This window comes from Hymenobacter sp. IS2118 (assembly GCF_000715495.1).
Classification (GTDB): Bacteria; Bacteroidota; Bacteroidia; order Cytophagales; family Hymenobacteraceae; genus Hymenobacter.
Map to the genome: position 1 here is coordinate 1 of NZ_JNLX01000085.1, position 57,671 is coordinate 57,671.

Consider the following 57,671-nt stretch of genomic DNA (forward strand, 5'->3'; position numbering starts at 1 on the left):
CCCCCTTTTTTACGATGAACGTTCCAATCTTCGATTTCTCCGCCATGACTACCCGCGCCGCCTGCGACAAGGCCCTCGCACCCACCCGCCGCATCCAGAGCCGCCTCCAGAAAGACGAGGTGGTGCTCGGCTACAACGAGGACGAGGGCGAAATTCGCGCCGGCATTGCTCAGCAGCAGTTTGCCCGCGCCGACCGCAGCCTGCAAAGCGTGAACGCCGAGCTGGCTGGCCTGTCCGTAGGCACCTCCTCCGAGCGCGACAAGCTCGAAGCCGAACAGGCCACCCTCGTGGCCCGCAAAAAAAACCTGGCCCTGCAAGGCGCCTCTGGCGACCAAAGCTCCCTCCAGGACCTGGCCGAATCCCGCAACGCCGCCGACCTGGAAATGGTGACCGGCTACATCACCCAGCTCGAAGCCTACCGCCTCACCCGGCCCGCGTAGCCGGTGCTTGTCTACCACGCCACCGGCAAGCGCGTGCGCAACATGCCGATTACGATTGACAGAATGCTGTAATAACTCCGGCGGCCAGTGCCGCTGACATGACATGGAAACGCCCCGCAACGGATTGGTTGCGGGGCGTTTTTGGGTTTATGCTGAATTACAAATCCGGTGTTTGATTTGATAAATCTCGCAGGTGTTGAATATCCAGTAAGTCTTTGGGCCTGGCGCTTAAAGTAATTGGAGTAGCTGGGATTACACCAGATACCCACATCTGGCCGGTCGGCCGGTACGCCCGCCATCGTAATGGAATAGACTTGCTCCTAAATACAGAAAAGTGTAAAATCGACAGTCATGCTGAGCTTGCCGAAGCATCTCTACCGCTTCGTTGAGTCGATTGGTTTAGTTGCGCGGTAGAGATGCTTCGGCAAGCGGACGTCAGATGAAGCATGACTCGCTTTTTTGATTTCTGCTTATTCGGGAACAAGTCTAATGCCTAAAATAGCCATAATAAGCCACCGCTGTACCGCCGACTACGATGTAGTCAACTTGGCGATTGTTTAACGCCCGACTAACATGGATTATGCTTTCAATAAGCTTATTGCTTGCGAGCATTTCCCTGCTGGTGTTGAGTCCGAAGCTTATTTAGGATAACAGCCAGCTGTTGGGATTCTGCATTTAGCTTTTCCTTGTCAGCAACGGGATTCACCGAACTATTCGCTGCCTTTTTCAGCATGTTGAAACTAGCGTATTTTGTGAGCTTAGCCATAGTAGTGTAGGCGAATGCTATTGTTGAGCGAAAGAGTGTGCTAAGCTAGCCTCAACCAAATTTAGAGTTTTCTACTCAAACAGGACTTACGCACTCAGTAGCTGGCGCGCGTCTCTGACGCGTGGCTTGCTGGCTTGGCGTTTCCAAACGCCGCCGTTTGCCCCGTCTGGTCTCGTTGGCCGCGCGCGTCAGAGACGCGAAACCAGTGGGCAACGCGTCGGAGACGCGCGCCAGCAACTGAGTGCGTAAGTCCTATCAAATAGATAACGAAGCTGTTTAGAAAGTCAGTCTGCCGATGTAGAGACGCATATTTGCATCTCGTCGTTGAACAATAAACGCGGTTTTCGTTCAATAACGAGACGCAAATATGCGTCTCGTCGCCGTTCCGGGGACTTTCTAAACAGCTCCACCGCTTGATACGCGGCGGTCAGTAGCGCAAAGTTTGGACGAAGGCACTGCATGGCCGCATCCTTTATATTTCCCCCCTACCGCCACCGCACCTTCTCCCCAGCCTTGCCCGCCCGCAACCGGTCAGGCACGCTGGCCAGAATCAGTTCGCGCAACGCGGTGAGCAACGTCGTTCGCACGAAGCTGTGGTGCACCACCAGGCTCACCTCGCGCACCGGGGCCGGGGCCACGAAGCGCTTGAGGAACGGGTTGCGGTCGACTTCGTCCAACACGGCCAGCTCGGGTACCAGCGTGTAGCCGTGGTGGTGGCGCACCAGCTCCTTCAGCGTTTCGATGGAACCGCTTTCGTAGGCAATGGGGCCGGTGGAGGTAGTGCGGCCGCACAGGTTCAGGACTTGGTTGCGGAAGCAGTGGCCCTCCTGCATCAGCCACAGGCCGGGGCTGGCAAGGTCGGCCGGGGATACAGTGGCCTGGGTGGCCAGCGGGTGGCTTTCGGAGGCCAGCAGCAGGAAAGGCTCATCCAGCAGCGGCAGCTCTTGTAGTTGCCGGTCATCGAGTGGGGTCACCAGCAGGCCCACGTCGAGGCGGTAGTCTTTGAGCTGCGTCATGATTTCTTCCGAGCGCAGCTCCTCGATATGCACGCGCAGGTTGGGGTAGGCCGTGGTGAGACGCACCAGGAAGCGCGGCACCAGGTACGGGGCCAGCGTGGAGATGACGCCCAGGCGCAGCTCGCCCACCACTTCGCCCTGGGCCACCTGCACCAGCTCGCGCAGCTGCTGGGCCTCGCGCAGCACGCGCCGGGCTTGGGCAATAACCTGGACCCCGATGGCCGTGGGCTCCACCTTCCGCTGGGTGCGGTCGAAAAGTAATACCCCCAGTTCCTCCTCCAGTTTTTGCACCTGCACGCTGAGGGCGGGCTGGCTGACGAAGCTTTTTTCGGCGGCCAGCCCGAACTGGCGGTGCGTATCCAGGGCCACGAGGTAGCTGAGCTGTTGGAGATTCATGGTAGATGGGCGAGGCCCTGCTATAGGCTTTGGTTATAAAGTTATAAATAAAATCGATTTTGGTTATGCTTTTGTGCGAATTAGCTTTGTACAAAGCGGCTGTTCGGACGTTCACCTCACCCCCTAGCCCCCTCTCCAAAAAAGAGGGGGAACTAGTTTCTAGCACTAGAAAGCAAGAACTGGTTTTGTAAACAAAGACTAGTCCCCCCTCTTTTTTGGAGAGGGGGCTAGGGGGTGAGGTTGACGGCCGGGCAGCAACCATGGTAATATAAACAAGACCCAAAACCACTTCCCACATGAGCGCCAACCTGCACGACCTCCCCGCCGATAACTCCATCCTCCACGACCTGAACGCGGACGCGGCCCAGTGCCCGTTTCTCAATGGCTCGATGACGCAGACGGCCGGTGGCGGCCGCACCAACCGCGAGTGGTGGCCCAATATGCTCAAGTTGAGCATTCTGCGCCAGCATTCCACCCTTGTCAACCCCATGGACAAGGGCTTTAACTACGCCGAAGAATTCCTAAAGCTGGACCTGAAGGCGGTGAAGCAGGACCTGTTCGAGCTGATGACCAACTCGCAGGACTGGTGGCCGGCCGACTACGGCCACTACGGCCCCTTCTTCATCCGGATGGCCTGGCACAGCGCCGGCACCTACCGCATTGCCGACGGCCGGGGCGGTGCCGGCTCGGGCGTGCAGCGCTTCGCACCCCTCAACAGCTGGCCCGACAACGCCAACCTCGACAAGGCCCGCCTGCTGCTGTGGCCCATCAAGCAGAAATACGGCAAGCAGCTGTCCTGGGCCGACCTGCTGGTACTGGCCGGCAACTGCGCCCTGGAATCAATGAATTTCAAAACCTTCGGCTTTGCCGGCGGCCGTGAGGACGTGTGGGAGCCGCAGGAAGACGTGTACTGGGGCCCCGAAACCGAGTGGCTCGGCGACGAGCGCTACGTGGGCGACCGGGAGCTGGAAAACCCCCTTGGAGCCGTGCAGATGGGCCTCATCTACGTAAACCCCGAAGGCCCTAACGGCGAGCCCGACGCCGTGCGCTCGGCCCGCGACATCCGCGAAACCTTTGGCCGCATGGCCATGAACGACGAGGAAACCGTGGCCCTGATTGCCGGCGGCCACACCTTCGGCAAAACCCACGGCGCTGCCGCCCCCTCCGAATACGTGGGCCGCGAGCCCGCCGGGGCCAACCTCGAAGAAATGAGCCAGGGCTGGCGCAACAGCTACGGCAAAGGCCACTCCGAGCACACCATTACCAGCGGCCTCGAAGGTGCCTGGACCAGCACGCCCGCCGAGTGGGGCAACGGCTACTTCGACAACCTGTTCGGCTACGAGTGGGAGCTGACCAAGAGCCCCGCCGGCGCGCACCAATGGCGCCCCGTGAACGGCGGCGGCGCGGGCACCATCCCCGATGCCCACGACCCGGCCGTGACCCACGCGCCCTTCATGCTCACCACGGACATCGCCCTGCGCGTCGACCCGCTGTATGAGGTGATTTCGCGCCGCTTCCACGAGAATCCCGACCAGTTTGCCGATGCCTTCGCCCGCGCCTGGTTCAAGCTCACGCACCGCGACATGGGCCCCAAGGAGCGCTACCTCGGCCCCGAGGTGCCCACCGAGGAGCTGCTCTGGCAAGACCCGATTTCGGCCATCACCTACCAGGTAATTGACGACCAGGACGTGGCCGCGCTGAAGGGCCAGATTGCCGCCGCCGGCCTCACGGTGGCGCAGCTGGTATCCACCGGCTGGGCTTCGGCCGTGACCTACCGCGGCTCCGACAAGCGTGGCGGTACCGACGGTGGCCGCCTGCGCCTAGCCCCGCAGCGCTACTGGGAAGTGAACAACCCCGCCCAGCTTTCCACCGTGCTGAACAAGCTCGGCGGTATTCAGCAGGATTTCAACAGCGCCCAGACCGGTGGCAAACAGGTTTCGATGGCTGACCTCATCGTGCTGGCCGGCGTGGTCGGCATCGAGCAGGCCGCCAAAAACGGTGGCCACGACGTGACGGTGCCCTTCACCCCCGGCCGCGCCGATGCCACCCAGGAGCAGACCGACGTGCAGTCGTTCACGGCCCTGGAGCCGGCCGCCGATGGCTTCCGCAACTACCTGAAGACGCACCACCGCGCCGCCGCCGAGGAGCTGCTGATTGACCGTGCCCACCTGCTCAACCTGACCGCCCCCGAGCTGACGGTGCTGTTCGGTGGCCTCCGCGCCATCAACATCAACTTCGACGGCTCAGACCACGGCGTATTCACCACCAAGCCGGGTGCGCTCACCAACGACTACTTCCTGAACCTGCTCGACATGGGCACCACCTGGGCCGACACCTCGGAAGCGCAAAGCACCTTCCAGGGCCGCGACCGCAAAACCGGCCAGGTAAAGTGGACCGGCACCCGCGTCGACCTAATTTTCGGCTCGAACTCCGAGCTGCGCGCCCTGGCCGAAGTCTACGCCTGCTCCGATTCGCAGGACAAGTTCGTGACGGACTTCGTAGCCGTGTGGGCCAAGGTGATGAACCTAGGCCGCTTCGACCTGGCTACGGCGTAATACTGCCTACCCGCGCTGCCGCCCCGTGAGGGGTGCCAGTAGCTAGCGCCCCAAAAGCAACGCCCCGTAACGAATTCGTTGCGGGGCGTTTTTGGTTTTGTGACGGTTTTTACTTGTGGAGCAATTCTATTAAAAAGGCTGACCAATATTCTTCCTAAATAGCAAACAGAATGCTTCTCCGGCTTGACCGTATAATTTTTCATAGCCATTTAGGCTGTTCAGAAAATCATTGAGTCGGCTATTTTTGAGTGTTGTTGTCGCTTGTAAATCAGAAACTTTAAAAGGAAATTGATTATTATCCTGATTTGGAGTGTGTAGGAACAATGCATCACTTGAACTGTCGAAATCAAGCAGAACGGCATATAGCTGAAAGCTTTGGTCTAGGTTTTTAGTCCTATCAATAAATAATTCGAAATGCCGAAATAATTTATCCAAGTGCGGCTTTCTTTTTTTGAAACTATTATCGCCATAGCCATACCAATCAAAGTGGTGATGCCAGTTTTTTCGCCAGGTTTCGACATTATCTAAATCAAGCCAAGTCACTTTTTCGAAGTCATTTGCAGTTAGAAGACTTTTATAATACCGCTTAAGCCCTCTGCGTTTTTTAAATCTACTCATCTCATTATTTTGTTTGTTCTCAAATAACTGACCTTACGCAGCCCAGGCGCCAACCTCACCCCCTAACCCCCTCTCCTCAGGAGAAGGGGAACTAGTTTTTAATCTTATTTTCTAGAAACCAGAATTCTAGAGCTAATTCTAATTACCCCCTCTCCCAGGGCTTCGCGCACAAAGCGAACCGGGGGTTAGGGGGTGGTGAGGTTGGCGCCTGGGCTGCGTAAGGTAAAACTAATAAGTACGCCAGCAGATTCCATATAACCCAGCCCCGCTCCCAGGCGTATTTCCTTCCGCCCCCCCCCTTTCATGACCGAACTCCAACGCCTGCTCCTCGCCTACGACCAGCACCGCGCCAACGCCCGGCCCTGCGCCCTGGCCACAGTGGTGGAAGTGCTGGGCTCGGCCTACCGCCGGCCCGGCGCCCGCATGCTCGTCACGGACGACGGCCAGCTCACCGGGGCCATCAGCGGCGGTTGCCTGGAGGGCGATGCCCGGCAGCGCGCCCGCCAGGCCATTTTCCGGGGCGAGCCGGCGCTGGTTACCTACGACACCCGCGACGAGGACGACCCGCGCCACGGCCTGGGCCCCGGCTGCCAGGGCGTGGTGCGCATCCTGCTGGAGCCGCTGGATTTCGCCGCCCCCGACAACCCCATGGAGTTGCTGCGCGGTTTTGCCACGCACCCCGAGGCGGCCGTGCTGGCCACGGTGTTTGAAACCGATGCGTCTGGCCTGAAGGCCGCAGTGGGGCAGCGCGTACTGCTGGCGGCCGACGGCGCGCTGCGGGGCACGCCCCTGCTGGCTGCCCCACTCGCCGAAGCGGCCCGCGCCACCTTGGAGCAAGGCAAATCGCAGATTCTGGACGTGGAAACTGACGCTGGCCCGGTGCGGGCGCTGCTCGAAATTCTTACGCCCCCGCTGCGGTTGGTGGTGTACGGCGCGGGCAACGACGCGCAGCCGTTGGTGCACCTGGCGGCCTCGCTCGGCTGGCACGTTTCGGTGATGGATGGCCGGCCCAACCTGGCCACGCCCGCTCGCTTTCCAGAGGCGGCCAAAGTTCGCATCGTGCCCGTGCGTGAGCTGGAAACTGCCGCCCCGGATGCGGGCGCGTACCACGTGCTGCTCAGCCACAACTACGCCTACGACCTTGCCGCGCTGCAAACGCTGCTGCCTTCTTCCGCGCCCTACATTGGCCTGTTGGGCCCGCGGGTGAAGGCCGCCCGGCTGCTGGCCGAGCCGGAATTGCAGCTCACCGCCGCCGAAATAAACGAGGTTGCCCTAACCCGCCTGCACAGTCCCATCGGCCTGGGCCTGGGTGGCGAAACGCCCGAGGAAATAGCGCTGGCCATCGTGGCCGAGATTCAGGCGGTGAAGAACGGCCGGCAGCCCCGCCACCTGCGCGACACGACGGCGGCAATTCACGCTGATTCACCGCCGACTGCTCACGTCACGCTCTAAGCCTACTTTTACGGCTTATCCAATGCTTCGCGGCGTCTTTTTGATATGGCCCATTTAGTTCTGATTAATTGCCCCGACCAACCGGGCCTGGTTTATAAGGTTACGGGTGTGATGTTCCGGCACGGGCTCGACATCGTGCGCAACGGCGAATTTGTGGACCATCTGGCCAACCGGTTTTTCATGCGCAGCGAGGTAATCGGCGAGTTCGACGCGGCAGCCATGCTGGAAGAGCTTCGGCAGGCGTTGCCGCCCACGGCCAGCATTCGCATCACCGATAACCAGCCGAAAAACATCGTGCTCATGGCCACCAAGGAGCACCACTGCCTGAGCGAGCTGCTGGTACGCCACGAATTCGGGGAGTTGAATGCCCGCGTGCTGGGCGTAATCAGCAACCACGAGGTATTGGGCGACCTCACCTCCAAGTTCAACCTGCCCTTCCACTACCTGCCCCATGCTGGCCGCCCCCGCGAACAGCACGAGGCCGAAGTGCTGGCGGTGCTGGCGCAATACAAGCCCGATTTTGTGGTCCTGGCCAAGTACATGCGCATTTTATCACCGGAATTTGTGGGGCACTACACCAACCGGCTCGTGAATATCCACCACTCTTTTTTGCCGGCTTTCGTGGGGGCCAGCCCCTACGCCCAGGCTTTTGAGCGGGGCGTTAAGTTTATCGGGGCCAGCGCCCATTTCGTGAACGAACAGCTCGACCAGGGCCCCATCATTTTCCAAAGCGTGATGCCCATCGACCACACCCAAAGTGCCGCCGAAATGGCCCAGGCCGGCCGCGACGTGGAGAAAATAACCCTCGCCCGCTCCCTCAAGCTGGTTTTTGACGAGCAGGTATTTGTGAACGGCAACAAGACCGTGGTTTTCGACTAAAGCACTCAGTCGCTGGCGCGCGTCTCCGACGCGTTGCCCACTGGTTGCGCGTCTCTGACGCGCAGGGGCCAACGAGACCAGACGGGGCGAACGGCGGCGTTTGGAAACGCCAAGCCAGGGAGTCACGCGTCAGAGACGTGCGCCAGCGCCTAATCCTGTCTTACCTACCGAACATAGCGAGGCGTAACGCTCCTTTTGGCGGCTATACCTCGGCCGGCGCTTCCGTTTCGCCGGAATAAATCCGGGCTTTGCCGGGTAAGGTTTTGTGGCGCTCTTTGCCCAGGGCGGCGCTGGGTTCGGGCACCCAGTGGTACCGGCCACCGGCGCGCTCGTCGTTGAACTCGGTGGGCGCGGTGCCGGCGGCCACCCGTTCCTTCCAGGTGAGGTGTTCGGTGCCGGAGTCGGTGCGGTCCATGGTGATGCACTCCTCCACGGGGCAGACCAGCGAGCAGAGGTTGCAGCCCACGCAGTTTTCCTCGATGATTTCCGGAACGCGGGTGTTGGCGTTCAGCTTGATGGCCTGGTGGGCACCGTCTTCGCAGGCGGTGTAGCAGAGCTGGCAGCCAATGCACTTTTCGGCGTGGATGTTGGCCGTCACCTTATATTTCATATTGAGCTGCTCCCAGGGCAGCACGTTGGGCAGAGCCTTGCCCACGAAGTCATAAATGGTGTTGAAGCCTTTATCTACCATGTACTGCTCCAGGCCCGACGTCATTTCGCGGATGATGCCGAAGCCGTAGTGCATGGCCGCCGTGCACACCTGCACGCTGCTGGCACCCAGCAGGATATGCTCCACGGCATCGCGCCAGTTCTCAATGCCGCCGATGCCCGAAATAGGGAGGTTGACGTCGGGGTGCTGGGCGCAGTTCTTCACCATGTTCAGGGCAATGGGCTTCACGGCCGGGCCGCAGTAGCCGCCGTTGGTACCCTTGCCGTCCACGATAGGGTACGGGGCAAATTGGTCAATGTCAACGCCCACAATGCTCTGGATGGTATTGATGAGCGAGATGGCGTCGGCCCCGCCGCGTCGCGCCGCCAGCGCGGGCTCGGTAATGTCGGAGATATTGGGCGTGAGCTTCACGATGACCGGCTTGGTGGCCACTTCCATCACCCACTCCACTATCATCTGCAAAATCTTGGGCTCCTGCCCCACCGCCGAGCCCATGCCGCGCTCGCACATGCCATGCGGGCAGCCAAAATTTAGCTCGAAGCCGTCGGCGCCCGCGTCCTGGCTCTGCCGCACGATATCGTGCCACTCCTGCCGGCTCTGCACCATGAGCGAAGCGATGACGGCGTGGTTGGGGAAGCGCTTTTTCACTTCCTCAATTTCGCGGAGGTTGTCGGCCAGCGGGCGGTCTGAAATGAGCTCAATGTTGTTGAACCCGACCAAGCGCTTGTCGCGGTAGTTCACGCCGCCGTAGCGGCTCGACACGTTGACCACCGGCACGCCCAGCGTTTTCCATACCGCGCCGCCCCAGCCGGCATCAAACGCCTTCATGATTTGGTAGCCGGAATTGGTGGGCGGGGCCGAAGCCAGCCAGAACGGGTTCGGCGATTTAATACCGGCGAAATTGATGGAGAGGTCGGGCATGTACTTAGGGTTCTACTAGAACGTCATGCTGAGCGCAGCTGAAGCATCTCTACCGCAATAGCAGTATCAACCGAATGGGTTTACTATTGCGGTAGAGATGCTTCGACAAGCTCAGCATGACGTCCTTCTTTGTTGGTATTTGATAAAAACTACTTGCTCAGGTAGGCGTGAATGCCGCGGGCCGAGAGCTTGGCCTCGGCCGCCGCGTTCACTACTTCGGCGCCGCCGTTCCAGGCATCACCGGAAGCGAAGTATTTGGGGTTAGCAGTTTGGCCGGTGTGGGCATTGGCTATGATGCGGCCCTTGCCGTCCACTTGCAGGCCGTGAATCAGGCTCAGGAATTCGGTTTGTTTGGCCTGGCCGGTGGCTTTTATCACCATGTCGCAGGGCTCTATAAATTCAGAATTGGCTATTTCAGAAACTTTGCCATCAATGGTTTCGGTGCGAATAAACCGTACGCCCGCCACGTAGTCATCGCCCACAATTTCCAGCGGCGCTACGTTGAACAAGCCACTCACGCCCACGCCTTTGGCTAGGTCGTACTCAAACTCGTAGGCGCCCATTTCGTCCTTGCCGCGCCGATATGCCAACATTACCCGTTCCGCGCCCAGCCGCGCTGATTCTGAAGCCGCATCCATGGCCGTATTGCCGCCGCCCAGCACAATTACCTTGCGGCCCACGGCTATTCTGTGGTGCTGCTGGCGCAGTTCGGCAATGAACTCAACCGCACCGGTGCAATTGATTTTGTCCTCGCCCGGCAAGCCCAGTGCATTCGTTTTGCCCAGACCAATACCCAAAAAAATAGCGTCGTATTTACTTTCCAATTCCACTAATTCTTCCCGGGAATTAATGGGCGAATTGAAATGGGTATTGTAGCCGAACTGGGCTTGCAAATAGTCCATTTCGGCCAGCGTTTCTTCGTTCGTAATTTTGTAGGGTGCCACCCCATAAACCGTGAGGCCCGAGGGTTGTGCCTTGGCCTCAAACACGTCCACTACGTACCCCAAAGCGCGTAGCTCGCAGGCAGCCGAAATACCGGCGGGGCCGGCCCCAATCACGGCCACACTTTTCCCGTTGGGCGCGCCGGGACCGAACAGCTTTTTCCCGCTCGCAATCACCTTGGTAGTAGCGTAGCTCTGCAACCGGCCAATCTCAATCGGTTTCACATCCTGCAGGTTATACACGCAGGCGCCTTCGCACAACACCTCCGTGGGACACACTTTGCCGCAGGCATTACCGAAGTAATTGGCCTCGTAAATAGTACGTGCCGCACCGGTCTCGTTGCCCGAATTTATCTGCCGGATAAACTGCGGAATATCAATTCCGGACGGACACGCCTTAATGCAAGGCGCATCGAAGCAAAACAGGCAGCGCGAGCTTTCGTACAGCGCCTCCGTTCGGTTCATGAGCGGCTTGAGCTGCGCGAAATTCTGCGCGAATTCCTGTTCGGTGGTTGGTGTAGAAAATTCGGCCATGAACGGGCGAGATTATGCAAAGAGAATAAAAAACAAGAATGTCATGCTGAGCGCAGACGAAGCATCTCGCGTGCCACCACTAATCTTTAACGATTGGATTACTACCACAAGCGAGATGCTTCGGCTACGCTCAGCATGACGTTCTAATAAACTGCTACAATTCCACCAGTTTTTCGTAGGTCTCCGGGCGACGGTCGCGGAAGAACTGCCAGGTATTGCGCACTTCCTCAATCATATCGAGGTCGAAATCAGCAATCAGCAATTCGTCTTTGTATTCATCGGCCTGCGCGATGATTTGGCCGCGCGGGTCCACGAAGTACGAGGTGCCGTAGAAGCGGCCCAGGTTCCAGGGTTTTTCCTCGCCTACGCGGTTAATGCAGCCCATGAAATAGCCATTAGCCGCCGCGTGGGCGGGCTGCTCCAGCTTCCAGAGATACTGCGAGAGGCCGGCCACGGTGGCGGAGGGGTTGTACACGATTTCGGCCCCGTTGAGGCCCAGCACGCGGGCGCCATCGGGAAAGTGGCGGTCGTAGCAGATGTACACGCCCACTTTAGCGTACTTGGTCTGGAATACGGGGTAGCCCAAGTTGCCGGGCTTGAAGAAGAACTTCTCCCAGAAGCCGGTGGTGTGGGGAATGTGGTTTTTGCGGTATTTGCCGAGGTAGGTGCCGTCGGCATCAATCACGGCGGCCGTGTTGTAGAGGAAGCCGGCAGCCTCGCGCTCGTACACCGGCACAATCATTACCATGTTGTATTTCTTGGCGTACTCGGCCATACGGTCGGTGGTAGGGCCCGGCACGGCTTCGGCCGAGGCGTACCAGTTTTTATCCTGGCCGGGGCAGAAATACGGGGTATTGAAGATTTCCTGCAGGCAGAGGATTTGCACGCCCTGGCGGCCGGCCTCCTCAATCAGCGGAATGTGCTTGGCTTCCATCGCAGCCTTTATTTCTTCAATGGTGCCTTCGCCTTCGGTCATCGGCAAGCTCATCTGGATGAGGCCGGATTTAATCATTCGTGGCATTGGGAGGAGGGTTAAATTTTGAGGATTGACTGTTGAATTAGCACGTACAAACCCGAACGTCATGCTGAGCGCAGCCGAAGCATCTCTACCGCTTCGTTGCAGTAGTAATTTCAACGAAGCGGTAGAGATGCTTCGACAAGCTCAGCATGACGTTCCTGCGAAAATGTGCTTTGTTCGTTCTAAATATTGGTTTTTCCGCGCTTGATAAATTGCCCGTAGCCTTTCGAAACCTTCGTTTCGCCAGCGGCTACGGCCACTTTGCCGCGTAGCAGCACGGTGTCAATCTTGCCGGTTACTTCCCAGCCTTCGTAGGCTGAATAGTCGCAATTCATGTGGTGCGTATCGGCTGAAATGGTGTGTTTCTTTTGGGGGTCAAATATCACCAAATCCGCATCGGCCCCAATACCGATGGTGCCTTTACGCGGAAACATGCCGAATATTTTGGCCGCGTTGGTGCTGGTCACTTCTACAAATTTATTCAGTGTGATTTTGCCTTTATTCACGCCTTCGGAAAAGAGTAATTCCATGCGGTGCTCAATGGCGGGGTGGCCGTTGGGAATCTTCGAAAAGTCGTCCTTGCCCATCAGCTTCTGCTCCCACATGAAGGGGCAGTGGTCGGTACCCACCACGTTCACCAGGCCTTGATTAATACCAGCCCACAATGTAGCCTGGTCCTTTTTCTCGCGCAGCGGCGGCGACATCACCACTTTGGCGCCGTTGGCTTCGTCCTCGTACAGCCGCGCATCAAGCACCAAATACTGAATGCAGGTTTCAACCAGCACGCGCTGATTGCGCTCAGTGGCGCGGCGCACCTGGTTGAGGGCGCCCTCGCAGGTGAGGTGCACGATATAGGCATTCACGCCGGTGTAGTTGGCAATGTCGGCAAATCGTCCCGAGGCCTCGGCTTCGGTCACTTCGGGCTGCGAGAGGTAGTGGTAGAGCGGCGTGAGCTTACCGGCCACGCGGTGCTGGGCAATGAGCGTGTCAATCATATCGCCGTTGGTGGCGTGAGCCGTGACGAGGCCGCCGTGCTTTTTTACCTCCTGCATGAGGCCCACCATTTGCGCGTCGTCAATCATGAGCGCCCCTTTGTAGGCCATGAACGTTTTGAAGGAGGTAATGCCTTCGGCAATCATGTCCTTTATTTCCTCCTTGGTGTCGGGGTTGAAATCCGTCACGGCCATGTGGAAGCTGTAGTCGCCCACGGCGTTACCGGTGGCGCGGCCACTCCACTCCTCAAAAGCCGAACGCAGCGAGTTGCCCTGCTTTTGCAGGATGAAGTCGATGACGGTGGTGGTGCCGCCGTGCAGCGCAGCGCGGGTGCCGGTTTCGTAAGTATCGGAGCTGAAGGTGCCCATAAAAGGCATCTCCAAATGCACGTGAGGGTCGATGCCGCCGGGCATCACCATCTTACCAGTGCAGTCGATAACCTCCGCGCCTTCAGCCGACAAATTGCGGCCGATGGACACGATGGTTTCGCCTTCAATCAGGATATCGCAGACGGCGTCCGAATCGGCGGTGACGACGCGGCCATTTTTGAGGAGAATGGACATTGGGAATTAATTAAAAATTATAAATTAAAAATTATAAATTACAGGAATGGAAATATGGAGCAAAGCGGCTGAGCACGGCAGCAAAGATTCCCGTTTTTAATTTTTAATTCTCAATTTTTAATTAACATATTCATCCGCAATGCTTATCGCCTCCGAAATAATGGCCAAACCCTCCTCTATTTCCTCTTTGGTAATAGTCAGCGGCGGGCAGATAAAAATGTAGCTCCAGCGCACGAAGGTGTACATGCCCAGCTCGCGGAGCTTGGCGGCTACCTGGTTCATCACGGTCATTTGGTCGGCGGTGGCGTTCCAGGGGGCCATGGGCTCTTTGGTGGCGCGGTTTTTTACCAGCTCCAGACAGCCGAACAGGCCGGTGTTGCGCCAGTCGCCGATGCTGGGGTGCTCGCCCATCAGGTCGCAGATGCGGGCATCCATGTACTTGCCCATTTCCACCGTGTTTTCGAGGAGGTTGTCTTCCTCGTAGATATCGAGCACGGCCACGGCGGCGGCGCAGGAAACCGGGTGCGCCGAGTAGGTCAGACCCAGCGGCAGGGGCTTGTCGTCGAAGGACTTGGCAATGGTTTCGTCCACCATCACCGCGCCCAGAGGCAGGTAGCCGGCCGTGATGCCTTTAGCCATGCACATGATGTCAACCTTGACATTGTGGTGGTCGGAGCCGAACCACTTGCCGGTACGGCCGAAGCCCGACATCACCTCATCAGCCACCAGCAGAATGCCGTGCTTGTCGCAGATTTCGCGGATGCGCGTCCAATAGCCGGGCGGATACTTGATGCAGCCCGACGTGCCCGACTCCCCTTCCAGGATAATAGCCGCCACGCTACCGGGGTTTTCGTATCCTATTATTCGCTCCATGGCATCGGCGGCGCGCTGGGCGCATTGCTCGGGCGAGTCGGAGTACCACGGGCAGCGGTAGGAATACGGGTTTTCGACGTGCACCACGCCCGGCATCGCCTGGCTGTCGACGGCAAATTTGCGGGGGTCGCCGCCGGCGCTCATGGCCCCGTAGCTGGCCCCGTGAAACGACTGGTACAGCGTCACAATCTTGTGGCGGCCGGTGTACACCCGCGCCAGCTTGATGGCATTTTCAATGGCCTCGGCCCCACCGAGCGTAAAGAATGCTTTGGTGAGGTTGGGCGCGGTGATTTCCGCCAGCTTTTTGCCGAGGTCGCCGCGGGCTTTGGTAATCATGCCGGGGTACACGTAGCTGAGCTCACGCATTTGGGTGGCTACGGCTTCGGTCACGCGCTGGTCGCCGTGGCCGATGTTCACGTTCATGAGCTGCGCCGAAAAATCAATATAGCGCTTACCGTCGCGGTCGTATACGTACACCCCCTCGGCGCGCTCGGCGTTGATAGGATTCAGGCCCGTTTGCTTCGACCACGAGAAGAGCGTGTGGTCAAGGTTGTCGTGCAGGATTTGGGTTGGGTCGGGGGCGAGGGTGGTTTCCATAGTGTGCTGGTGTTCGCCTCACCCCCTAGCCCCCTCTCCGATGGAGAGGGAGGACTAGTCTCTAGACTTAGTCTAGAACTGAGGCTGGCTGATTTATTAAAATAAAAAGTCTAATACTAGAATCTAGTTCCTCCTCTCCTTTTCGGAGAGGGGGCTAGGGGGTGAGGCGAACGCCAAAACGAGCCTAGCTCATCCAGTTCACCCGTGACTCCGGGTTCCACTTCGTGGTGGTCTTTTTCAGCTGCGTCCAGAATTCGATGGAGCTTTTGCCGGTGATGTCGCAGGCGCCAAATTTTGAGTCGCCCCAGCCGCCAAAAGAAAAAGGCTCTCTAGGCACGGGCACGCCGATATTCACGCCTATCATGCCGGCTTGGGCGTGGTCCATCACGTAGCGGGCGCTGCTGCCGCTGCTGGTGAACACGGCGGCGGCGTTGCCGTAGGGGTTGGCGTTTTCGATGGCTAACGCTTCGTCCAACGTGTTGGTGCGCATGATGGCCAGCACCGGGCCGAATACTTCTTCCTGGGCAATGCGCATGTCGGGCGTCACGAAGTCGATGACGGTGGCGCCCACGTAGTAGCCATCTTCGTGGCCGGGCACCACGGCGTGGCGGCCGTCGAGCAGCACTTTGGCACCCGCCGCTTCGGCTTCGGTGATGTGCTGCTCGATGCGTTCCTTGGCTTCCTTGCTGATGACGGAGCCGAGGTTCTGGCCGGCCACAATCTTGCGGGCTTCTTCTACGATTTTGGCCACGATGCCATCTACCGCTCCCACTCCTACCATGGTGGAGCCGGCCATGCAGCGCTGGCCCGCGCAACCCGACATGCTGGCGGCCACGTTCGAGGCCGTCATGTCGGGGTGAGCGTCGGGCAGCACCATCAGGTGGTTTTTGGCGCCGCCCAGGGCCACGCAGCGCTTCAGGTTGCTGGTGGCGCGGATGTACACCACCTTGGCAATTTTGGTGGAGCCCACAAAGCTCACGGCTTCAATATCGGGGTGGTCGCAGATGGCTTCGACTATTCGCTTGTCGCCGTTCACAATGTTGAGCACGCCGTCGGGCAGGCCGGCTTCTTTCAATAGCTCAGCGATGCGTACGGCGCTTAGGGGCACTTGCTCCGAGGGCTTCAGAATCATGGTGTTGCCCAGCACCAGGGCGTTGGGGATGGTCCAGTGGGGCACCATGTTGGGGAAGTTGAACGGGGCGATGCTGGCCACTACGCCCAGCGGCTTGCGCTCGGCGCGGGCTTCCACGCCCTTGCTCACTTCCAGGAATTCGCCCTGAATAAGCTGGGGCATGGAGCAGGCGAATTCGGTCAACTCAATGGCTTTCTCGACTTCAGCGCGGGCCTCGTCGAAGGTCTTGCCGTTTTCTTCGCGGACCAGGTCGGCCAGGGCCTTCATGTCGCGCTCCAGCAGGGTTTTGTAGCGGTAGAAAATCTGCACCCGCTCCTTGATGGGGGTGGCTGCCCACGCGGGGAAAGCGGCCTTGGCGGCCACTACGGCGGCGTCGAGAGTGGCGGCGCTGCTCAGCGGGACGGTGGAAATGACCGCGCCGGTGAGAGGGCTGAATACGTCCATGGTGGCTGCGCCGGCGGGTTCGGCAGCGCTACCGCCCACGTAGTTGCGAATTGCTGGGTATTTCAACGTCTGTACTTCCATATTCCGTAGGGTTAAGCGGGGTGCAAGCTAAGGGTTTTGCCGGACATGCTTACCCGACCTAATCGTTTCCGGAAAATAATTTCATCAGCATCCATTGGCCCGCTACAAGCGGAGAAGCACTCGGCACTGCGAACCAGCGCAAATGCAGCTTTCTTAAGCGGTACGCACGCCGCACAGTCGCTGTACTAGCTGCGTGTGCAGGACCAAGGCTGCCGGGAAGACCAGTACTTTCGCCGGACCTCCCATTGCATTTTTTATGGGGCTCCCCTATGCACGCTGAGCCTTTTAATTGGATAATTGATACCATATGCGCACGTTTCTCTTTCCCCGCATTGCTGCCGTCGCACTACTGATTGGGGGCATTCACCCGGTGTTTGCCCAAGTGGTGCCGGTGCCCGCCCCCGATACCACGCGCAAGTATGAGAACCCCGCCGGCGTGTCCTCGCCCGAGAAAGCACAGTGGTACAAAAGCAAGCTTTTCCGGGCCACCGTTATTCCGGCGGCGCTTATTACCTACGGGGCCGTCACGGCGCAAGGCAACGCGGGCATCAACCGCCAGAGCCGGGAGTTTGTCCGCAAGCAGTTCCGGCCGGTGAACAGCATGATTGACAACACCGTCATCTTCCTGCCCTACCTGGAGCTGGGCGCCGTGGCCCTGGCCGGCGTCGAATCGCGGGACGACCGCCTCAATACCCTGCTCGTCATTGCCAAAGGAGAGGCCATCATGCTGGCTTCGGTGTATGCAGTGAAGTACCTCAGCCGGGAGCAGCGCCCCGATGGTTCCAACAACCAATCGTTTCCGTCGGGCCACACGGCACAGGCATTTCTGGCCGCCAGCATTGTGCACACCGAGTTCCGCAACAAAAGCCAGTGGTACGGCGTGGGCGCCTACACCATCGCCAGCAGCGTGGCGGCTCTGCGCATGATAAACGACAAGCACTGGCAGAGCGACGTGGTAGCCGGCGCTGGGTTTGGCATCCTGTCGGCCCATTTGGCCTACCTCAGCCATCGCAACCGCTGGGGCCGCAAGTCCATTGGGCGGGGCATTGGCCTGGCGCCGGCCTACTTTGGCAGCGGCGCTTCGGGCATGACCATTACCTGGCGCGCCACCCGGTAACAGCGCCGGGGCCGGCGGCGGCAAGGGGAGTCGGGGCTGTCCGGCCAATCACTGGCTTTGGCATCGGGGAATGCCCTAGCCGGAACCGGTAGCACATAACCTTTTACGCGTGGGAACAGCCCAAAGCGGGAATTTTGGTCAAACTTGGCCTAAGTTTGAGTAGCGACGCAACGGCAGGCTATTTCAACTGTCTTATTGGTGAGGATTTAAGTCCTTTCTTTAGCGAACCTGCTTTTTCTTATAAACAGAACCTTTATTCTCTTTTGAAACGCCGCGACTTTGTGGGACTTTCCGGCCTGGCGGCTGGTGCCCTGTTTCTCCCCGCCTTCCCAAGTCTGGGGGGCACTTCCGTCGACCCGTCCCGTTTGCTGGAAGGCATCGACCCGGCCGTGAACAAGCGCATGGCCGATGCCGCGCTCAACGCCGCCAAGACCGCCGGGGCCACCTACGCCGACGTGCGCATAGGCCGCTACCTCAACCAAAGCATCTTCACCCGCGAAAAGCAAGTGCAGAACATCGCCAGCGGCGAGAGCTTTGGGGCCGGCGTGCGGGTGCTGGCCAACGGCACCTGGGGCTTTGCCGCTACCAACACCGTGACCGAAGCCGGCCTGGCCAAAGCCGCCCATCTGGCCGTGGCCATTGCCAAAGCCAACGCCAAAGTGCAGAAAGAGAAGGTGCAGCTGGCTCCGGTGAAAGGCTTCGGCGAAGTGAGTTGGAAAACGCCCATTCAGCAGAACGCTTTTGAGGTGCCGGTGGCCCAGAAAGTGGAGTTGCTGCTGGCCGCCAACGCCAAAGCCACCGACAACGGCGCGTCGTTCGTGAACTCCTCGCTGTTTCAAATCAACGAGCAGAAGTACTTCGCCAGCACCGACGGCTCCTACATCGACCAGGACGTGCACCGCATCTGGCCCACGTTCAGCGTCACGGGCATCGACCGGGCCAGCGGCAAGTTCCGCACCCGCGATGCCTTGAGCGCCCCCATGGGCCTGGGCTACGAGTACCTCACGCCCAAGGCCGTCGACAAAATTGCCGGGCCGGCCGGCACGGGCCTCATCGGCTACCGCAACAGCTACGACATGCTGGAGGACGCCGCCCTGGCCGGCAAGCAGGCCAAGCAGAAACTGACCGCCAAGTCGGTGACGCCCGGCAAGTACGACCTCGTGCTCGACCCCAACCACCTGGGCCTCACCATCCACGAGAGCGTGGGCCACCCCACTGAGCTCGACCGCGTACTGGGCTACGAAGCCAACTACGCCGGCACCAGCTTTGCTACGCTGGACTGGAAAGCCAAGAAAATTCCCTTTGGCTCGAAGCTCGTCAACATTGTGGCCGACAAGCTGCAGCCCGGTTCCCTGGGCGCGGTGGGCTATGATGACGAAGGCGTGAAGGCCAAGCGCTGGGACCTCATCAAGGAAGGCATGCTGGTGGACTACCAGAAAATCCGGGACCAGGCCCACATCGTGGGCCAGAACGAGTCGGATGGCTGCTGCTACGCCGATTCCTGGGACGCGGTGCAATTCCAGCGCATGCCCAACGTGAGCCTGCAGCCCGGCACCGCTAAAATGAGCGTCGATGACATGGTAAAAAACGTGGACAAGGGCGTCTACATTGCCGGCCGCGGCTCCTACTCTATTGACCAGCAGCGCTACAACTTCCAGTTTGGCGGGCAGGTGTTCTACGCCATCGAGAAGGGCAAAATCACGGAGATGATTGAGGACGTGGCTTACCAGGCCAACACCCAGGAATTCTGGAACTCCTGCTCGGCCATCTGCGACGAGTCGGACTACCGCCTTTTTGGCTCTTTCTTCGACGGCAAGGGCCAGCCCTCGCAGGTATCGGCCGTGAGCCACGGCTCGGCCACCACGCGCTTCAATGGCGTGAACGTCATCAACACCGCCCGCAAAATCGGGTAGCGAATATCCAGAAGAACGTCATGCTGAGCTTGCCGAAGCATCTCTACCGCTTCGTTGCAGTAGTAATTCAACGAAGCGGTAGAGATGCTTCGGCAAGCTCAGCATGACGTGCTGCTTCAATCCAAAATTCAGCTAACAACCCACCATGGCCATTCTCTCTCAGACCGAGGCACAGGACATCCTGAAAAAAGTCCTTTCGTTCAGCACCGCCGACGAGTGCGAGGCGACCCTTAACGGCAGCATCAGCGGCAACGTCCGCTCGGCGCGCAACACCATCAGCACGGCTGGCACCGCCGATAACGTGTCGCTGGGCGTGCAGTCGCGCTTTGGCAAGCGCAGCGGCGTGGCTACCTGCAACGAGTTCGACGAGGCCAGCCTGCGTCGCTGCGTACAGCGCGCCGAAGAAATTGCGAAGCTCGCGCCCGAAAGCCCGGAGTACGTGCCTTTCCTGGGCCCGCAGAAATACCTGGCGTCGCCGGTGGCCTTTGCCCAGCGCACGGCCGACATCACGCCCGACTACCGCGCCCAGCAAATTGGGGCGAGCATGGCGCTGTGCGAAGCCCGGAAGCTGTCGTCGGCAGCCTTCTTCAACGACTCGGCGGGCTTCGTGGCCAAGCGCAATTCCAAAGGACTGGAAGCGTACCAACGCCTCACCAACCTGGACTTCACCATCACGGTGCGCACCGCCGACGGCCTGGGCTCGGGCTACGCCATTGCCAACTACACCGACCTGGCCAAGTTCGACGCCGCCCGCCTCACCCGTGTAGCCGCCGACAAGGCTGCCTCGTCGGTGAAAGCCAAGGCCCTGGAGCCCGGCAAGTACACTGTGATTCTGGAGCCGGCCGCGGCCGTGGATTTGCTCAGCAACATGATGCGCTCGATGGACGCGCGCAACGCCGACGAAGGCCGCAGCTTCCTGAGCAAGAAAGGCGGCGGCAACCGCAAGGGCGACAAGCTCTTCGACGAGCGGGTAACCATCTACTCCGACCCCACCAACGCCGAAGTGCCCGACCTGACCTTCGCCGGCGACGGCCGTCCCCAGCAGAAAACCACCTGGATTGACAAAGGCGTGGTGAAAAACCTCTACACCTCGCAGTTCTGGGCGCAAAAAGCCGGCATTCCTGACCTGCCTCCTCCCGGCGGCTGGATTATGGAAGGCGGCTCGCAAAGCACCGCCGACCTGATTAAGGGCACGGCCAAAGGCATTCTGGTGACGCGCCTGTGGTACATCCGCGCCGTGGACCCGCAGACGCTGCTCTACACCGGCCTGACCCGCGATGGAACCTTCTACATTGAGAACGGCCAAATCAAGTTCCCGGTGAAGAACTTCCGCTTCAATGAAAGCCCGGTTATCATGCTTAACAACCTGGAGGCTGTGGGCAAGCCCGTGCGCCTGGGCGGCAACCTGGTGCCCCCGCTGAAAATCCGCGACTTCACCTTCACCAGCCTGTCCGACGCGGTTTAAAGGCATGTGCGGTAAGCTTTAGCTTGCCGTTACAGACGGTCAATCAACCTTTTTCACTCCATTACGGCAAGCTAAAGCTTACCGCACATATTATGAAAAGACGCGACTTTGTGGGACTTTCCGGCCTGGCGGCTGGCGCCCTCTTCATTCCTACCATCCCCGGTTTTGCCGGCAACCTCGTGGACCCGGCCCGCCTACTGGAGCCCGGCGTGGACGTGGCCATTAAAAAGCGCCTAGCCGATGCCGGCCTCAACGCCGCCAAAGCCGCCGGTGCCACTTATGCCGACGTGCGCATTGGCCGCTACCTCAACCAGGGCGTGTTTACCCGCGAGAAGCAGGTGCAGAATATTGCCAGCACCGAAAGCTACGGTGTGGGCATTCGCGTGATTGCCAACGGCACCTGGGGCTTTGCCGCTACCAATTCGGTAACCGAAGCCGGCATTGCCAAAGCCGCGCAGCTGGCCGTGCAGATTGCCAAAGCCAATTCCAAAGTGCAAAAGGAGCAGGTGAAGCTGGCGCCCCTCAAAGGCCACGGCGAAGTGGCGTGGAAAGCGCCCATTCAGCAAAATGCCTTCGAAGTGCCCATCAAGGACAAAGTTGATTTGCTATTGAGCGTGAACGCCAAAGCCCTGGACCTGGGCGCCTCGTTCGTGAACTCGGTGCTGTTTCAGGTGAACGAGCAGAAGTATTTTGCCAGCACCGACGGCTCGTATATCGACCAGGACATTCACCGCATTTACCCCACGTTTGGCGTCACAGCCATTGACCGGGCTTCGGGCAAATTCCGCACCCGGCAGTCGCTGAGCTCTCCCATGGGCCTGGGCTACGAATACCTTTCGCCCAAGGCCGCCGATAAAATTGCCGGCCCGGCCGGCTCCGACGTGGTGGGCTATAAAAACAGCTACGACATGCTGGAGGACGTGGCCTCGGCTACCAAGCAGGTGAAACAGAAGCTGACCGCCAAATCGGTGACGCCCGGCAAGTACGACCTCGTGCTCGACCCGCACCACCTGGGTCTGACCATTCACGAGAGCGTGGGCCACCCGCTGGAGCTGGACCGCGTGCTGGGCTACGAGGCCAACTACGCTGGCACCAGCTTCGCAACGCTGGAGTGGAAGGCTAAGAACATTCCTTACGGCTCGAAAATAGTGAACATTGTGGCTGATAAGCTGCAGCCCGGTTCGCTGGGCGCAGTGGGTTACGACGACGAGGGCGTGAAAACCAAGCAGTGGGACCTTATTAAAGAAGGCACGCTGGTGGACTACCAGAAAATCCGGGACCAGGCCCACATGGTGGGCCAGAACGAGTCGGACGGCTGCTGCTACTCGCAGTCGTGGCAGGACGTGCAGTTTCAGCGCATGCCCAACGTGAGCCTGCAGCCCGGCAAGGCCAAGCTGAGCGTGGACGAAATGGTGAAAAACGTGGACAAGGGCATTTACATCGCCGGCAACGGCTCGTTCTCCATCGACCAGCAGCGCTACAACTTCCAGTTTGGCGGGCAGGTATTCTACGCCATCGAGAAAGGCCAGATTACCGGCATGTTGGAAGACGTTGCCTACCAAGCCAACACCCAGGAATTCTGGAACTCCTGCGCCGCCGTCTGCGACGCCTCGGACTACCGCCTGTTCGGCGCTTTCAACGACGGCAAGGGCCAGCCCTCGCAAAGCTCGGCCGTGAGCCACGGCTCAGCCACCACCCGCTTCAACGGCGTGAACGTCATCAACACCGCCCGGAAAATTTAAATTTTCAGCTCTTAGCTGTCAGCCATTAGCTGTTAGCTTTCCTTTGGGAAGGCGCCGATACAGCAAAAAAAGCTAACGGCTAATAGCTCTCAGCTAACAGCTAAACACAATGTCCATTCTTTCTAAAGACGACGCTCAGACCATCCTCAAAAAGGTGCTGGGCTTTAGCACGGCCGACGAGTGCGAGGTTTCCCTTAATGGCCAAATCGGTGGTAACGTCCGGTCGGCGCGCAACACCATCAGTACGGCCGGTGCCGTGGACAACGTGTCGCTGGCCGTAGAATCGCGCTTTGGCAAGCGTAGCGGCGTGGCCACCTGCAACGAGTTCGACGAGGCCACGCTGCGCCGCTGCGTACAGCGGGCCGAAGAAATTGCCCGCCTCGCCCCCGAGAGCCCAGAATACATGCCCTTCCTGGGCGCCCAGCAGTATCAGGAAAGCGGCAAATCCTTCGCCCCCGCTACGGCCGCCATCGAGCCCGATTACCGGGCCCGCCAGATTGGAGCCAGCACCTCGCTCTGCGACCAGCGCAAACTGAGTTCGGCCGGCTTTCTGGAAGACTCGGCGGGCTTCGTGGCCAAGCGTAATTCCAAAGGACTGGAGGCTTACCAGCAGTTTACCAACGTGGAGTTTTCGGTGACGGTGCGCACGCCCGACGGCACGGGCTCCGGCTACGCTGCTGCCGACTACACCGACGCGAGCAAGTTCGACGCTGGCCGCCTCACCCGCGTAGCCGCCGATAAGGCGGCCTCGTCCATGAAAGCCCGCGCCATCGAGCCCGGTAAGTACACCGTAATTCTGGAGCCCAACGCTTTGGTTTCGAACGTGGACACCTCGCTGATGGCCGCCCTGATGGGCAGCTTCGACGCCCGAAATGCCGACGAGGGCCGCAGCTTCCTGAGCAAAAAAGGCGGCGGCAACCGCAAGGGCGAAAAGCTGTTCGACGAGCGGGTCACGATTTATTCCGACCCCACGAATGCCGAAATCCCCGACCTGATGTTTTCCGGCGACGGCCGCCCGCAAAAGCGCGTGACCTGGATTGAGAAGGGCGTGGTGAAGAACCTCTACTCCTCGCGATTCTGGGCGCAGAAGGCCGGCATTCCCGACCTGCCCCGTCCCGGCGGCTGGATTATGGAAGGCGGCACCCAAAGCACCGCCGACCTGATAAAGGGCACGGCCAAGGGCATACTGGTGACGCGCCTGTGGTACATCCGCCCGGTTGACCCGCAGACGCTGCTCTACACCGGCCTGACGCGCGACGGAACCTACTACATCGAGAACGGCCAAATCAAGTTCCCAGTGAAGAACTTCCGCTTCAACGAAAGCCCCATCATCATGCTCAACAACCTGGAAGCCATTGGCAAACCGGTACGTCTGGGTGGCAACCTGATACCGCCGCTCAAGATTCGTGACTTCACGTTCACGAGCTTGTCGGACGCGGTATAGCAGTTGCTTTTTCGCATTCCAAGTCCCTGAATCCGATGGATTCAGGGACTTTTTGCGTCCTGCCGGCGGCGGGCGGGCAACCGTGCGCCGGAAGGCCGCATCTGGCAAGCTGTTGGCGGGGCGCGGGGCGCCCTATTATGCCACCTAAGCTCCTTTCCGTTCTGTATGAAGTACCAATTACTCGCCGCGATAACGGCTTTGCTCATCGTTTGTGGGCCGGCGGCCACCGCCCAGCGCCTTGCCGGCAAAATCGTGGATGCCGCCACCGGGCAGCCGGTGCCCTACGCCAGCATTGCGGTGCTGAACACGACGCTGGGCACCACCAGCAACGCCGAGGGCGAATTTGAATTGCGAGCCGAGCTGCCCGCCCGCCTCGTGATGTCGGAGCTGGGCCACCAACGCGACACGGTGCAGGTGGCGGTGGCGGCGGCGACCACACCGCTACAAGTTCGACTACAGCCGGTTTCGGTGCTGTTGCCCGAAGTGCAGGTGGGCAGCTACCTCGGCGACCTCCTTGCCCAGGCTTACCGGCAGATGCTCCGCACCCACAGCCGCATGGTGTACGGGCAGGCGTTTTACCGCCAGGTCGTTCGCATTGGCGGCGACGCCACGGAGGTGCAGGAGATGGTATGGGAGGCGGCCAGCAGCAGCGGAGGCATGAGCGGTAGCTCCCTCGCCCACGGCCGCTTTGCCAAGAAAGAGGCGCCACTGGGCTTCAAAAACTTCTCCAACTTAACCAAAGCCGTTGGCTTCAACCTGAAAGCAGACAGTCTCACGCGGCGCTCACTTTTGGGGTTGTACGCGGCCCGATACTTCAAGCTGACGCTGATTGGCGTGACGCAAAGCGCGGGGCAGCAGTTGGTTGAGATAGGGTTTGAGAACAAGCCGGGACTGACGCAGACTACCGCGAAAGGAACCCTGGTTATCAACGAAACCACCAAGCAGGTGCTGCGCCTTCGGTATGAGTCGCCGGATTTGGTGAACATCAAGACCAATGGCGCGGTGGTTAACATCCAGACCAACGGCCTGCTGGTTAAGCTCAGGAACCAAACCACCGTGTTTGAGATGGACTTTCAGCCCACTCCAGACGCAGCGGTACTCACCTACATCAGGGTCGATTATCAGGCTACGCTAGCCGGCCCGGCGCAACGCGACGTCGCCGTTCACGCCTCGTCCTTCGCCTATTTCTACAACGGCCGGCCCGCGCCCAATCCCAGCGTCACGTACGCCCCTCCCCGAGGCGGCGAAGCTGACCTGACCACCATCAAAAAAACGGCTTACGACCCCGCCTTCTGGCAAAACAACGCCGTGGTGAAGCGCACCCCGCTCGAAGACCAGGTGATGAAATCCTTTGAGCAAAAAGGCGCGTTTGGCACTATGCTCACCCCTTGATTTAGTTGTCAGTTGTTGGTTGTCAGGTTCCTTCTTGATTTCACTGATTCTAACAACCAGCAACTAATAACCAGCAACTAACAACCGACACCTTATGAAAAGGTGCTACTTTATGTGCCCCTCCAGCCTGGCGGCCGGCGCCCTGATACTGCCCAACCGGCCCAGCTTCGGTTAACAGTTCCGTGGACCCCGCCCGCCCGCTGGAGCCGGGCGCTGATGTCATCGTTTCCGCCCCTATCTTGCGGGCTCTCCTTCTTTCTGCTATGAAGTATTTGTTGCTGGCCGGCCTCTTGCTTACTACCGCTCTACGGCCCGCCGCCGCGCAGCAGCGCATCACCGGTAAAATTGTGGATGCCGCCACCGGGCAGCCGGTGCCCTACGCCAGCATTTCGGTGCTGAACACTACCACCGGCACGAGCAGCAATGCCGAGGGCGAATTTGAGTTGCGAGCCGCACTGCCCGCCCGCCTGGTGGTATCGGAGCTGGGCCACGAGCGCGACACCGTGGCGGTGGACGTGGCGGCGGCCACGGCGCCGCTGTTGGTGCGCTTGCAGCCCGCTTCGGTGCTCTTGCCCGAGGTGCAGGTGGGCAGCTACCTCAGCGAGCTCATTGCCGAGGCTTACCGCAAGCTGCAGGCCACCCACGACCAGAAGCAGTATGGCCAGGCCTTTTACCGCCAGGTAACCCGACTGGCCGGCGACGCTACCGAGGTGCAGGAAATGGTGTGGGAAGCCGCCAGCAGCAGCGCGGGCGTAGAGGGCACGGCCCTGGCCCAGGCGCGCTTCGCTAAGAAAAAGGCCCTGCTCAGTTTCAATAATTTTTCGATTTACACCAAGCAGTACGTGGTGTATAACCCGCAGGACGACAGCACGCAGAAGGGCCTAATTGGCCTGCACACCGACCAATACCTGCGCCTGAAGCTACTGGGCGTGACGCAGGACGGCCCCCGGCAGTTGGTGGAAATTGGCTTCGAGAGCAAGGAGGAAAGCACCACCAAGCGTGCCCACGGCAGCATGGTGATTGACGAGAATATGCACCAGCTGTTGCGCCTGCGCTTGGAAACGGCGGCGATGAAGACCAAATCAAACAACCCGCTCTTCAAATTCAAAGACGAGGTAACGCAGCTGGAATGGGTGTTTCAGCCCCGGCCGGGCGGCGCGGCTACGCTCGATTATCTGCGGGTAGACTACCGCGCCAACCTGGGCCGACTGGCCAAGCCCGACCTACCGATTCAGGTGGCCTCGTTTGCTTATTTTTACAACGGCCGGCCCACGCCCAATGCCAGCGTAACTTACGCTCCCGCCAAAGGGGGCGAAGTCGACCTGGCCACCATCAAAAAAACGACTTACGACCCCGCCTTCTGGCAGAATAATGCCGTGGTAAAACGCACCCCGCTCGAAGACCAGGTCATGAAATCCTTCGAGCAAAAAGGCGCTTTCGGCACCATGCTCACCCCGTAATTTAACGGTTAGTGGTTAACGGTTAATATCGAAGCCTTCATTAACCGTTAACCACCAACCACTAAACAACCCTTTTTTCCTGCACCTTATGAAAAGACGCGACTTTGTGGGACTCTCCGGCCTGGCGGCCGGTGCCCTGATGCTGCCCAGCCTGCCTGGCTTCGGCTACACCTCCGTGGACCCCGCCCGCCTGCTGGAACCGGGCGCCGATGTCATCGTGAAAAAACGCCTGGCCGATTCGGCCCTGAACGCCGCCAAAACCGCCGGGGCCGAATACGCCGACGTACGTATTGGCCGCTCGCTGAACCAATATGTATTTGCCCGCGAAAAGCAGGTACAGAACATCGTGAGCACCGAGAGCTACGGCGTGGGTATTCGGGTGCTGGTGGCGGGCTGCTGGGGCTTCGCCTCCACCAGCGTGGTGACCGAAGCCAGCCTAGCCGCCACTGCCCGCGAGGCCGTGAACATTGCCAAGGCCAACCGGCTGGTAATGACCGAGCCCGTGCGACTGGCCACACAGTCCGGCTACGGCGAGGTGAGCTGGAAAACGCCCATTCAGCAGAGCGCTTTTGAGGTGCCTATTAAGCAGAAGGTAGACCTGCTGCTGGCCGCCAACGCCGCCGCCCTCGATGCGGGTGCCAACTACATCAACTCGGCGCTGTTTCAGGTGAACGAGCAGAAGTATTTCGCCAGCACCGACGGCTCGTATATCGACCAGGACATTCACCGGCTCTGGCCCACGTTCTCGGCCACGGCCGTGGATACGAAATCGGGCAAGTTCCGCAGTCGCGAGGCGCTGAGCGCGCCGGTGGGTTTGGGCTTTGAGTACCTCACGCCGAGCGCGGCCGAGCAGGTGCGCGGGCCGCAGGGCACCGACACCATCGGCTACAAGCTCCGCTACGACATACTGGCCGATGCCGCGCTGGCCGGCAAGCAAGCCAAAGCCAAGCTGACCATGAAATCGGTGACGCCCGGCAAGTACGACCTCGTGCTCGACCCCGGCCACCTGGGCCTGACCATCCACGAATCGGTGGGCCACCCCACGGAGCTCGACCGCGTACTGGGCTACGAGGCCAACTTCGCCGGCACCAGCTTCGCCACGTTGGAATGGAAGGCCAAAAACCTCCCCTACGGCTCGAAGGCGGTCAACATTGTGGCCGACAAGCTGCAGCCCGGCTCGGTGGGCAACGTGGGCTACGACGACGAGGGCGTGAAAACCCGCGAGTGGGACATCATTAAGGATGGCAAGCTGGTGAACTACCAGAAAATCAGGGACCAGGCGCACATCGTGGGCCAGAAGGAATCGGATGGCTGCGCCTACGCCCAGAGCTGGGAAGACGTGCAGTTTCAGCGCATGCCCAACATCAGCCTGCGCCCCGGCACGGCCAAAATGAGCCCCGACGAGATGGTGAAAGGCGTGGACAAAGGCATTTACATTGCCGGCGCGGGCTCGTTTTCCATTGACCAGCAGCGCTTCAACTTCCAGTTTGGCGGGCAGCTGTTTTTTGCTATTGAGAAGGGCAAAATCACGGAGCAGCTCGAAGACGTGGCCTACCAGTCGAACACCCAGGAATTCTGGGGCGCCTGCGCCGGCTCGTGCGACCAGTCGGACTACCGCCTGTTCGGTACCTTCTTCGACGGCAAAGGGCAGCCCTCGCAGGTGTCGTCGGTGAGCCACGGCTCGGCCACCACGCGCTTCAACGGCGTGAACGTCATCAACACCGCCCGGAAAGTATAATTTTAATTAGCTGTTAGCTAAAAGCTATTAGCTGTTAGCTTTCCCTTGGGAAGGCGCCGATACAGCGAATAAGCTAACAGCTAATAGCTCTCAGCTAACAGCTAAAAACATGGCCATTCTCTCCAAAGACGACGCCCAGGCGTTGCTAAAAAAAGTTCTCAGCTACAGCACCGCCGACGAGTGCGAAGCCTCCCTTAATGGGCGCACGTCCGGCAACATCCGCTATGCCCGCAACAGCGTGAGCACGGCCGGCGCCCAGGATTCCGTGTCGCTGGCCGTCGAAAGTCGCTTCGGCAAGCGCAGCGGTATTGCCACCTGCAACGAATTCGACGAAGCGACTTTGCGCCGCTGCGTGCAGCGGGCCGAGGAAATTGCCCGCCTCGCCCCCGAAAGCCCGGAGTACGTGGCCCTGCTCGGCCCCCAAACCTACCTGAGCCCGCCCTCCACGGCCCCCACCCTGCTCACGGCCGCCACCCGCGCCCAGGCGGCGGCCGACAGCATGACGCTCTGCGCCGCCAAGAACCTGACGTCGGCGGGCTTCCTCGATGGCGGCACCCGGTTCGTGGCCAAGCGCAATTCCAAGGGCCTCGAAGCCTACCAGCAATCCACCAACACCGACTTTTCGGTGACGGTGCGCACCGCCGACGGCCGCGGCTCGGGCTACGCCATTGCCGACGTGACGGACCCCGCCAAGCTCAACGCCAAAGCCCTCACCCAGCGCGCCGCCGACAAAGCTCTGGGCTCGGTGAATGCCAAGGCCATCGAGCCGGGCAAGTACACCGTGATTCTGGAGCCAGCCGCCCTGATGGCCGGCGACGACCTTTCGCTGCTGGGCGGGCTGATATTTGGGATGGGCGCCCGTGAGGCCGACGAAGGCCGCAGCTTCCTAAGCAAAAAGGGCGGCGGCAACCGCAAGGGCGAAAAGCTGTTCGACGACCGGATAACCATCTATTCCGACCCGCTGAACGCCGAGGTGCCCGGCAATGCCTTCGACGGCGACGGCCTGCCTACCAAACGCCAGACCTGGGTTGAGAAAGGCGTAGTGAAAGACTTGTTTTACAGCCGCTTCTGGGCCGAAAAAAACAAAGTAGCCGCCACCGCCTACCCCAATGGCTTCATCATGGCCGGGGGCACACAAAGCACGGCCGAACTAATTAAGGGCACGGCCAAAGGCATTCTGGTGACGCGCCTGTGGTACATCCGCGAGGTGGACCCGCAAACGCTGCTCTACACCGGCCTCACGCGCGACGGAACGTTCTACATTGAGAACGGGAAAATCAAATTCCCCATCAAGAACCTGCGCTTCAACGAGAGCCCCATCATCATGCTCAACAACATTGAGGCCATCGGCAAGCCGCAACGCCTGGCCGGCTGCCTGATACCGCCGCTCAAAATCCGCGACTTCACCTTCACCAGTCTCTCGGACGCTATCTAGGGATTTCAGCAGCCGGGCTGCGTTTGGGAAGCAACTTTTGTGGCCGGAAGGAGTCCTTCACCCGCAATACGCTGCTTCCCAAACGCAGCCCGTTATTGAGTCGCTTATTTCCCACCGAATTGGAAGGCCGCATAGAGTTGAAATACCCGGTTTTGCAGGCGCGGGTCGTTGATGCCGGACAGGTCTTTGGCGTCGTTGATGTCGTTGAGGCCCGCCACGAGGCGGCCGCCCAGCGAAAAACCGGCCGCCAGCTTAAGCCCCACGCCGCCAACCACGCTGAAATCGTTGCGCTTGAAGCTGCCGGTGGCCGGGCGCGATTGGTTGCCGTAAGCCGGGGTGCCGTCGGGGGCCAGCCCCAATTGCATCGTGCCCGACTGGTCGGCGCTGAGCAGGAGGCCAAACTGCGGGCCGGCTTCCACGAACACGGGGCCCAGGGTAAGCTTGGCCAATACGGGCACGGTGAGGTATTGCAGCTTGCTGTCGTAGTTGGTGAAGGCCGATTTCAGGTTGCCGCCGGCCACGGAATACTGCACTTCGGGCTGAATGGCCAGGGCCCCCAGCAGCTTGGCTTCGTAGAAAACCCCGACGTGATAAAAGGCTTTGTAGGACGAGCTTTCGCCTTCGCGGCCGGTGAGCTCGGCTACGTTCAGCCCACCCTTTACGCCCAGCTGGGCCTGCGCGAAGGGGACACAGAAAACACTCAGCAAGACGATAAAAAAGGCCTTTTTCATGGGATAAGCTATAATTTTGAGCGGTGCCAGCATACGGGCCGGCGTTACTACGGCAGCCCCTCAACGGCCGCGCTAGTACTGCGGCCCGCCGGCACAAAGTTGCGACTTAACGCCCAAACCTGGCAGCAATGCTACTTTACTTTGGCTGCTTCCAACGAAAAAGCAACCCGTTTATTTTGAATCCGAATACCTCCCCAGCGTGTTGGTTACCCAACTTGATTTTTCGCCCTCCCTTCCTCGTTATCTGTGCCCGCTAGCCCTTTCACTTTTGTGCGCCTGAAATACCAATCCGGCGACTGGGACGCGGTAGACGAGCGGATGCCCGCCAACCTGCTGCACTCGCTGGTGCAGTACACCACCGTGCCCGTCGACCCCAAGGAAAAAGTAGTCGCCCTCGATAGCCCGGAAATATTCAGCTACCCATTCTGCTACTTGTCGGGACACCGGTTGGTGCAATTCTCGGCGGCTGAGAAGAAGAATTTCATCCAGTATGTGCGCAACGGCGGCTTCGTGTTTGTCGATGACTGCAACCACGACATCGACGGCCTGTTTGCCCGGTCTTTTGAGGAGCAGATGCGCCAATGCTTCGGCACGGGTGCACTGAAGAAAATCGCCAAAACGCACCCCATTTACTCGCAGTTTTTCAAGTTTCAGGACGGCCCACCCAACACCGGCTTCGAGCTAAACGGCTGGGGCGACGACCTGGTGCACGACTACCTGAAAGCCGTGGAAATTAAGGGCCGCATCGGGGTATTGTATTCCAACAAAGACTACGGCTGCGAGTGGGACTACGACTTCCGCAACAAGCGCTTTCTGGCGGAGGACAACACTAAATTTGGCGTCAACATTCTACTGTATGCCCTGACATGACTTGGTTGTCAGTTGCTCGTTGTCAGTTGTTGGCCTGATAGGCCTGCTCTTGCCAACTTACAACTGACAGCGAGCAACTGACAACTAAACAATGACCGAACAAGAAGTAAATACCCTCCTGGCCAAGCTGCCAGTCCTCAAAGCCGAAATTGCCAAGGTCATTGTGGGCCAGGAAACCGTGCTGGACGAAGTGCTGGTAGCCCTGCTGGCGGGCGGTCACGCCCTGCTCGAAGGCGTACCTGGCCTGGCCAAAACCCTGCTCGTGCGCACCCTGGCCGCCGCCACCGACCTGCCTTTCCGCCGCATCCAGTTCACCCCCGATTTGATGCCGACCGACATCCTCGGCACCGAGGTGCTGGAGGAAGACCACGGCACCGGGCACCGCTCGTTCAAGTTTAACCCCGGCCCCATTTTCGCCAGCCTGGTGCTGGCCGATGAAATCAATCGGACGCCGCCCAAAACCCAGGCGGCTCTGCTGGAAGCCATGCAGGAAGGCCACGTAACCTACGCTGGCACCGAGCACGCGCTGCCCAAGCCGTTTTTCCTGCTGGCCACCCAGAACCCGATTGAACAGTCGGGCACCTACCCTTTGCCGGAAGCGCAGCTCGACCGGTTTCTGCTGTACGTGCGCATTGGCTATCCCACGGCCGAGGAGGAATTGGCCGTGCTGCGCGGCACCACCGGCGCGGCCGGGCAAGCGGTGCAGCCCGTGCTGGGCGGCGCCGACATCCGGCAGCTGCAGCAGCTGGTGCGCCAGGTGAGCCTGAGCCCGGAGCTGATGGATTTCGTGAACCGGCTGGTGCGCGCCACCCGCCCGGCCACATCGGAAGTGCCGTTTATTAAGGAATACGGGCGTTGGGGCGCCGGGCCACGGGCCGGGCAGGCGCTTATTCTGTGTGCTAAAGCGCGGGCTTTGCTGCACGGCCGCTTCGCCGCGACGCTCGAAGATATTCAGACCCTGGCGGCGCCGGTGCTACGGCATCGGGTGCTCCTGAACTTCAATGCCGAAGCCGAAAACCTGACGGCTGATGATGCCGTGGCGGCGCTGCTGCAAGCCGTCAAAGTATAATTTGACCGTCATGCTGAGCTTGCCGAAGCATCTCTACCGCGCAACTAATCCAATCGACTCAACGGTGCGGTAGAGATGCTTCGGCTGCGCTCAGCATGACAGACTGGAATTGTTAACTGGTAACTGAAATCATGCTCACTCCCGAACTACTCCACGGCCTGCGCAACTTGTCGCTGGCGGCCCGGCAAGCAGCCGAGGGATTCCTGAACGGCGCGCACGCCAGCCGGCGGCACGGCGCGGGCATGGAGTTCAGCCAGTACCGCCCCTACCAGCCCGGCGACGACTTGCGCCGCCTCGACTGGCGCCTGGCCGCGCGCTCGGACCGCTACTATTTGCGCGAATCGGAAGTGGATACCAGCCTGACCGTGCACCTGCTGCTCGACGCCAGCGCGAGCATGAACCACCGCGACGACAACGGCCTGACCAAGCTCGACTACGCCCGGCTGCTACTGGCGTCGTTGGCCTACTTAGCTCAACAGCAGGGCGATTCCGTGGGCCTTACCATTCTCAGCCCGGCGGGCCTGCGCCACCTGCCCGCCCGCGCCGATACCCGCCAGCTGCCCCGCATTTACCACGCGCTGGAAACGGCCGAAGCGGCCGGGCAATTCCCGAACGCGGCCACGCTAGCCCCGCTCACGGCCCGGCGGCAGCGCGCCCTCACGGTATGCGTGAGCGATTTGTATGAGGAAGGAGCCGAGATAAATGCGCTGCTGACGCGACTGCGCGCCGTGAGCGGTGATGTGCTGCTTCTGCATCTACTGGCCGATAATGAATTGAAATTCAATTACAAAGGCGCCGTCACCTTTAAGGACCTGGAAACCGGGCGCACCTTGCAGCTTGATGCCGACCAGCAGCGACCGGCGTACCAGCAACAGCTGCAGGAGTGGTTGCAGGCGACGGCGCAGGCGACGCGGCGGCAAGGGTTCGACTACCACCAGCTCAGCACCGCCGAGCCGCTGGACCGGGCCATTCGCGAGTTTTTGCGGCGGCGGAACACCTCCGGCTAAATCGTTAACAGGGGTCCGAAAGCCACTGAACGAATCGGGCTGCGCAGGCGGCAGAAGCGGTTTGGGCCGGAAATTGCCCTGCGCAGTCAGCGGCCGGCACCCCGGCGTGCGTATAGCTCTTCTTTCCCAACATTATGAAACGTATTCCCCTCCCCATTTTCCTTCTTGCCGTGACGCTAGTGCTGACCACCGGCACGGCAACGGCCCAGCAAACCACGGCCAAAAAGCCAGCCGCCAGCTCACCAGCCAAAGCCCCGACCACCACCAAAGCCACCACCATCAAGCCCGCCATGACCAGTCTCGACCAGGACCTCCGCGTTTTCAGTAATTGGGTTGACGCGAAGCTGGAGCTGCCCATGGCCAACGTACGACTGGATTGGGGCGGCATTGAGGCTGAATACGCCCGCATGACCAAGCGCCTGAACGGTGCCACCGACAGCCTCTCGGCGCAGTCGCGGCGCGAGTACCTGGGCCAGAAGGCCCGTTACAAAGTCTGGGCCGCCGAAAACGGCCATCCGGTGATAGAGGAAGTACTGGTGGGAACGGCCCGCGACAGTGCTGTGAATGAGGTGCAGGGCCGCCTGCTCGGCAGTACCGCCCCCATCAACCGGGCCATGGCCAGCGCCCTGCCCGATTTGTACGCCCGCCTCGTGGAAGCGACGCGCGTGCAGCACCGGCAATGGACTCCCACCAGCTGGGCCGAAGCCAACACCGTGCTCGACCTGCTGAACACCCGCTACGACCAGGTAGGCAGCCAATTAACAATTGAAGACCGGGCGCGGGTCCGCTCGCTGCAGGTTGAGTTTCGCGCCCTCGAAAAAGTCCGCGACCTGAAAGGCATTTTAAACGGTTTGTAGCAGGGCGTAGAGACCTCTATTTGCTTTCTTAAAGCTATTTTTGAAGCATTCTTATCTCCAGAATGCTTCGCACTAAGTAGGATTACCCGGTGGTAAGATGCGTGGGCTGCTGATTTGCGCCCGCCCTTTTCAGGCTGGTTGCAATTGTCGGAACATTTCCGCGTCCCTGTTCTGATTCCATACTAAACCCACCTTTTGTTCACGCTTCTCACCCCTTCTGCCCTATTGGCCCTGTTGGGACTGTTGGTGCCAGTGGCCATTCACCTATGGAACCGCCGACCGGGCCGCGAAATAGCAGTGGGCAGCTTGCGCTGGCTGGCCGCTGGCGCCAACCGCCGCCTGCGCAACCTGAAGCCCGAGCAGCTCTGGCTGCTGCTGCTGCGGGCCACGCTGCTGGCCGTGCTGGCCGTGGTGCTGGCGGGCCCGGTGTGGCAGCAAGCGCAGCCCGCCGGCCGGGGCCAGGTGCTGGTGAGTCCGAAGCTGATTGGAACTCCCGCATTAGGTGCATTGCGGCCTGCTATCGATTCGCTGGGGCGGCGCGGCTACGCGCTACGGTGGCTGGCTGCGGACTTCCCCAAAATGTCGCCGGCTGCTTTATGGGCTGATTCCGTGGGGCAGCGCGACAGCGCACGGGCACTGACAGCTGCTACTAAAACCGCTGGCCAGCAGCACTGGAGCCGGGTGCAGCAGGCCACCCAGACGTTTGCCGGCCAGCCGCTTTACGTGCTTACTCCAGCTACTTTGCGGGATTTTGGCGGCACGCAGCCGCACCTCCCCGCCACCGTGACGTGGCAGCCGCTGCCCACCGGAGCCTCCGATACCTGGCTCCAGGCCGCTGCCGTGCGAGGCGACAGCCTGCGCTTATTAGTAGGAAAAAGCAGCGAATCGCAAACTTCTTTCCGAATCACTTCCGTGGCGCGCCCCCGGCCGGGCGGCGTGGTGCGGGTGGCCGGCTTGCCCGCGTTGCAGGTGGTAGCCGGAGCAGCGGGCGACCAGCTCCGGCCCCTTACGCCCACTGCTGATACTGCGGCTCAAGCCATTGCCATCCGCTCCCAGCCGATTAGAATAGTCATTTACGCGACCCCAGCTTACGCGGCCGATGCCCGCTACCTACAGGCCGGGTTGCGGGCCGCGTCCGTGGGCTTGCTTGCCCCATTGGCCCTCAGCACCACCGCCAGCCTGCCGGGCGCGACCAACCCGCCGGACTGGCTTTTTTGGCTGGGCGATACTCCTTTGCCGACCGCCTGGACCTCGGCGATGAACCAGGGCACGCAAATCTGGCGGGAAACAGCCGGGCCCGGCACTGCCGACCAGGCGCGGCTAACCGTGACCAGCGCGGACGAGGTGCCGGCCACTATTTTTCGGCGCGGGCCTTCGGTAGCCGACTCGAACGTCGGCGCCGCGTACCCGGTTTGGACCGATGGCCGGGGCCGCCCGGTGCTGGCGCGGCAGCCGCAGGGCCAGGGCGCGTTGTACTCCTTGGCCACACGCCTCAGCCCTACCTGGAGCGATTTGGCCGATAATCCGACTTTCCCAGCCCGGCTCCTGGCCCTGCTGCAACCCGAAATGACCGACGCAGGCGCCCGGCCCCGCACGCCGCTCGATGCAGCGCTGGCGGCCCATGACCAGCGCGCCCTCGACCCCGCGCAGCTTCAGCTAGCCGGCACAACTCCGGCGGCGACGGCCAGCGCGGTTGCCGTTGAGCGTCCGGGCTTGCGCCAAACTGATTTGCGGCCCTGGCTGGTGCTGGCCGCCCTGTTGCTTTTTGCCTTTGAACGCCTGCTGGCCCATCGCCGGGAATCCCAGAGCTTAACCACTACTGCCTTATGAGTGCGCCGGTCGCCCCTTTCCTGGCCGCAGATTTAGCGCCGGCCCGCCAGCTGCTGCAAGGCGTTGGGCGCAGCTGGGGTTGGCGGCGAGCCGCTGCCGTCCTGCTCCCGGCCACGGCCGGGGCGTTGCTGCTGGTGGTATTGAGCCAGCATTGGCCGGCGGCGCGGTTGGTCTGGATGAGTCTGGCCGCGCTCAGCTTGCTTTTCGCGGCCTGGCGGCTCTGGCCCTTGCGCCGGATTAGCCCCACCACCGTGGCGCCGTTGCTGGACCGGCAATTTCCCGAGCTGGAAGACAGCGCTGGCCTGCTGCTAAAATCAACCGAAAGCCTGAACCTGCTGGAGGCGTTGCAGCAGAACCGCGTGGCCCAACGCCTGGAGGCACTCCGGGCGGCGGGGAATTTGTTGTTGCCGGTGGCTTTTCGGCGCGCGCTGCTGCTTACCGCCGGGCTGCTGGCGGCCGCGGCCGTGGTGTGGTGGCTGCCAGCGCCGGCGCTTCCGCAGAATAAATCCGGAGAAGTAACGGTGCGTTTTCCCAATAAGCCACCCGTGGTGGCTGGCCAGAAACCGGTCAGCATCGTAGGTACGCGACTGTGGGTGACCCCCCCGGCCTACACGCGGCAGGCGGCTTTTGCGCCCGCGCAGGCGTCGTTTCAGTGCCCGCAGGGGGCACGGGTGCGCTGGCAGGTGCGGGTGAGCGGGCCCGGCCCGGCGGCGCCTGAGGTAGAGCTGGGCCGGCGCCGGATTCGCATGCAGCCGGTAGCGGGGCAGGCCAACCTGTTTTTTGCCGAGCAGACGCTCGCCACTTCCGCCCTGTATCGCCTGCGTTTCGCGGGCACGGTTTCCGATGATTATGCCATTGACGTCCGGGCCGACCAGGCACCGGTGGTACGCATTCAAACGCCCAGGCCCTACACGCTGGTGGAATTTGGCATGCGCCCTGATTTGCCGGTACGCGCCACCGTGCGCGACGACTACGGCCTGAGCCGCGCCGAGCTGGTGATTACCGTGGCGCAGGGCGAGGGCGAGGCCGTGAAATTCCGGGAAGTGCGGCGCGATTTGAGTGCCGCGCTGGGCGGGCAGCCGGCTCAAACCAGCCTGAGCAGCCAGCTCAACCTGCCCCAACTGGGCCTCACTTACGGCGACGAGCTGTACTTCTACATCACGGCCCGCGACAACGCTGGCCACTCCTCGCGCACCGATTCGTACCTGGTGCAGTGGCAGGATACCGCCGTGGCCGACAGTCCCACCGACATGGGCATGGGCATAAAAGTGGCGCCCGCCTACTTCCGCAGCCAGCGTCAAATCATCATCGACACCGAGAAACTGATTGCCGAAAAACCCAGACTCGACGCCGCTACCGTGGCCACCCGCGCCAATAATCTGGGTTTCGACCAGCAGTCGCTGCGCCTGCGCTACGGCAAATTTATGGGCGAAGAAGTAGGCGGCAGCATGGGGCCCAGCGCCCCGCGTTCGCCCATTGCCGAGGATGAGGAGGAAAAAGAAGGTGACCACGACGAGCATGCGGGAGAGTCGGCCGAGGAACACCACGACCATGCCACCGCCCCGGCCTCGTCGGCCAAAGCCTCCCCTACCGCCGCCACCGACGAGCTGATGGAAGCCTACGTGCACAAGCACGACGACTCCGAAACTGCCGACTTTCTGGAGCCGGTCGTGAAGGCCAAGCTGCGCATCGTGCTCGACCAGATGTGGGCCGCCGAGCTGCGCCTGCGCACCGGCCAGCTCGCCGCCGCGCTGCCCTACGAGTACAAGGCCCTGCGGCTGCTGAAGGAAGTACAGCAGCAAACCCGCGCCTACGTCAAAAAGGCCGGCTTCGTGCTCCAGCCCCTGCCCGAAGCCACCTTGCGCCTCACCGGCGACCTGGCGGGCGCGGCCGTGCCCCAGCGACAGCAAAATGTGCCCACTCCCGCGGCCCAGCCCGCAGTACGGGCGGCGCTCCGCTGGCTGGCAACCACTCCCGCTTTGGCCAAAACCAACCCGGCCGATGTCCGGGTGCTGGAGCAGGCGGGCCCGGCCCTGGCCGGTGCGGCGCTGCAGCGGCCGGGCGTGTACCTGCCCGCTTTGCGCGCGCTGCGGGAATTGGTGGCCGACGTGCGGGCGGGCCGACCGGCCTGCACCGCCTGCCGCGCCCCCGTGGAGCGAGCCCTCACCGACCTGCTGGCCGCCGCCCCCGCCGCCCCGTTGGCCCCGCCGGCCCCCAACCGCCTGGCCCGACGCTACTTTCAGGAATTAACCCGCTAGTATTTTGCTTTTTACGCCCTCCGGTTCTTCGGCTTACTACATCCTGCTGGCTTGCTGCCTGGCGCTGGGCATTGGGCTGGTGGTGCTGGCGTGGCGGCGGCAGCGGCAGCGCTGGGCCCGGATGGCAGCCGGAGCACTGGCGGCCACGGCCCTTTGGCTGCTGGCTTTCCCGCCGATGCGCCAGTTACCGGCGGCGCGCGCCCAAGCCATTGTGCTCACCGAAGGCTACCACCCCGACACCCTACGGCAGCTGGTGCGCCAGCTTGGAGCGGGCACGCCCCTGTGGTATTTCGGGCCGGGCAAGGCACCCGCCCAGGCCCGCCCGCTCGCCAGCCTGCTCACTCTCACCGAGCAGCGGCCCGCGCTCAAACGGCTGCACCTGGTGGGGCGCGGGGTGGCCGCAGCCGACTTGCCAGCCCTGGGTAGCCTCGCTGTGCAGTGGCACGCGGCGGCAGCTTTCACGGGCATCAAAACCGCTTTGTGGAATCAAAAGCTGGCCTTGGGCGAAGCCCTGTGGGTTGAAGGAATCGTGGCGTTGCCCAAAACTGGTGTGCCCGCCTGGGTCTGCCTGCGCGCGGCGGGTACCGTGCGCGATTCGGTGCGGTTGGCGGCGGGCGGCGGCGCGTTTCGGCTGCGCTACCAGCCCAAGGCAGCGGGACTGGCGCGCTACGCGCTGGAGCTACGCCGCGACGGCCAGCTGCTAACCACCGAGCCCGTGCCGGTCGAGATTACCACGTCCGATTTGCCAGCGGTTTTGCTGCTGACTGCCACGCCTTCATTTGAATTCAAATTCCTGAAAAACTACCTGGGCGAGGCCCACTACCCGGTAGCCCTGCGCACCACCGTCAGCCGGGGCATGGTGCAGACCGACTTTGTCAATCAGCCGAAAAAGGCGCTCAACCGCCTTACGCCAGCTTTATTAAGTAATTATGCCTTAGTGGTTGCTGATGCCGCCACACTGGCCGGCCTGGCGGGGGCCGAAGCGCAGGCGCTGCAGGCTGCCATCGGGGCGGGCCGGCTCGGGCTGGTGGTGCTGGCCGAGGCCACACCCCTGCCCCGCACGGTTCCCATGCGAACGGATTTTGCCATTTTGCCCCGGGCGGCGGCCCAGGCCGTGCCTCAAGTACTAACGTGGCCCGACGCCCCGGCGGAGGCGCGCACGGCTATTCCCGCGCAGCTGCGGCCGGCCCCGGCTTTGCGGTCGCTGGTTTCGGGGCCGGGTCAGGCGCTGCTGGCTGCCAGCCGGCGCGCGGGTTTGGGTTTCGTGGTCGTATCGGTGGTGCCCGAAACATTCCGCTGGGCGCTGCAAGGGCAGTCAGCTGTTTATGCCTCGTTTTGGAACCGGCTGCTGACGGCGGCGACCCCACCGGCGCAACCGGCTGCAACCTGGCATGCCGGTGCCCGCTGGCCCCGCCCGCTGCGTCCGCTAACGTTGCATTTGGCTGCTACTTTGCCCGAAGTGCAACCTACCATCAGCCTGGCTGCAAGTGGTGTTGCGGTACGACTGGCTTTGCGCCAGGACTCGCGCTTGCCGGAGTGGAGCACCGGGCTTTTCTGGCCTTCCGCTGCCGGTTGGCATCAGGTACGGGGACCAGGACGCACCGTCCACAGCTTTTATGTCTTCCCGGATTCGGCCTGGCAAGGGCCCGAATTGCAGCAGCGCCAGCAAGCCGTAACGCAATACGCCGCTCAAGCTCAGGCGGCGCCCCAGCCTACCGACACCATCCAGGTGCCCTGGCCGGCGGCGTGGTTCTTCGGCTTGTTCCTACTGGCTGCCGGTTACCTCTGGCTCGAAGAAAAGCTCTGATACGCTTTAAGCCATAAGCTGCAAGCCGCAAGCTTTCATTTTGATTAGCAATTGGTTGCCAGCCATTCAAGGTGAGTTTTCTTTTATACAACTGCTTAAATCCGCTGACGCACGTTTCCAACGCCCTGCCGCCTTATCCTGAGCCAATGGCTCCAAGCCAGTGGCAGCTTGTCGGAGACGCACGCCAGCCTCTCGTACTATTCATGGCATAAAAAAAGCTCCTGCCGTGGCAGGAGCTTTTTTTTATTTAAACACTGCCCGCACCTGAAATGGTGAGGGTGGCGTTTGGCAAACTAGTTTTTCTGCACGCGGCGCACGGCGGTTACCGCGCCCTGGCGTACTTCCAACAGGTACACACCGGCAGCCAGGCTGGCGGGCAGTTCCATTTGCTGGTTGGCAGCGAGGGCAGCAGGAGCCACCACCACACGGCCGGTGAGGTCGCGCAGGGCAACCGTGGCGGCGCCGGCTTTCGGCAGCGCTACCGTGATGCGGTCGGTGGCTGGGTTTGGCGACACCGTCAGGCCGGGCATGGCCTTGCTGGCGTTGGTAGCCGAGGCCACGAAATCCGTGATGCTGATATCATCAATGCTGATACGCGGAATTGTGGTAGTAGCCGTCGTGGTGTTGGAGATGCGGAAACGCACGTTGCCGGTCTGGTTCACCGTGAAGGTGTAGGGCGTGAGCGTGGTCGTGAGCGCAGCCGGCGCGCCGGGTACGGTGGTAAAGGTCGCGCCGCCATCGGTCGATATAGCAAGGATGAACGAGGAAGCAGCATCAATGCCGTATTGGCCGGCATTTACCGTTACCACACCAGCCCCGTTCGCCTTATCAAAGTCCATGCGGATGAAACCGGCGCGGATACGGGCTGATTTCAGGCCGTTGAACCGGTCCGAGAAGGAAGAGCCGATGAGGGCATCAGAGAAGGTCCAAGCACCGCTGGCGAGGGTAACCGAAGCGGCCGCATAGCCGCCTTTGGTACCGGTTTCGAAGTCTTCGAAAGCACCGGCGGTGCTGGGGTTCGAGACGGTGAAGGTGAAGGCGTTGGACGTAACAGTGCCATTGCTCACCGAAACCGGATAGTTGCCGGCCGTCGTCAGCGCACTGGCGGGGATGGTCACCATCAGGGTAGTAGCCGTGCTGCTGGTCTGGGTGTAGCTCACGCTGTTAAAGTTGACCGTGGAAGTGGGCGTGAAGCCCGTACCGGTGATGGTCAAAACTACATCGGGGCCACCGGCCACCTGGGCGTTGGGCGCAAGGGCTGTGATGGCGGGCGGCGTTACCGGGGCCGTTACCGTGAATGCGGTTGGGCTGGTAGCGGTACCGCCGGCCGTGGTCACGACAATGGTACCGCTGGTAGCAGCAGCAGGCACATCAAACGTAATCAAAGTAGCGCTCACGACCACGAAGTTGGTGACGGCCGTGCCGTTGAGCGTGGCACCGGTAGCGCCGGTGAAGTTGGTGCCGGTCACGGTTACTGACGTGCCAACGGGGCCGGAATCCGGCGTGAAGCTGGTGATGGTGGGCGTGGGCGCGGCCACGGCCGTTACCGTACCCACAACGGCCACGTTGGCAGTGGTAGCGCCAGTGCTGGCCACGGTCAGGTTGCCGGCGAAGGCGCCAACCGCAGCGCCGGTGAGGCGCACGTAAACGAGCGTATTAGCAGCCGTACCGGCCGTTTGGGCCACCGTCACGGAAGAAGCAAAATCAGTGGTAGCGCTCAGCGAAACCTCGTAGCCGGTGGGGGCCGTCACCACGACATCAGCCGTGAGCGTGGTGCCGCCTACCGTTACAGTTTGGGTGGCCGAGGGCGTGCCCACGACGGCGGTGAAGGCCGTGAGCGTGGTTGGGGTAGCCGTAACCGTGGCCGTAGCGGCGGTGCCGCAGGCATTGATGTTCAGCGGCGCATCGGTAGCGGTGAGGACCACGGGAGTAGTACCACCGGAAGGATTTACGGTATTAGCACCGCTGGGCCAGATGCCGTCGGCATCAGAGGCGCAGCCCACCACGGTACCATCCACCACGGAGCGCTGCTCCACGCGGAGTACCTTACCAGCCGAGTTGGGCTCGAGCGTAGTCCAATCGCCGGCCGTGGTCGAGTACGCCGCAGGTACGCTGGCAATGGTAGCACCAATCGCCTCCACTACCGTTACGCCCAGAGGACGGCCGGTACCGGCCACGTTATCGTATACAGCCACCAGGTTTTTGGGGGTTGCCGCCGAGCTGCCTTTCAACACGGTGGCATCGGTGGCGGTAGCGCCGGTGCCCAGCGCCAGTACGGTCATGGTCTGGTTCAGCGCAAGGCGCTTTTCCACCACGGTCGGGGTAGCATCAGGAGCCAGTACAATGGTCATGTACACTTGGTTGCCGGGCGTAAAGCGAGCATTACCGGTGTTTACGAAGCCAAACCAGCCGGTGTAGCTGCCAGCAGCATTGGTGGTAAAAGTGGCGTAGCCGCCGGCCATGGTCAGGCTGGCCGAGGTAGAGTAAGCATAGGTGGTGGCAGCGGGGGTGGCCCCCGGCGTAATCAGAAGCGGGTTACCGGCACCGGTCACAGCGCCACCCAGGTCGGTGCTGATGCCGGCCTGGTTGTAGTAGCGATACAATGTACTGGGAGTAAGGTTACTCACCGTGGCCCGGTACAGGACCGGCAGCCGGGTAGCAGTGCCGCTGCTAGTATACTGGGGCACCACCAGACCGGTAAAATCAGCCTGGGTCAGGTTTTGGGCGAAACTGGCCAAGGGCAGCGCCAGGGCTATCAGGGCCAGCAGGGTGCGCCGCCAGAGAGGAGTATTTTGTTTAATCATGAGAGTTGGTAAAATGGTGAATTGAATCAGGAAACACTACCGGCAAAGCTACGGCCATTCGACGAAAGCCAGCGGCCAGCAGCAGGTTATAAGATAATCATCAGTGCAAACCTGCGGGCATTACTCCCAGAGCGGATAGTGCTCCAAATGCACTTCCTTCCCGAAAAACAGCCGCGTGCTTTCCTCAAAGGAGCGGGTGAAATCCGACACGTAGAAATGGTGGACCGGGGCCGCGCCGGCGGTCGGGGCCAGCAAGCCGTGCGCCGCCAGATACGCCTCGGCGTCGGCGGCCACCACGTCGGAGGCGTCGAGCACATCCACACGGCCGGCGTAGTAGCGCGCAATCTGCTCCTTGATAAGCGGGTAGTGCGTGCAGGCCAGCACCAGCGCGCCGATGCCGGCCAGGGCGGCGTGGCCGAGATAAGCGGCAATAATATCGTCGCTGATGGAGTTCTTGAAGAAGCCTTCCTCTATCATAGGTACCAACAACGGCGTGGCCAGCGACTGCAAATCCACGCCGGCGTCGAGGTCGTCCACCTTCTTCTTATACACGTTGGAGTTCACCGTCTGCTTCGTGCCGATGAGGCCCACGCGGCGGCCGGCGTAGGCGCGGCCCAAATGCGCCACAATGGGGTCGATAACGTTGAGCACCCGCGCCTTGGAGCCCACGTACTCGCGCACCAGCTCGTAGGCCGCAGCCGAGGCTGAGTTGCAGGCAATCATTATCAGCTTGCACTTTTGGCGCAGCAGCAGGTCGCAAATCTTAACGGAGTACGCCTGAATGGCGGCGGCGCTTTTGTCGCCGTAGGGCAGGTGGGCGGTGTCGCCGAAGTACACGATGCGCTCGTGGGGCAGGCGCCGGGCCACGGCGCGGGCCACCGTGAGCCCGCCAATGCCGGAATCGAACATGCCAATGGGCCGGGTATCCGTGGCTGAAGCAAAGGGCGTGGGCGTGGGGGTAGTCATACGGCAAAGGTAGGAGCCGGGCGTGGCGAGCCGGCCACGGATATTGCCGGCTACTGAGAACCACGGTCGGCTCCCGGTATCATTGAAAATATTCTATATTTCGCGTCCCACCTGAAAATCTCAATTCCCATGAGCACCATCCTGGCCGAAATTGACCACGCCCTGGCCGAACACGACCCCAGCCGGGGCAGACCCGTGGCCATCTACCTCGGCGAGCGCAAGCTCACCCAACTCACGCTCGACGCGGCCCGCGGCCCCCTCCCCGACCTCAGCACCGACGACGGCCGGCCCCTCGCCTACCGCAACCTGGAGCTGCTGCGCGACGAGGTGGATGTAAACGGCCTGCGGGTGATATAGAAGCTATTTGGTTTGAAAACCAGCAAACGTATTTTTCCGGTCATGCTGAGCTTGTCGAAGCATGGCCCGCAAGGGGCTCGACTGTTTTTGGTTAAGCAGTATACCAACAGTCTGTTTACTCAGTCGCTCAGTCACTTATTCGCTCACAAGGAGCGGCTGGAGCACGGCCCACACGTTGCGCGCCAGCAGACGGTGCCCGGCCGGGGTTGGGTGGATGCCATCGGGCTGGTTCAGGCGGCGGTCGCCACCTACGCCTTCGAGCAGAAAGGGAATGAGCACGAGTTTGTTCTTGGTGGCTAATTCCTGGTAAAGGGCTTTGAAATCGGCGGCGTAAGCGGCCCCAAGGTTGGGCGGAATCTGCATGCCGGCCAGTACGATTTGGACGCCGGGGCTGCGGCGGCGCACCGTGTCGATGATGCCTTGCAGGTTGCGGCGCGTGGCGGTGAGCGGCAGGCCGCGCAGGCCGTCGTTGCCGCCCAGCTCCAGCACAAACACATCCACGGGCTGACGCAGCACCCAGCCCACGCGACTGCGGCCGCCGGCCGTGGTTTCGCCACTCAGGCCGGCATTGACGATGGTATAGCCCAGGCCCAGGGAATCAATTTTCTCGCCTATCAGAGCCGGAAACGCTTCTTCGGGCTCCACGCCATAGCCGGCCGTCAGGCTGTTGCCGAAGAACAGCACCCGCTTTTGACCGGCCTTAGCTGGCTCATTGGCAGCAGCTTGAGTGGCTGAAGCAGCAGTCTGGGCCACGGGTGCCGTGGTGGTTGGACTGGAATCGCAGGCGCCGAGAATCAAGACTGAAAGCGCGGCGAAGGGGAGGCGGAAGAAATTCATGGGCAGCATTTTGGGCACGAAACCATAAAGGCGGAAAATAAAGCGAAGGTTTTGGCGTCTTCCCTGGTCGGGGGCAACGCCCGCCGGTCCGGTTACGTGCGGCGGGCGGTTACCGTTAGTTTTCGCGAATTGCTGGCTTGGGCGGACCAATTCTCCCCAAACCTTGTTTTACCGGCGCCGGATTTCGCGCAATTTCGGTATTCCGCCTCCCCTTTCTATTGTTCAAAAAACCCTGCATGAGTATTTTAAAAGTCGATAACCTTACCAAAACCTACGCCAGCGCCGGGCACGAGCTCACGGTGCTGCAAGCCGTCAGCTTCGAGCTGACGGCGGGCGATACCTTCGCCATTGTGGGTCCCTCGGGCTCGGGCAAAACCACGCTCCTGGGCCTGTGCGCCGGCCTTGACCGCGCCACTTCGGGCAGCGTGTGGGTGAAAGGCATTCAGCTTGATAGCCTGAGCGAAGACCAGCGGGCGGCCGTGCGGAGCGAGCACGTGGGCTTTATCTTCCAGAACTTCCAGCTCCTGCCCACGCTCACGGCGCTTGAAAACGTGCTGGTGCCGCTGGAGCTGCGCGGGCAGCGCGGCGCCGCCAAAACGGCCCTGGCCCTGCTCGACCGCGTGGGGCTGGCCGACCGCGCCGCGCACTACCCGGCCCAGCTCTCGGGCGGCGAGCAGCAGCGCGTGTCATTGGCCCGCGCCTTCGCCAACCGCCCCGCGCTGCTTTTTGCCGATGAGCCCACCGGCAACCTCGACCCCGACACCAGCGAGCGGGTAGTGAACCTGCTCTTCGAATTGAACCGGGAAGCCGGCACCACCCTCGTGCTCGTAACCCACGACCTGGACCTGGCCGCCCGCACCCAACGCACCCTGCGCCTGCGCGGCGGCGCCGTGCTGGCCGATTCCCGCAACGCGGCTCATGACCGGGCCAATGCGTAGCGCGGGGCCGGGTTTGAGCTGGCTGCTGCGCATGGCATGGCGCGACAGCCGCCGCAGCCGGGCCCGGCTGCTGCTCTTCATGGCGAGCATTGTGCTGGGCATCGCGGCGCTGGTGGGCATCAATTCGTTTGGTGATAACCTGGCGCGCAGCATCGACGAGCAGGCGCGGGAGCTGCTAGGGGCCGACCTGGTGCTGTCGGCCAACCAGCCATTTGCCCAGGAGCTGGAGCCGGCTTTGCAGAAGATGGGGCAGGCCCAAATTCAGGAAATCAGCTTTGCCTCGCTGGCCGAGTTCCGGCCCGGCCGGGGCGTGCGGCTGGTGCAGGTGCGCGCCCGTAGCGGCGGCTTTTTCTACGGCAACTGGAAGACCGAGCCCCGCAGCGCGGCCCAGCAGTTTGCCCGGCCAGACGCCGCCCCCGGCGCCCTGGTCGACGACGTGCTGCTGGCCCAGTTTGGGGCCAAAATCGGCGATTCAGTACAGGTGGGACAGATTACGCTGCCCATTGTGGGGCGGGTGCTGAAGACGCCGGGGCAGTCGGGCTTTAGCAGCGCGGTGGCGCCCACGGTATTCATTCCGGCCAGTTTGGTGGCCAATACGGGACTGGTGCAGCGCGGCAGCCGGGTGCAGTACAAACGCGCGTACCGCTTCGCCCCCGGTACCGACGTGGCGGCCGTTATCAAACTCCTGCAAGAGCGCCTCGACAAAGCCGACATCGATACCGACACCGTGGCGGAGCGCCAGCGACAGCTGGGCCGCTCCTTCGCCGACCTCACCCGCTACCTGAGCCTGGTGGCGTTTGTGGCGCTGCTGCTGGGCTGCGTGGGCGTGGCCAGCGCCGTGAACCTGTACGTGCGCGAAAAGCTGGCCGCTGTGGCCGTGCTACGCTGTCTGGGCGCCAGCGGCCGGCAGGCGCTGCTCATTTACCTGCTGCAAACGGCCGGCCTGGGGCTGGTGGGCGCGGTGCTGGGGGCCGCGCTCGGGGCCGCCGTGCAGGGGCTGCTGCCGCGGGTGCTGGGCGATTTCCTGCCCGTCACCATCGATATGAGCGTGTCGTGGCCGGCCGTGGGCACGGGCCTGGTAACGGGCCTGCTGATGGCGGTGCTCTTTACGCTGCTGCCGCTGCTCAGCATCCGGCGGGTGTCGCCGCTGCGGGTGCTGCGGGCGGCTTTTGAGGACGATACCGCCGCGCCCGACCCGGCGCGCGGCCTCGTACTGAGTGCCATCGGCTTGTTTATTCTAGGGTTTGCCTACAGCCAAACCCGCGACTGGAAGCTCACGCTGGGCTTTGGGGCCGGACTGCTGGCGGCGTTTGCCGCGCTGGCGGGCCTGGGCCGCCTGCTGATGGCTTCGGTGCGGCGCTTTTTTCCGGCGGGCTGGGGCTACGCTTGGCGCCAGGGTCTGGCCAACTTGTATCGCCCCCAAAACCAAACGCTTACCCTGATTACATCCATCGGACTGGGCACGTTCTTGCTCGCCACGCTATTTCTGACGCAGGCGCTGTTGCTGGGCCGGGTGCAGCTGGCCAGCACCGGCTCGCAGGCCAATCTGGTGTTGTTTGATATTCAGAGTGAGCAGGTGGCCGGGGTCGAAAACCTGTTGCGGGCGCAGCGGCTGCCGGTGCTGCTGCGAGTGCCCATCGTCACCATGCGCTTGGCCGCCATCAACGGCCGTTCCGCGGCTGCGCTGAAAAAGGATACCACCAGCGGCATTCCGCCCTGGGTGCTTTCCCGCGAATACCGCGTGACTTATCGCGACTCCCTCAACCCTTCCGAAAAGCTGCTGGCGGGCGTCGCGCCCGGCCGCCGACCCGATGGCACGCCCCTTATTTCGGTGGACGGCGGCTATCTGGAGCGGGCTAAACTCAAGCTGGGCGACACCCTGGATTTCAACGTGCAGGGCGCGCCGCTGCGTACCATCGTGGGCGGCACCCGTGAGATTGACCGCAGCCGGGTCGAGCCCAGCTTTTTGGTGCTGTTTCCGGCCGGCGTGCTGGAGCAGGCGCCGCAATTCCACGTGCTGCTCACGCGCACCGACAGCACGGCGGCCCTGGCGGCGGTGCAGCAGGCGCTGGTGCGGCAGTTTCCCAACGTGTCGGCCATCGACCTGAACCTGATACTGCAAACCCTGGACGACATTGTGGGCAAAATCTCCTTCGTTATCCGCTTCATGGCCGGTTTCAGCATCCTCACTGGCTTGCTGGTACTCAGCAGCTCGGTGGTTATCAGCCGTTACCAGCGGGTGCGCGAAAGCGTGCTGCTACGTACGCTGGGCGCCAGCCGCGCCCAGATTTTGCGCATCACACTAATCGAATACGGCCTGCTGGGGCTGATGGCCTCGCTGGCCGGCATTCTGCTGGCGGTGCTGGCGGCCTGGGCGCTCGCGTTCTGGGTGTTTGAAGTTGGCTTTGGCGCGGCGGTGCTGCCTCTGCTGGGTTTGGCCGCGCTGGTTACGGCACTTACCGCCGGTATTGGCCTCTTCAACAGCCGCGACGTGCTGCGCCGCTCGCCGCTGGAAGTACTGCGCGCGGAGGGATGATTCCCAACCCGAGCAAATACAAAAAGGGCCGGATGCTAACGCGTAGCATCCGGCCCTTTCATATAAAATCTATGTGGACTACTTGGTCCGCACCGCGATTTCGACGCGGCGGTTTTCCTGACGGCCGCTGGCGGTGGCGTTCGTGGCCACGGGCTGGGCTTCGCCCATGGGCTCCACAGTCAGGCGAGATGCGTCAATTTTGCCGTTGGCCACCAGGTAGTTTTTCACGGCTTCGGCGCGCTGCTCGCTGAGCTCTTTATTGTAGCTTTTATCGCCGCGCGAATCGGCAAAACCCATCACGCGCACCTGGCCCTGGCCGTAGCGCTTGCCAATAGAACCGGTAATCTGGTCGAGGGCGGCCGCAGCGGTAGGTTTAATGGCAGCTTTGTCGGTATCGAAAAGCACGGTTTCGTCCACGCTGTATACGTTGTAGTTCTCATCGCCGCGCACGGTAACGTCGCTGCCGGTGATTTCGTCGTATTTCACGTCAGCCAGCTTGGCCTTGGTCATGTCCCAGGCATTGTCGACGGCTGCGGCGCCCTCGGCAGCCATGCCAGCGGCGGTCTGGCCATTACTGGCCATCACGGCCGTATCCTGACCGGCTTCGCTGAGCTGGTCTTTGGTGTTAGATTGTGAGGTTTCGCAGCTGGACAGCAGGGCGGCGGCGGCGAATAGGGAAAGAAGGTGCTTGTGCATGGTGAAAGAGGGAATGTGAAGATAATAGTACCCATACGGTTTCAGTGCTGGTGGGTTATGGCCGCACGCACGGCCTCTGTTTACGGAGCAGGTTAATTTTTACGCGGTAGCCTCAGCGCTGAACGTGGATTGGGTCGGCCCACCTTCGTCTTGCCTGCTGACTTCAGGCTTGTCTTTTTTCGTCCTAACCAATTTACTTTCCGCTGGTTTTTTCCCGGACGTACATTTGGATATAATCCCTACTTCCTATGACCAAGCTGCTATTTCTCTTTGCCTGCCTCGTTTGCCTACAGCCTGCCTCGGCGCAGCAGGCGCCCAAAAAGCCCCTCGACCACACCGTTTACGACCGGTGGGAAAGCGTCGCCAACCAGAAAATCAGCAACAACGGCAAGTACGTGCTCTACCAGGTGAAGCCTCAGCAGGGCGATGGCGTGCTGTACATTAAAACGGCCGGCAACCGCACATTGCGACAAATCAGCCGCGGCGATTCGGCCGTATTTTCGGCCGATTCCAAGTATGCCGTTTTCCAGATAAAGCCGCTGTACCAGGACGTGCGGCAGGCCAAAATCAAGAAGAAAAAGCCCGAGGACATGCCCAAGGATTCCCTGGGAATTTATGCCCTGGAAACTGGCAAGCTCACCAAATACGCCAACGTGAAGTCGTTTCAGCTAGCCGAAAAGGCCTCGGTGCTGGCCTTTCTGGCTACCAAGCCATTGCTGAAAGACGACAAAACCAAAGCCCCGACCGATACGCTTAAGAAGCTCACCGATGACCTGCTTGACGCCAAGAAAGCCGGCGCCACACTCACCGTTATCAGTCTGCCCACGGGCAAGGCCCGCGAGTTTGCGTCGGTCACGGACTACCAGCTCAGCAAGCTGGGCAACAAAACAGCCTTTGCGGTGGCGGCACCCAAGAAAAGCAAGTCCGTAACATCAGGGTTGTTCGTGTTCGACCTGGCTTCCGGCAGTGTGAAGAAGCAGAGCACGGGCAAGGGCACCTACAAGAACCTGGCCTTCGACGATGCCGGCCGGCAGCTGGCCTTCACCGCCGAAAAGCACCCCGAAAAAGCCCTGGTGAAGCCGTTCAGCCTGTACTATTCGGACTTCACGAAGGACTCGGCCGCCACCCTCATGCGGCCCAGCGACAAGGCTCTGAAAACGGGCTGGTCGCCGAGCGGATTCGGCAAAATCGTGTTCAGCGAAAACGGCGAGAAGCTGTTTTTCGGCACCGCGCCCGACCCCATTCCGCAAGACACCACGCTGGTGGAATTTGAGCACGCCAAGCTGGATATCTGGAACTACAAGGACGACTACCTGCAGCCCACGCAGCTCAAGAACCTGAAAAAAGACCTGCAGCGCAACTACCTGGCCGTTATTTACCCCCGGCAGGCCAACAAATTCGTGCAGCTGGAAGACGAGTACCTGCGCGATTCGTACCTGGCCGAAAACACCAACGCCGAGTACGTGCTGGCCGTGACCGACACCGCCAAGCGCATTGCCGCGCAGTGGGAAGGCGGCACCCGCAAGCAAGCCTACCTGGTTTCGACGCGCACCGGCCAGCGCATCGCCATCAACCCCACGGCGGCCAAAAGCCGCTTCCAGCTCTCGCCCCACGGCGACTACGCCCTGTGGTACGACGACGCGGCCAAGGCGTGGTTTTCCTTCGCGGCGGCCACTCGCAAAGTCACCAACCTGACTGGCAAAACCGGCGTGTCCTTCACCGACGAGGAAAATGACTCGCCCACCGACCCCGAGGCCTACGGCGTGGCCGCCTGGACCAAAGACGACGCCGCCGTGCTGCTGTTTGACCGCTACGACATCTGGAAAGTGAACCCCCAAACCGGCACCGCCGTGAACTTCACCAACGGCCTGGGCCGGGCCAATAAGCTGATTTTCCGCTACCGCATGCCGGTCGAAAAACAGAAATTTATCGAGCCAAAGGACGAGCTGCTGCTGCTGGCTCAAAATGACGTGACCAAGGAATGGGGCTACTACCAAAAGGCCCTTAGCAGCACCAAAGCGCCGCAACGCTTGGCCATGGGCAAGTTTAGCTATTCGCCGCTGCTGCGGGCCAAAAACGCTGATGTGCTGCTCTACACCAAGGCCAACGTGAGCATGTCGCCCGACGTGTACGTGAGCCGCGACTTTGGCAAGGAAACCAAGCTGAGTGCCATCAATGCCCAGCAACAGGACTACAACTGGTTCACGGCCGAGCTGGTGCACTGGACCACGCCCAAGGGCTACAAGGCCACCGGCGTGCTCTACAAGCCCGAGAATTTCGACCCCGCCAAAAAGTACCCCATGGTGTCGTATTTCTACGAAAAGCTCTCGGATGGGCTTTACAAATACACGGCCCCCGCGCCCACCCCTTCGCGGCTTGACATTGCTATGTTTGCCAGCAACGGCTACCTGGTGTTCACGCCCGACATCAGCTACACAATTGGCGAGCCCGGCCCGTCGGCCGTGGAGTTCATCAACTCGGGCGTAGAGGAATTGAAGAAAAATAGCTGGGTCGATGGTGCCCGCATCGGCATTCAGGGCCAGAGCTGGGGCGGCTACCAGGTGGCCTACCTCATCACCCAAACCAACATGTACGCCGCCGCCTGGGCCGGCGCCCCCGTCGTGAACATGACCTCGGCTTACGGCGGCATCCGCTGGGAATCGGGCGTGAGCCGGCAGTTCCAGTACGAGCGCACCCAGAGCCGCATCGGCGGCACGCTCTGGGAAAAGCCCGACCTCTACATCCGCAACTCGCCGCTGTTCCAGCTGCCCAAGGTGCAAACGCCCGTGGTCATCATGTCGAACGACGCCGACGGGGCCGTGCCGTGGTACCAGGGCATCGAAATGTTCACCGACCTGCGCCGCCTGGGCAAGCCCGTGTGGCTGCTGCAATACAACGGCGAAGCCCACAACTTGGTGAAGCGCGAAAACCGCAAGGACATCTCCATCCGCGAGCTGCAGTTTTTCGACCACTACCTCAAAGGCGCGCCAGCCCCCGAGTGGCTCTCCACCGGCGTACCCGCCGTGGAAAAAGGGAGGAACTGGGGATTTGAAACGGTGCGCGCCAACCCCTAGCGCCGTCCCTTCCGGTACCCCAACCCCTAGCCCCTTCCCCTCCGGGGGAAGGGGGACTAGTTTTTAGATCTAAAATTGGAACTATCGTAAATCTAAATACTAAATCTAGTCCCCCTTCCCCCGGAGGGGAAGGGGTTAGGGGATGGGGTGCCTACTTCCAGCCGCCGCCCAATGCCCGATACACCTTCACGGTGGCCTGCAGCTGCTGCATGCGGGTTTCGGCCAGGTCAAACTTCGATTCCAAGGCTTCGCGCTGGGTGAAGAGAACTTCCGTGTACTCGGCGCGGGCGGAGCGGAAAAGGCTGTTCGAGATGTCGACTGACTGGTTCAGGGCTGCTACTTCCTTGGCTTTGGCGTCGTAGCTCTGGGCCAGGTTGCCGATGCTGGATAGTTGGTTAGCTACCTCGATGTAGGCGTTGAGCACCGTTTTTTCGTAGCGGTACACGGCCTGGGTTTGCACGGCATTGGCGCTGTAATAGGCGGCCTTGATACCGTTGCGGTTCACCAGGGGCGCTATCAGGTCGCCGCCCAGCGAGTACAGCAGGGATTGGGGACTGGACACCAGCAGGCCGGGCGTGAACGCCGCCAGGCCGGCGCCGGCCGACAGCCCCAGCCGCGGATAGAAGTTGGCGCGGGCCACCTGCACGTCGAGCTTGGCGGCGCCCAGCTGCTGCTCGGCCTGCCGGATGTCGGGGCGGTTGGCGAGCAGCTGGGCGGGCAGACCGGCGGTGATGGCGGCCGGCAGCAGGGTATTGAACGAGGCGTCGTCGCGGGCAATGGGCTGCGGGTAGCGGCCGGCCAGGTAATTCAGCTCGTTTTCCGTTTCCACAATCTGCTGCCGGAGCTTGAATTGCAGGGCGCGGGTGTGCTGCACCTGGGCCTCAAAGCGCTTCACAGCCAGCTCCGTAGTGCGGGCCGACTCTTTTTGCAGCTTCACCAGCTCCAGGGCGTTACTCTGGATGCCGATGTTCTGCTGCACGATGGCCAACTGATTATCCAGCGCCAGCAGCTCGTAGTACGCGTTGGCGATTTCGGAAATCAGGTTGGTCACCATGAAGTTTTTGCCCTCCACGGTGGCCAGGTAGCGCAGGGCGGCGGCCTTTTTGGCGTTGCGCAGCTTGTGCCAGATGTCAACCTCCCAGGTGGCAAACGCACCGATTTGAAAGTTGGTGAGCGGGTCGGGCGTGCGGCGGTTTTCCTTGATGTCGACCTGCTCTTCGGTAGCCCCTTGCAGGGTATAGCGGCCCACCTTTTCCACGTCGGCGCGGGCGCCCAGGTTCACGAAAGGCAGGTATTCGCCGGCGCGGGCGCGCACTTCGTTGCGGGCAATTTCAATTTCCTGGAGCGTGATGTTCAGCTCCTGGTTGTTTTGCAGGGCGGTTTCCACCAGGGCCTGCAGGTTGGGGTCGGTAAAGAACTGCTTCCACGGCAACCGGGCGGCATTGGCGCTATCGGCGGCCGCGGCCGAAGGCGCCACGGGGTAGCTGGCCGGCACGTTGCGGCTTTCATTTTTCACCACCAGCTCGGGGGTTTTGCAGGCGCCTACCGCGAGGGCCAGACTAGCCGCGCCGAGGCATTTGTAAAACAGGTTATTAGGCATTCAATGTGAGGTAAGCTTTAGCTTGCCGTGTAGGTTACTGACTATTAACTATTAGTGTTATCACGGCAAGCTAAAGCTTACCGCACCTTAGGCATAAGGCTCCATTTCTTCCAGCTGCACACGGGGCTCCACGCCTTCGAATACCGGCGACTCGTTTTCGTCCCGAATCAGCTTGTTGTCGCCGGCCAGGGTGCCGAAGAAGAAGTACAGGCCGGGGATGATAATTACCCCGAACACGGTACCGAACAGCATGCCACCGAGCGCCGACGACCCGATGGTGCGGTTGCCAATGGCGCCCGCGCCGGTAGCCACCACCAGCGGAATGAGGCCGGCGATGAAGGCGAACGAAGTCATGAGAATGGGGCGGAATCGGACTTTGGCACCCTCAATGGCCGCGTCCCTAACGCTCATGCCCTCCTCGTGCTTCAGGGCCGCGAATTCGACAATCAGTACGGCGTTTTTACCGAGCAAGCCGACGAGCATTACCAGGCCCACCTGGGCGTAGATATCATTGGCTAGCCCGAATATTTTAATGAACAGAAACGAGCCGAACACGCCCGCCACCAGCGAGAAAATAACGGCCAGCGGCAGCAGGAAACTTTCGTACTGCGCGGCCAGCACCAGGTACACGAAGATGAGTACGATGCTGAAAATTATGGTCGATTCGTTGCCGCGCCCCATCTCGTCTTTCGACAAGCCGCCCCAGTCGATGTCGTAGCCATGAGGCAGGTCTTTGGCCACTTCCTGCACCGCTTTCAGAGCCTCGCCCGAGCTGAAGCCGGCCGCCGCCCCGCCCCGGATGGAGGCCGTGGTGTACATGTTGTAGCGGTTGATTTCGTTGGCGCCCTGCGTCTTCACTATTTTCATGAAGGCCGAGAACGGCACCATGTCGCCCTTGTCGTTTTTGGCCCACATGTTCAGGATGTCCTCGGGCAGCTTGCGGTATTCCGGCGAGGCCTGCACAAACACCTTGAAAAAGCGCTGGTACTTGATGAAGCCCAGCTCGTAGGTCGAGCCCACCATGATGCTCAGCGTGTTCATGGCGTTGCCGATGCTCACGCCCTTCTGCATGGCCAGCTCGTTGTCAATCTTTAGCTCGTACTGCGGGTAGTTGGCCGAGAAGAAGGTGAACAGGCCGGCCAGCTCCGGGCGCTTTTTGAGCTTACCCATGAATTCCTCGTTCACCTTTTCCAGCGCCTTGTAGTCGCCGGAGTTGGTTTTGTCGAGCAGCTGCAGCTGGAAGCCGCCCGCGGCCCCGTAGCCCGGCACGGCCGGCGGCTCGAAGAATTCGATGGTCGCGCCCGGAATTTCGTGCGCCTTCTTTTCCAGGTTTTCCACGATATCGGCAATGGATTCCTTGCGCTCCGACCACGGCTTGAGGTCGAGTAGCAGGGTGCCGGCGTTCGAGCCGCGGCCTTCGGTGAGCACCTCGTAGCCGGCCAGCGAAGACACGTTGGCGACGCCAGGCACGTCCTTCGCCATTCCGGCCAGGCGCTGCGACACGGCATTGGTTTGCTCCAGCGTAGTGCCGGGCGGCGTCTGCACAATGGCGTAAATCAGGCCCTGGTCTTCGCTGGGGATGAAGCCGGCCGGCAGCCGGGCCGTGATGGCCCAGATGCCCAGCCCAAAGGCAATGAGCATGGCGAAGGTGATGAGGCGGCTGGCCACAATGCGCTCCAGCAGGCCCACGTAGGCGTTGGTCAGCCGCTCAAACCCGCGGTTGAACCAGTCAAAGAAGCGCTGCATGGGCGTTTTCTTCTTGGCCTGGCCGTGGTTGTTTTTCAGAATCATGGCGCAGAGCACCGGCGTGAGCGTGAGCGCCACCAGACCCGAAATCATGATGGCCGTAGCCATGGTGATGGAGAACTGCCGGTAGAAAATGCCCACCGGGCCGCTCATGAACGACACCGGGATAAATACGGCCGTCATCATAATGGTGATGGCGATGATGGCGCCGCTGATTTCGCCCACCACCTTGCGCACGGCGTTGTAAGGCGAAAGGTGCTCCTCCTCCATTTTGGCGTGCACGGCCTCAATCACCACAATGGCATTGTCGACCACGATGCCGATGCTGAGCACCAGCGCAAACAGCGTTATCATGTTGATGGTAAGTCCAAACGCCTGCATGGCCACAAACGAGCCCACCAACGACACCGGCACGGCAATGGCCGGAATGAGGGTGGAGCGCCAGTCGCCCAGGAACAGGTACACCACGAGCGCCACCAGAATAAAGGCGTCGCGCAGGGTGTGAATCACGTTCTCGATAGAGGCGTCGAGGAAGTTCGACACGTCGTAGGTGATTTTGTAGTCCATGCCGGGCGGGAAGCTGCTTTTCTTCAACTCCTCCAGCTTGGCTTTCACCTCCTTAATCACGTCCGAGGCGTTGGAACCGTATGTTTGCTTCAGCACGATGGCGGCCGAGGGGTACTGGTTCAAGTTGGAGTAGATGTCGTAGTACTCCGAGCCCAGCTCCACGTTGGCCACGTCTTTCAGGTGCAGGCTTTCGCCATCGGCGTTGGCCTTGAGGATGACGTTCTTGTACTGCTCCACGTCGTTGAAGCGGCCCTGGTAGCTCAGCACGTACTCCAGCGACTGCGCCTGCTTGCCGTCGGAGCGGCCGATACGGCCCGGCGAGCCGATGACGCTCTGCTCTTCCAGGGCCTTCATCACGTCATCAACCGAGATGTTGTAGGCCCGCATGCGGTCGGGTTTCAGCCACACGCGCATGGCGTACTGCCGGCTGCCCAGGATGCTGGCCCGGCCGATTCCGCCCAGGCGCTGCAGCTCGGGTATCATGTTCACACCGGCGAAGTTGAACAGGTACTTCATGTCGGTGTTC

At 61.2% G+C, this 57,671-nt stretch carries 39 protein-coding genes (1 of these 39 running past the window's edge); 24 read left to right on the forward strand and 15 right to left on the reverse strand.

Going from position 1 to position 57,671, the window contains the following annotated elements; translation table 11 throughout:
* A partial coding sequence (locus GM79_RS07490) for a hypothetical protein (protein WP_035561659.1) occupies positions 1-440 on the forward strand: 440 nt, incomplete at its 5' end.
* A gap of 1,251 nt (positions 441-1,691) precedes the next feature.
* On the opposite strand, the gene GM79_RS07495 is transcribed toward GM79_RS07490, so the two are convergent.
* Positions 1,692-2,618 (reverse strand): hydrogen peroxide-inducible genes activator, encoded by a 927-nt coding sequence (locus GM79_RS07495; RefSeq protein ID WP_035561661.1) that lies wholly within the window; start codon positions 2,616-2,618, stop codon positions 1,692-1,694.
* Between the two features lie 296 nt (positions 2,619-2,914).
* Between GM79_RS07495 and katG the strand changes: the two genes are divergently transcribed.
* Entirely contained in the window at positions 2,915-5,173 is a 2,259-nt protein-coding gene (gene katG / locus GM79_RS07500; RefSeq protein WP_035561664.1) for a catalase/peroxidase HPI, read from the forward strand.
* Between the two features lie 129 nt (positions 5,174-5,302).
* Here the strand turns inward: katG and GM79_RS24730 are convergent, their stop codons facing one another.
* Positions 5,303-5,791 carry a hypothetical protein gene (locus tag GM79_RS24730; RefSeq protein WP_152559891.1) on the reverse strand — a complete coding sequence of 163 codons (489 nt, stop codon included), beginning with the start codon at positions 5,789-5,791 and terminating at the stop codon, positions 5,303-5,305.
* A 303-nt stretch (positions 5,792-6,094) separates the two neighbouring features.
* Between GM79_RS24730 and GM79_RS07505 the strand changes: the two genes are divergently transcribed.
* Positions 6,095-7,243, forward strand: coding sequence for an XdhC family protein (locus GM79_RS07505; protein ID WP_035561666.1), 1,149 nt, complete (start codon positions 6,095-6,097; stop codon positions 7,241-7,243).
* A 45-nt stretch (positions 7,244-7,288) separates the two neighbouring features.
* Positions 7,289-8,122: a formyltetrahydrofolate deformylase gene (gene purU / locus GM79_RS07510; protein ID WP_035561668.1), complete on the forward strand. Its 834-nt coding sequence runs from the start codon at positions 7,289-7,291 to the stop codon at positions 8,120-8,122.
* A gap of 202 nt (positions 8,123-8,324) precedes the next feature.
* On the opposite strand, the gene preA is transcribed toward purU, so the two are convergent.
* From preA to GM79_RS07540, 6 genes are all read right to left on the reverse strand, one after another.
* Positions 8,325-9,713 (reverse strand): NAD-dependent dihydropyrimidine dehydrogenase subunit PreA, encoded by a 1,389-nt coding sequence (gene preA, locus GM79_RS07515; RefSeq protein WP_072008566.1) that lies wholly within the window; start codon positions 9,711-9,713, stop codon positions 8,325-8,327.
* Positions 9,714-9,862: 149 nt separating this feature from the next.
* Complete coding sequence (locus GM79_RS07520) at positions 9,863-11,188, reverse strand: FAD-dependent oxidoreductase (protein WP_035561670.1); 1,326 nt, start codon at positions 11,186-11,188, stop codon at positions 9,863-9,865.
* A 154-nt stretch (positions 11,189-11,342) separates the two neighbouring features.
* Positions 11,343-12,209 (reverse strand): nitrilase-related carbon-nitrogen hydrolase, encoded by an 867-nt coding sequence (locus tag GM79_RS07525; RefSeq protein ID WP_235183967.1) that lies wholly within the window; start codon positions 12,207-12,209, stop codon positions 11,343-11,345.
* 179 nt (positions 12,210-12,388) lie between these two features.
* Positions 12,389-13,762 (reverse strand): dihydropyrimidinase, encoded by a 1,374-nt coding sequence (gene hydA, locus GM79_RS07530; protein ID WP_035561672.1) that lies wholly within the window; start codon positions 13,760-13,762, stop codon positions 12,389-12,391.
* Between the two features lie 117 nt (positions 13,763-13,879).
* On the reverse strand, positions 13,880-15,232 hold the full coding sequence (locus GM79_RS07535) for an aminotransferase class III-fold pyridoxal phosphate-dependent enzyme (RefSeq protein WP_035561675.1): 1,353 nt from the start codon (positions 15,230-15,232) through the stop codon (positions 13,880-13,882).
* Positions 15,233-15,416: 184 nt separating this feature from the next.
* Entirely contained in the window at positions 15,417-16,889 is a 1,473-nt protein-coding gene (locus GM79_RS07540; RefSeq protein WP_152559892.1) for a CoA-acylating methylmalonate-semialdehyde dehydrogenase, read from the reverse strand.
* 307 nt (positions 16,890-17,196) lie between these two features.
* Here GM79_RS07540 and GM79_RS07545 point away from each other — a divergent pair, with 307 nt between their 5' ends.
* From GM79_RS07545 to GM79_RS07585, 9 genes are all read left to right on the forward strand, one after another.
* Positions 17,197-18,006: a phosphatase PAP2 family protein gene (locus tag GM79_RS07545; RefSeq protein ID WP_051718631.1), complete on the forward strand. Its 810-nt coding sequence runs from the start codon at positions 17,197-17,199 to the stop codon at positions 18,004-18,006.
* Positions 18,007-18,269: 263 nt separating this feature from the next.
* The gene (locus GM79_RS07550; protein ID WP_035561678.1) at positions 18,270-19,919 is read left to right on the forward strand and encodes a TldD/PmbA family protein; all 1,650 of its coding nucleotides are present in this window, start codon (positions 18,270-18,272) and stop codon (positions 19,917-19,919) included.
* A 145-nt stretch (positions 19,920-20,064) separates the two neighbouring features.
* The gene (locus tag GM79_RS07555) at positions 20,065-21,384 is read left to right on the forward strand and encodes a TldD/PmbA family protein (protein WP_035561681.1); all 1,320 of its coding nucleotides are present in this window, start codon (positions 20,065-20,067) and stop codon (positions 21,382-21,384) included.
* Positions 21,385-21,476: 92 nt separating this feature from the next.
* A complete protein-coding gene (locus GM79_RS07560; RefSeq protein WP_035561684.1) occupies positions 21,477-23,126 on the forward strand; it encodes a TldD/PmbA family protein in 1,650 nt (549 codons plus the stop codon).
* A 109-nt stretch (positions 23,127-23,235) separates the two neighbouring features.
* The gene (locus GM79_RS07565) at positions 23,236-24,570 is read left to right on the forward strand and encodes a TldD/PmbA family protein (protein ID WP_035561687.1); all 1,335 of its coding nucleotides are present in this window, start codon (positions 23,236-23,238) and stop codon (positions 24,568-24,570) included.
* A 165-nt stretch (positions 24,571-24,735) separates the two neighbouring features.
* A complete protein-coding gene (locus tag GM79_RS07570) occupies positions 24,736-25,962 on the forward strand; it encodes a carboxypeptidase-like regulatory domain-containing protein (protein WP_035561691.1) in 1,227 nt (408 codons plus the stop codon).
* 263 nt (positions 25,963-26,225) lie between these two features.
* Positions 26,226-27,422 carry a carboxypeptidase-like regulatory domain-containing protein gene (locus GM79_RS07575; RefSeq protein ID WP_035561694.1) on the forward strand — a complete coding sequence of 399 codons (1,197 nt, stop codon included), beginning with the start codon at positions 26,226-26,228 and terminating at the stop codon, positions 27,420-27,422.
* A gap of 88 nt (positions 27,423-27,510) precedes the next feature.
* The gene (locus tag GM79_RS07580) at positions 27,511-29,160 is read left to right on the forward strand and encodes a TldD/PmbA family protein (protein WP_035561697.1); all 1,650 of its coding nucleotides are present in this window, start codon (positions 27,511-27,513) and stop codon (positions 29,158-29,160) included.
* Between the two features lie 109 nt (positions 29,161-29,269).
* The gene (locus tag GM79_RS07585) at positions 29,270-30,595 is read left to right on the forward strand and encodes a TldD/PmbA family protein (RefSeq protein ID WP_035561702.1); all 1,326 of its coding nucleotides are present in this window, start codon (positions 29,270-29,272) and stop codon (positions 30,593-30,595) included.
* 104 nt (positions 30,596-30,699) lie between these two features.
* Here the strand turns inward: GM79_RS07585 and GM79_RS22810 are convergent, their stop codons facing one another.
* Complete coding sequence (locus GM79_RS22810) at positions 30,700-31,326, reverse strand: porin family protein (protein WP_051718632.1); 627 nt, start codon at positions 31,324-31,326, stop codon at positions 30,700-30,702.
* A 246-nt stretch (positions 31,327-31,572) separates the two neighbouring features.
* On the opposite strand from GM79_RS22810, the gene GM79_RS07595 reads away from it, so the two are divergent.
* From GM79_RS07595 to GM79_RS07625, 7 genes are all read left to right on the forward strand, one after another.
* Positions 31,573-32,196 carry a DUF4159 domain-containing protein gene (locus tag GM79_RS07595; protein ID WP_035561706.1) on the forward strand — a complete coding sequence of 208 codons (624 nt, stop codon included), beginning with the start codon at positions 31,573-31,575 and terminating at the stop codon, positions 32,194-32,196.
* A gap of 91 nt (positions 32,197-32,287) precedes the next feature.
* Complete coding sequence (locus tag GM79_RS07600; protein ID WP_035561709.1) at positions 32,288-33,265, forward strand: AAA family ATPase; 978 nt, start codon at positions 32,288-32,290, stop codon at positions 33,263-33,265.
* Positions 33,266-33,396: 131 nt separating this feature from the next.
* Positions 33,397-34,272 (forward strand): DUF58 domain-containing protein, encoded by an 876-nt coding sequence (locus GM79_RS07605; protein ID WP_035561712.1) that lies wholly within the window; start codon positions 33,397-33,399, stop codon positions 34,270-34,272.
* Positions 34,273-34,406: 134 nt separating this feature from the next.
* Positions 34,407-35,129, forward strand: coding sequence for a hypothetical protein (locus GM79_RS07610; RefSeq protein WP_035561715.1), 723 nt, complete (start codon positions 34,407-34,409; stop codon positions 35,127-35,129).
* A 195-nt stretch (positions 35,130-35,324) separates the two neighbouring features.
* Positions 35,325-36,959, forward strand: a complete 1,635-nt coding sequence (locus tag GM79_RS07615) for a BatA domain-containing protein (RefSeq protein ID WP_081867623.1) — start codon at positions 35,325-35,327, stop codon at positions 36,957-36,959.
* Entirely contained in the window at positions 36,956-39,217 is a 2,262-nt protein-coding gene (locus tag GM79_RS07620; RefSeq protein WP_035561721.1) for a hypothetical protein, read from the forward strand. Before GM79_RS07615 ends, GM79_RS07620 begins: the two co-directional genes overlap by 4 nt.
* A 4-nt stretch (positions 39,218-39,221) precedes the next feature.
* Entirely contained in the window at positions 39,222-41,024 is a 1,803-nt protein-coding gene (locus GM79_RS07625; RefSeq protein ID WP_035561724.1) for a hypothetical protein, read from the forward strand.
* A 293-nt stretch (positions 41,025-41,317) separates the two neighbouring features.
* Here the strand turns inward: GM79_RS07625 and GM79_RS07630 are convergent, their stop codons facing one another.
* Positions 41,318-43,828: an IPT/TIG domain-containing protein gene (locus tag GM79_RS07630; RefSeq protein WP_035561727.1), complete on the reverse strand. Its 2,511-nt coding sequence runs from the start codon at positions 43,826-43,828 to the stop codon at positions 41,318-41,320.
* A 120-nt stretch (positions 43,829-43,948) separates the two neighbouring features.
* Complete coding sequence (gene murI, locus GM79_RS07635) at positions 43,949-44,794, reverse strand: glutamate racemase (protein WP_051718633.1); 846 nt, start codon at positions 44,792-44,794, stop codon at positions 43,949-43,951.
* A 129-nt stretch (positions 44,795-44,923) separates the two neighbouring features.
* On the opposite strand from murI, the gene GM79_RS07640 reads away from it, so the two are divergent.
* Positions 44,924-45,151, forward strand: coding sequence for a hypothetical protein (locus tag GM79_RS07640; RefSeq protein WP_035561729.1), 228 nt, complete (start codon positions 44,924-44,926; stop codon positions 45,149-45,151).
* Between the two features lie 135 nt (positions 45,152-45,286).
* On the opposite strand, the gene GM79_RS07645 is transcribed toward GM79_RS07640, so the two are convergent.
* Positions 45,287-45,988, reverse strand: coding sequence for an arylesterase (locus tag GM79_RS07645; RefSeq protein ID WP_035561790.1), 702 nt, complete (start codon positions 45,986-45,988; stop codon positions 45,287-45,289).
* 236 nt (positions 45,989-46,224) lie between these two features.
* Between GM79_RS07645 and GM79_RS07650 the strand changes: the two genes are divergently transcribed.
* A complete protein-coding gene (locus GM79_RS07650) occupies positions 46,225-46,926 on the forward strand; it encodes an ABC transporter ATP-binding protein (RefSeq protein ID WP_035561793.1) in 702 nt (233 codons plus the stop codon).
* Complete coding sequence (locus GM79_RS07655) at positions 46,907-49,462, forward strand: ABC transporter permease (protein WP_051718635.1); 2,556 nt, start codon at positions 46,907-46,909, stop codon at positions 49,460-49,462. The genes GM79_RS07650 and GM79_RS07655 overlap by 20 nt, the downstream gene beginning before the upstream one ends.
* A gap of 78 nt (positions 49,463-49,540) precedes the next feature.
* Here the strand turns inward: GM79_RS07655 and GM79_RS07660 are convergent, their stop codons facing one another.
* Positions 49,541-50,158 (reverse strand): OmpA family protein, encoded by a 618-nt coding sequence (locus tag GM79_RS07660; protein ID WP_051718636.1) that lies wholly within the window; start codon positions 50,156-50,158, stop codon positions 49,541-49,543.
* Between the two features lie 248 nt (positions 50,159-50,406).
* On the opposite strand from GM79_RS07660, the gene GM79_RS07665 reads away from it, so the two are divergent.
* Complete coding sequence (locus GM79_RS07665; protein WP_035561732.1) at positions 50,407-53,232, forward strand: alpha/beta hydrolase family protein; 2,826 nt, start codon at positions 50,407-50,409, stop codon at positions 53,230-53,232.
* A gap of 151 nt (positions 53,233-53,383) precedes the next feature.
* Here the strand turns inward: GM79_RS07665 and GM79_RS07670 are convergent, their stop codons facing one another.
* Both GM79_RS07670 and GM79_RS07675 read right to left on the reverse strand, forming a co-directional pair.
* Complete coding sequence (locus GM79_RS07670; RefSeq protein WP_035561735.1) at positions 53,384-54,832, reverse strand: TolC family protein; 1,449 nt, start codon at positions 54,830-54,832, stop codon at positions 53,384-53,386.
* 87 nt (positions 54,833-54,919) lie between these two features.
* Positions 54,920-57,671, reverse strand: partial view of an efflux RND transporter permease subunit gene (locus GM79_RS07675; protein WP_035561738.1) — the 3' portion only. 440 nt of this gene lie beyond the right edge of the window; only the last 2,752 of its 3,192 coding nucleotides appear in the window; the start codon falls outside the window, past its right edge; its stop codon occupies positions 54,920-54,922.

Excerpts from the sequence above, each read along its gene's own strand:
- GM79_RS07495 (WP_035561661.1), bottom strand. The coding sequence starts at position 2,618 with ATGAATCTCCAACAGCTCAGCTACCTCGTGGCCCTGGATACGCACCGC.
- katG (WP_035561664.1), top strand. The coding sequence starts at position 2,915 with ATGAGCGCCAACCTGCACGACCTCCCCGCCGATAACTCCATCCTCCAC.
- GM79_RS24730 (WP_152559891.1), bottom strand. The coding sequence starts at position 5,791 with ATGAGTAGATTTAAAAAACGCAGAGGGCTTAAGCGGTATTATAAAAGT.
- GM79_RS07505 (WP_035561666.1), top strand. The coding sequence starts at position 6,095 with ATGACCGAACTCCAACGCCTGCTCCTCGCCTACGACCAGCACCGCGCC.
- purU (WP_035561668.1), top strand. The coding sequence starts at position 7,289 with ATGGCCCATTTAGTTCTGATTAATTGCCCCGACCAACCGGGCCTGGTT.
- preA (WP_072008566.1), bottom strand. The coding sequence starts at position 9,713 with ATGCCCGACCTCTCCATCAATTTCGCCGGTATTAAATCGCCGAACCCG.
- GM79_RS07520 (WP_035561670.1), bottom strand. The coding sequence starts at position 11,188 with ATGGCCGAATTTTCTACACCAACCACCGAACAGGAATTCGCGCAGAAT.
- GM79_RS07525 (WP_235183967.1), bottom strand. The coding sequence starts at position 12,209 with ATGCCACGAATGATTAAATCCGGCCTCATCCAGATGAGCTTGCCGATG.
- hydA (WP_035561672.1), bottom strand. The coding sequence starts at position 13,762 with ATGTCCATTCTCCTCAAAAATGGCCGCGTCGTCACCGCCGATTCGGAC.
- GM79_RS07535 (WP_035561675.1), bottom strand. The coding sequence starts at position 15,232 with ATGGAAACCACCCTCGCCCCCGACCCAACCCAAATCCTGCACGACAAC.
- GM79_RS07540 (WP_152559892.1), bottom strand. The coding sequence starts at position 16,889 with ATGGAAGTACAGACGTTGAAATACCCAGCAATTCGCAACTACGTGGGC.
- GM79_RS07545 (WP_051718631.1), top strand. The coding sequence starts at position 17,197 with ATGCGCACGTTTCTCTTTCCCCGCATTGCTGCCGTCGCACTACTGATT.
- GM79_RS07555 (WP_035561681.1), top strand. The coding sequence starts at position 20,065 with ATGGCCATTCTCTCTCAGACCGAGGCACAGGACATCCTGAAAAAAGTC.
- GM79_RS07560 (WP_035561684.1), top strand. The coding sequence starts at position 21,477 with ATGAAAAGACGCGACTTTGTGGGACTTTCCGGCCTGGCGGCTGGCGCC.
- GM79_RS07565 (WP_035561687.1), top strand. The coding sequence starts at position 23,236 with ATGTCCATTCTTTCTAAAGACGACGCTCAGACCATCCTCAAAAAGGTG.
- GM79_RS07570 (WP_035561691.1), top strand. The coding sequence starts at position 24,736 with ATGAAGTACCAATTACTCGCCGCGATAACGGCTTTGCTCATCGTTTGT.
- GM79_RS07575 (WP_035561694.1), top strand. The coding sequence starts at position 26,226 with ATGAAGTATTTGTTGCTGGCCGGCCTCTTGCTTACTACCGCTCTACGG.
- GM79_RS07580 (WP_035561697.1), top strand. The coding sequence starts at position 27,511 with ATGAAAAGACGCGACTTTGTGGGACTCTCCGGCCTGGCGGCCGGTGCC.
- GM79_RS07585 (WP_035561702.1), top strand. The coding sequence starts at position 29,270 with ATGGCCATTCTCTCCAAAGACGACGCCCAGGCGTTGCTAAAAAAAGTT.
- GM79_RS22810 (WP_051718632.1), bottom strand. The coding sequence starts at position 31,326 with ATGAAAAAGGCCTTTTTTATCGTCTTGCTGAGTGTTTTCTGTGTCCCC.
- GM79_RS07600 (WP_035561709.1), top strand. The coding sequence starts at position 32,288 with ATGACCGAACAAGAAGTAAATACCCTCCTGGCCAAGCTGCCAGTCCTC.
- GM79_RS07605 (WP_035561712.1), top strand. The coding sequence starts at position 33,397 with ATGCTCACTCCCGAACTACTCCACGGCCTGCGCAACTTGTCGCTGGCG.
- GM79_RS07610 (WP_035561715.1), top strand. The coding sequence starts at position 34,407 with ATGAAACGTATTCCCCTCCCCATTTTCCTTCTTGCCGTGACGCTAGTG.
- GM79_RS07620 (WP_035561721.1), top strand. The coding sequence starts at position 36,956 with ATGAGTGCGCCGGTCGCCCCTTTCCTGGCCGCAGATTTAGCGCCGGCC.
- GM79_RS07630 (WP_035561727.1), bottom strand. The coding sequence starts at position 43,828 with ATGATTAAACAAAATACTCCTCTCTGGCGGCGCACCCTGCTGGCCCTG.
- murI (WP_051718633.1), bottom strand. The coding sequence starts at position 44,794 with ATGACTACCCCCACGCCCACGCCCTTTGCTTCAGCCACGGATACCCGG.
- GM79_RS07640 (WP_035561729.1), top strand. The coding sequence starts at position 44,924 with ATGAGCACCATCCTGGCCGAAATTGACCACGCCCTGGCCGAACACGAC.
- GM79_RS07645 (WP_035561790.1), bottom strand. The coding sequence starts at position 45,988 with ATGAATTTCTTCCGCCTCCCCTTCGCCGCGCTTTCAGTCTTGATTCTC.
- GM79_RS07650 (WP_035561793.1), top strand. The coding sequence starts at position 46,225 with ATGAGTATTTTAAAAGTCGATAACCTTACCAAAACCTACGCCAGCGCC.
- GM79_RS07655 (WP_051718635.1), top strand. The coding sequence starts at position 46,907 with ATGACCGGGCCAATGCGTAGCGCGGGGCCGGGTTTGAGCTGGCTGCTG.
- GM79_RS07660 (WP_051718636.1), bottom strand. The coding sequence starts at position 50,158 with ATGCACAAGCACCTTCTTTCCCTATTCGCCGCCGCCGCCCTGCTGTCC.
- GM79_RS07665 (WP_035561732.1), top strand. The coding sequence starts at position 50,407 with ATGACCAAGCTGCTATTTCTCTTTGCCTGCCTCGTTTGCCTACAGCCT.
- GM79_RS07670 (WP_035561735.1), bottom strand. The coding sequence starts at position 54,832 with ATGCCTAATAACCTGTTTTACAAATGCCTCGGCGCGGCTAGTCTGGCC.